The organism is Micromonospora sp. bgisy143 (genome assembly GCF_057708145.1).
On record NZ_JBYIRN010000018.1, the window covers coordinates 109,650 to 150,370 of the forward strand.

At 72.5% G+C, this 40,721-nt stretch carries 33 protein-coding genes (1 of these 33 only partly in view); 19 read left to right on the forward strand and 14 right to left on the reverse strand.

The genetic code is table 11. The features are described 5' to 3' along the window. Nucleotides 1–14: the beginning of a LysR family transcriptional regulator gene (locus AC3EN4_RS21105; protein ID WP_435207455.1), read on the reverse strand. 916 nt of this gene lie to the left of the window's left edge; 14 of the gene's 930 nt are visible here — the first part of the coding sequence; the start codon lies at nt 12–14; its stop codon lies off the left edge, out of view. 83 nt (nt 15–97) lie between these two features. Between AC3EN4_RS21105 and AC3EN4_RS21110 the strand changes: the two genes are divergently transcribed. The 7 genes from AC3EN4_RS21110 to AC3EN4_RS21140 all read left to right on the forward strand — a co-directional run bounded on the left by AC3EN4_RS21110 (nt 98) and on the right by AC3EN4_RS21140 (nt 8,776). Beyond that, on the forward strand, nt 98–781 hold the full coding sequence (locus tag AC3EN4_RS21110) for a succinate dehydrogenase cytochrome b subunit (protein WP_422739409.1): 684 nt from the start codon (nt 98–100) through the stop codon (nt 779–781). Nucleotide 782: 1 nt separating this feature from the next. Then, nucleotides 783–2,720 carry a fumarate reductase/succinate dehydrogenase flavoprotein subunit gene (locus AC3EN4_RS21115; protein ID WP_435207456.1) on the forward strand — a complete coding sequence of 646 codons (1,938 nt, stop codon included), beginning with the start codon at nt 783–785 and terminating at the stop codon, nt 2,718–2,720. Continuing rightward, a complete protein-coding gene (locus AC3EN4_RS21120; protein ID WP_422739407.1) occupies nt 2,717–3,478 on the forward strand; it encodes a succinate dehydrogenase/fumarate reductase iron-sulfur subunit in 762 nt (253 codons plus the stop codon). Before AC3EN4_RS21115 ends, AC3EN4_RS21120 begins: the two co-directional genes overlap by 4 nt. Nucleotides 3,479–4,253: 775 nt before the next feature. Further along, on the forward strand, nt 4,254–5,438 hold the full coding sequence (locus AC3EN4_RS21125; RefSeq protein ID WP_435207457.1) for a zinc-dependent alcohol dehydrogenase: 1,185 nt from the start codon (nt 4,254–4,256) through the stop codon (nt 5,436–5,438). Then, a complete protein-coding gene (locus AC3EN4_RS21130) occupies nt 5,435–6,397 on the forward strand; it encodes an SDR family NAD(P)-dependent oxidoreductase (RefSeq protein WP_435207458.1) in 963 nt (320 codons plus the stop codon). Before AC3EN4_RS21125 ends, AC3EN4_RS21130 begins: the two co-directional genes overlap by 4 nt. Before the next feature lie 118 nt (nt 6,398–6,515). Then, nucleotides 6,516–7,517: a serine hydrolase gene (locus AC3EN4_RS21135; protein ID WP_435207459.1), complete on the forward strand. Its 1,002-nt coding sequence runs from the start codon at nt 6,516–6,518 to the stop codon at nt 7,515–7,517. A gap of 113 nt (nt 7,518–7,630) precedes the next feature. Beyond that, nucleotides 7,631–8,776 carry an MBL fold metallo-hydrolase gene (locus AC3EN4_RS21140; RefSeq protein ID WP_435207460.1) on the forward strand — a complete coding sequence of 382 codons (1,146 nt, stop codon included), beginning with the start codon at nt 7,631–7,633 and terminating at the stop codon, nt 8,774–8,776. 36 nt (nt 8,777–8,812) lie between these two features. On the opposite strand, the gene AC3EN4_RS21145 is transcribed toward AC3EN4_RS21140, so the two are convergent. Then, nucleotides 8,813–10,324 (reverse strand): deoxyguanosinetriphosphate triphosphohydrolase family protein, encoded by a 1,512-nt coding sequence (locus AC3EN4_RS21145; protein WP_435207461.1) that lies wholly within the window; start codon nt 10,322–10,324, stop codon nt 8,813–8,815. A 125-nt stretch (nt 10,325–10,449) separates the two neighbouring features. Here AC3EN4_RS21145 and AC3EN4_RS21150 point away from each other — a divergent pair, with 125 nt between their 5' ends. The 3 genes from AC3EN4_RS21150 (at nt 10,450) to AC3EN4_RS21160 (ending at nt 14,427) form a co-directional block, all read left to right on the forward strand. After that, nucleotides 10,450–12,888 carry a Tex family protein gene (locus tag AC3EN4_RS21150; protein ID WP_435207462.1) on the forward strand — a complete coding sequence of 813 codons (2,439 nt, stop codon included), beginning with the start codon at nt 10,450–10,452 and terminating at the stop codon, nt 12,886–12,888. A 149-nt stretch (nt 12,889–13,037) separates the two neighbouring features. Continuing rightward, entirely contained in the window at nt 13,038–13,928 is an 891-nt protein-coding gene (locus AC3EN4_RS21155) for an aminoglycoside phosphotransferase family protein (protein ID WP_435207463.1), read from the forward strand. A 22-nt stretch (nt 13,929–13,950) separates the two neighbouring features. Then, complete coding sequence (locus AC3EN4_RS21160; protein ID WP_435207464.1) at nt 13,951–14,427, forward strand: hypothetical protein; 477 nt, start codon at nt 13,951–13,953, stop codon at nt 14,425–14,427. Here the strand turns inward: AC3EN4_RS21160 and AC3EN4_RS21165 are convergent. After that, nucleotides 14,348–15,304, reverse strand: coding sequence for a DUF389 domain-containing protein (locus AC3EN4_RS21165; RefSeq protein WP_435207465.1), 957 nt, complete (start codon nt 15,302–15,304; stop codon nt 14,348–14,350). The genes AC3EN4_RS21160 and AC3EN4_RS21165 overlap by 80 nt on opposite strands. 233 nt (nt 15,305–15,537) lie before the next feature. Between AC3EN4_RS21165 and AC3EN4_RS21170 the strand changes: the two genes are divergently transcribed. From AC3EN4_RS21170 to AC3EN4_RS21185, 4 genes are read left to right on the forward strand one after another with little or no spacing between them, the layout of a single operon-like run. After that, nucleotides 15,538–16,698, forward strand: coding sequence for a DegT/DnrJ/EryC1/StrS family aminotransferase (locus tag AC3EN4_RS21170; protein WP_435207466.1), 1,161 nt, complete (start codon nt 15,538–15,540; stop codon nt 16,696–16,698). After that, on the forward strand, nt 16,695–17,345 hold the full coding sequence (locus AC3EN4_RS21175) for a sugar transferase (RefSeq protein WP_422739397.1): 651 nt from the start codon (nt 16,695–16,697) through the stop codon (nt 17,343–17,345). The genes AC3EN4_RS21170 and AC3EN4_RS21175 overlap by 4 nt, the downstream gene beginning before the upstream one ends. Then, a complete protein-coding gene (locus AC3EN4_RS21180) occupies nt 17,342–17,989 on the forward strand; it encodes a NeuD/PglB/VioB family sugar acetyltransferase (RefSeq protein ID WP_435207467.1) in 648 nt (215 codons plus the stop codon). Before AC3EN4_RS21175 ends, AC3EN4_RS21180 begins: the two co-directional genes overlap by 4 nt. After that, the gene (locus AC3EN4_RS21185; protein ID WP_435207468.1) at nt 17,986–19,188 is read left to right on the forward strand and encodes a glycosyltransferase; all 1,203 of its coding nucleotides are present in this window, start codon (nt 17,986–17,988) and stop codon (nt 19,186–19,188) included. Before AC3EN4_RS21180 ends, AC3EN4_RS21185 begins: the two co-directional genes overlap by 4 nt. Nucleotides 19,189–19,248: 60 nt before the next feature. Here AC3EN4_RS21185 and wecB read toward each other — a convergent pair whose 3' ends face one another. From wecB to AC3EN4_RS21200, 3 genes are read right to left on the reverse strand one after another with little or no spacing between them, the layout of a single operon-like run. Next, nucleotides 19,249–20,373, reverse strand: coding sequence for a non-hydrolyzing UDP-N-acetylglucosamine 2-epimerase (gene wecB, locus AC3EN4_RS21190; RefSeq protein WP_435207469.1), 1,125 nt, complete (start codon nt 20,371–20,373; stop codon nt 19,249–19,251). Between the two features lie 22 nt (nt 20,374–20,395). After that, nucleotides 20,396–21,520, reverse strand: a complete 1,125-nt coding sequence (locus AC3EN4_RS21195; protein ID WP_435207470.1) for a polysaccharide biosynthesis C-terminal domain-containing protein — start codon at nt 21,518–21,520, stop codon at nt 20,396–20,398. Beyond that, complete coding sequence (locus AC3EN4_RS21200; protein ID WP_422739392.1) at nt 21,514–22,554, reverse strand: polysaccharide biosynthesis protein; 1,041 nt, start codon at nt 22,552–22,554, stop codon at nt 21,514–21,516. The genes AC3EN4_RS21195 and AC3EN4_RS21200 overlap by 7 nt, the downstream gene beginning before the upstream one ends. A 325-nt stretch (nt 22,555–22,879) precedes the next feature. Here AC3EN4_RS21200 and AC3EN4_RS21205 point away from each other — a divergent pair, with 325 nt between their 5' ends. Continuing rightward, complete coding sequence (locus AC3EN4_RS21205; RefSeq protein WP_435207471.1) at nt 22,880–24,202, forward strand: O-antigen ligase family protein; 1,323 nt, start codon at nt 22,880–22,882, stop codon at nt 24,200–24,202. An 18-nt stretch (nt 24,203–24,220) separates the two neighbouring features. On the opposite strand, the gene AC3EN4_RS21210 is transcribed toward AC3EN4_RS21205, so the two are convergent. From AC3EN4_RS21210 to AC3EN4_RS21220, 3 genes are read right to left on the reverse strand one after another with little or no spacing between them, the layout of a single operon-like run. Next, nucleotides 24,221–25,576, reverse strand: coding sequence for a glycosyltransferase family protein (locus tag AC3EN4_RS21210; protein WP_435207472.1), 1,356 nt, complete (start codon nt 25,574–25,576; stop codon nt 24,221–24,223). After that, nucleotides 25,563–26,972, reverse strand: coding sequence for an oligosaccharide flippase family protein (locus AC3EN4_RS21215; protein WP_435207473.1), 1,410 nt, complete (start codon nt 26,970–26,972; stop codon nt 25,563–25,565). Before AC3EN4_RS21215 ends, AC3EN4_RS21210 begins: the two co-directional genes overlap by 14 nt. Nucleotides 26,973–26,981: 9 nt before the next feature. After that, complete coding sequence (locus tag AC3EN4_RS21220; RefSeq protein WP_422739388.1) at nt 26,982–27,926, reverse strand: NAD-dependent epimerase/dehydratase family protein; 945 nt, start codon at nt 27,924–27,926, stop codon at nt 26,982–26,984. Between the two features lie 225 nt (nt 27,927–28,151). Between AC3EN4_RS21220 and AC3EN4_RS21225 the strand changes: the two genes are divergently transcribed. Further along, on the forward strand, nt 28,152–29,387 hold the full coding sequence (locus tag AC3EN4_RS21225) for a glycosyltransferase family 4 protein (RefSeq protein WP_435207474.1): 1,236 nt from the start codon (nt 28,152–28,154) through the stop codon (nt 29,385–29,387). Nucleotides 29,388–29,522: 135 nt separating this feature from the next. Next, nucleotides 29,523–30,815: an O-antigen ligase family protein gene (locus AC3EN4_RS21230; protein WP_435207475.1), complete on the forward strand. Its 1,293-nt coding sequence runs from the start codon at nt 29,523–29,525 to the stop codon at nt 30,813–30,815. 8 nt (nt 30,816–30,823) lie between these two features. On the opposite strand, the gene AC3EN4_RS21235 is transcribed toward AC3EN4_RS21230, so the two are convergent. The 3 genes from AC3EN4_RS21235 to AC3EN4_RS21245 form a co-directional block, all read right to left on the reverse strand. Further along, entirely contained in the window at nt 30,824–32,074 is a 1,251-nt protein-coding gene (locus AC3EN4_RS21235) for a glycosyltransferase (RefSeq protein WP_435207476.1), read from the reverse strand. 2 nt (nt 32,075–32,076) lie between these two features. Further along, entirely contained in the window at nt 32,077–33,192 is a 1,116-nt protein-coding gene (locus AC3EN4_RS21240; protein ID WP_435207477.1) for a glycosyltransferase family 4 protein, read from the reverse strand. 92 nt (nt 33,193–33,284) lie between these two features. Next, a complete protein-coding gene (locus AC3EN4_RS21245) occupies nt 33,285–34,733 on the reverse strand; it encodes a lipopolysaccharide biosynthesis protein (protein ID WP_435207478.1) in 1,449 nt (482 codons plus the stop codon). A 215-nt stretch (nt 34,734–34,948) separates the two neighbouring features. Here AC3EN4_RS21245 and AC3EN4_RS21250 point away from each other — a divergent pair, with 215 nt between their 5' ends. Continuing rightward, on the forward strand, nt 34,949–36,256 hold the full coding sequence (locus AC3EN4_RS21250; protein WP_435207479.1) for a glycosyltransferase: 1,308 nt from the start codon (nt 34,949–34,951) through the stop codon (nt 36,254–36,256). On the opposite strand, the gene AC3EN4_RS21255 is transcribed toward AC3EN4_RS21250, so the two are convergent. Further along, the gene (locus AC3EN4_RS21255; protein WP_435207480.1) at nt 36,139–36,834 is read right to left on the reverse strand and encodes an acyltransferase; all 696 of its coding nucleotides are present in this window, start codon (nt 36,832–36,834) and stop codon (nt 36,139–36,141) included. The two genes, AC3EN4_RS21250 and AC3EN4_RS21255, sit on opposite strands and share 118 nt — an antisense overlap. Beyond that, complete coding sequence (locus AC3EN4_RS21260) at nt 36,834–37,376, reverse strand: DapH/DapD/GlmU-related protein (RefSeq protein ID WP_435207481.1); 543 nt, start codon at nt 37,374–37,376, stop codon at nt 36,834–36,836. Before AC3EN4_RS21260 ends, AC3EN4_RS21255 begins: the two co-directional genes overlap by 1 nt. 215 nt (nt 37,377–37,591) lie before the next feature. Here AC3EN4_RS21260 and AC3EN4_RS21265 point away from each other — a divergent pair, with 215 nt between their 5' ends. Further along, nucleotides 37,592–40,693 carry a M14 family metallopeptidase gene (locus AC3EN4_RS21265; RefSeq protein ID WP_435207482.1) on the forward strand — a complete coding sequence of 1,034 codons (3,102 nt, stop codon included), beginning with the start codon at nt 37,592–37,594 and terminating at the stop codon, nt 40,691–40,693. Nucleotides 40,694–40,721: the final 28 nt, after the last annotated feature.

Consider the following 40,721-nt stretch of genomic DNA (forward strand, 5'->3'; position numbering starts at 1 on the left):
TGATGGAGCTGCATCTACATAGCTTATGGCTATCAACGCTGCGAGTTCGATGCATTGGACGACTGATCAAAGTGCTCCTAGCGTCGGTCCCGTGGTAATGACGAAAACTCGGTCGCCCATCCGCTCCAACGTCGGCCTCAAGGCCGTCATGGCGGTGACGGGCATCCTGCTGGTGCTGTTCCTGATCGCGCACATGCTCGGGAACCTGAAGGTGTTCACGGGCCAGGTGTCGTTCGACCACTACGCGCACTGGTTGCGTGACATCGGCAAGCCACTGCTGCCCGGTGTCTGGTTCCTGTGGATCCTGCGCACCGTCCTCGTGGTGGCCGTCGTCGCCCACATCTGGGCCGCCACCGTGCTCGCGCTTCGCGCCCGCGCCGCCCGCCCGGTGAAGTACGCCCACCGCAAGAAGGTCCGCGGCAGCTACGCGGCCCGCACCATGCGCTGGGGTGGCGTGATCATCCTGCTGTTCGTGATCTACCACCTGCTGGACCTCACCACCGGCACGTTCAACCCGGTCGGCAACGAGAGCAAGCCGTACGGCAACGTCGTCGCCGACTTCGCCCCGGAGCGCTGGTACGTCACGCTCTTCTACACCCTGGCGATCGTCACGCTCGGCTTCCACCTGCGCCACGGCGCGTTCAGCGCGTTCCGCAGCCTCGGGCAGCAGACGCCCCGGGGTGAGCGTCGGGCCCGTACCGCCGCCCTGGTCTTCGCCGTCGTGCTCTGCGCCGGATACCTGGTGGTCCCGTTCGCCGTACTCACCGGATTGGTGTCCTGACATGGAACTCTTCATCGAGGGCGACCCGATCGCCGACACGAAGGCGCCCGCCGGCCCGATCGACAAGCGCTGGGAGACCCGGCGCTTCGAGGCCAAGCTGGTCAACCCGGCCAACCGCCGCAAGATGACGGTGATCGTGGTCGGCACCGGCCTGGCCGGCGGATCGGCCGCCGCGACGCTGGCCGAGCAGGGCTACCACGTCAAGTCGTACTGCTACCAGGACAGCCCGCGCCGCGCCCACTCGATCGCCGCGCAGGGCGGCATCAACGCCGCCAAGAACTACCGCAACGACGGCGACTCCGTGCACCGGCTGTTCTACGACACCGTCAAGGGCGGCGACTTCCGCTCCCGGGAGTCGAACGTGCACCGGCTGGCCGAGGTCTCCGTCAACATCATCGACCAGTGCGTCGCTCAGGGCGTCCCGTTCGCCCGCGAGTACGGCGGCCTGCTGGACACCCGCTCCTTCGGTGGCGCGCAGGTGCAGCGCACCTTCTACGCCCGGGGCCAGACGGGCCAGCAGCTGCTGCTCGGCGCGTACCAGGCCCTGGAGCGGCAGATCGGCCTCGGCAACGTGGAGATGAACGCCCGGCACGAGATGCTGGAGCTGATCATCGTCGACGGCAGGGCGCGCGGCATCGTCGTCCGGGACCTGGTCACCGGCGAGATCAGCACCGAGATGGCCGACGCGGTCGTGCTCGCCTCCGGCGGGTACGGCAACGTCTTCTACCTCTCGACGAACGCCAAGGGCTGCAACGTCACCGCCACCTGGCGGGCGCACCGCAAGGGCGCGTACTTCGCCAACCCCTGCTACACGCAGATCCACCCGACCTGCATCCCGGTCTCCGGCGACCACCAGTCGAAGCTGACCCTGATGAGCGAGTCGCTGCGCAACGACGGCCGGGTGTGGGTGCCCAAGCGCAAGGGCGACGACCGCAGTCCCAAGGACATCCCCGAGGACGAGCGGGACTACTACCTGGAGCGGATCTACCCGTCCTTCGGCAACCTGGTCCCCCGCGACATCGCCTCCCGCGCCGCGAAGAACGTCTGCGACGAGGGCCGCGGCGTCGGGCCGACCAAGCTCGGCGTCTACCTCGACTTCGCCGACGCCATCGACCGGCTGGGCCGCAAGGCCATCGAGGCCAAGTACGGCAACCTCTTCGAGATGTACGAGCGGATCACCGGCGAGGACCCGTACGAGGTGCCGATGCGGATCTACCCCGCCGTGCACTACACGATGGGCGGCCTCTGGGTCGACTACGACCTCCAGTCCAGCATCCCGGGCCTGTTCGTGATCGGCGAGGCGAACTTCTCCGACCACGGTGCCAACCGGCTGGGCGCCTCGGCGCTGATGCAGGGCCTCGCCGACGGCTACTTCGTGCTCCCCACCACCATCGCCAACTACCTGGCCTCCGGCCCCCTGGACAAGGTCGACGCCAGCCACCCGGCGGCGGTCGAGGCGCGTACCGACGTCGAGGACCGGATCCAGCGGCTGCTGGCGGTCAACGGCGACCGGACCGTGGACTCGTTCCACCGGGAGCTGGGCCAGATCATGTGGGAGCACTGCGGCATGGAGCGCAGCGAGGCCGGGCTGCGCAAGGCGATCGGTGAGATCCGCGACCTGCGCGAGGCGTTCTGGCAGCGGGTCAAGGTGTCCGGCACCGGCGAGGAGCTGAACCAGTCGCTGGAGAAGGCCGGCCGGGTGGCCGACTTCTTCGAGCTGGCCGAGCTGATGTGCATCGACGCCCTGCACCGCGAGGAGTCCTGCGGCGGCCACTTCCGGGCCGAGCACCAGACCCCCGACGGGGAGGCGCAGCGCGACGACGAGAAGTTCGCGTACGTCGCGGCCTGGGAGTTCACCGCCACCGGTGAGCCCTCGGTGCTGCACAAGGAAGACCTGAAGTTCGAATACGTCCACCCCACGCAGCGGAGCTACAAGTGAACCTGACCCTGCGCATCTGGCGCCAGAAGGGCCCTGAGGACAAGGGTCGGATGGTGACCTACCCGGTCGACGACGTGTCCCCGGACATGTCGTTCCTGGAGATGCTCGACGTGCTCAACGAGCGGCTGATCCTCGCCGGCGAGGACCCGGTGGCGTTCGACCACGACTGCCGCGAGGGCATCTGCGGCATGTGCGGCCTCATGATCAACGGGGACGCCCACGGGCCGCAGCGCGGCACCACCGCGTGCCAGCTGCACATGCGACAGTTCTCCGACGGCGACACGATCGACATCGAGCCGTGGCGGGCCAGCGCCTTCCCGGTGGTCAAGGACCTGGTGGTCAACCGGAGCGCCTTCGACAAGATCATCGCCGCTGGTGGCTACATCACCGCCCCCACCGGCAGCGCGCCCGAGGCGCACTCCACCCCGGTCGCCAAGGCCAACGCGGACGCCGCCTTCGAGTCGGCGGCCTGCATCGGCTGCGGCGCGTGCGTGGCGGCCTGCCCGAACGGCTCCGGCATGCTGTTCACCGCCGCCAAGCTCACCCAGCTCTCGCTGCTGCCGCAGGGCCAGCCCGAGCGCTACACCCGGGTGATCGGCATGGTCGACGCGCACGACGAGGCCGGCTTCGGCGGCTGCACCAACGCCGGCGAGTGCACGGTGGCCTGCCCGAAGGGCATCCCGCTGAACACCATCGGCCGGCTCAACCGCGACTACCTGTCGGCCACCACGAAGGGCGGCAACACGCCCGGCTCCTGACCCTCCCGGCTCAGGCCACCCTGACCGCCGCGCTCCGATCCTCGGACGCGGCGGTCAGGCGTTGAGGGCCCACACCGCCCGCAGCGGTCCGCCCCGGTCCGGCCGACCCCCGGCCCGCCCGACCAGGCCCTCGACCGGCCCGACCTGGCGCGACCAGCCCGGCCCGACCCGCGACAGACCCGGCCCGGCCCACGACCGGCCCGGCCTGACCTGCGACTGGCCCGGCCTGGCCGCGACTGGCCCGCGCCGGCAAGATCCACTCCACATCGGCGAGGTGGCGGTGTCCCGGCGCCGGGATACCGCCACTTCGGCGCAATGGAGTCGATCAAGCGGCAAGCGGCGCTCGGCGTGCGTGCCGATGCGGCGGAGCACCGTGGGCAAAAGGTGCGTTGCGCGCGACTCGCACCGCTTCTCGGGCCCCGTCAACGGGCGACAGGGCAAGACCAACTCGGCATCCAGGAAGTCGGCCCGTCCAGCGGCCCACCACACCCCGACTTCCTGCAATCCGAGTCGATCAACAGAGCCACCCACGAGCGGCCACGCCGATCGTCCGGACGGCGACCAGCGCGGGGCTGGGGGCGGCCGTGCCCGGCGCAGGGATCAAGCCTGACCGCCCGGAGCCGGGCACGGTCGCCCCCAGACCCAACCGCAACCACCCACAAGCCGGGCACGGTCGCCCCCAGACCCAACCGCAACCACCGACAAGACCGGACCACCGGTTCAACTCCCCCTGCCCGGGTAGCAGTCAGGCAGGAGCGAGGGAGGGCAGCCGGACATGAAGGCGTTGACCTGGCAGGGCAAGCGGGACGTACGGGTCGAGGAGGTGCCCGATCCCCGGATCGAGGAGGCGACCGACGCGATCGTCAAGATCACCTCGACGGCGATCTGCGGGTCGGATCTGCACCTGTACGAGGTGCTGGGGCCGTACCTCAAGCCCGGGGACATCCTGGGACACGAGCCGATGGGGATCGTCGAGGAGGTCGGGTCGGAGGTGACCGGCCTGCGGCCCGGCGACCGGGTGGTGGTGCCGTTCAACATCGCCTGCGGCGACTGCTGGATGTGCCGACGTCAGCTCTACGCCCAGTGCGAGACGACCCAGGTGACCAGTGAGGGCAAGGGCGCGGCGCTGTTCGGCTACACGTCCCTCTACGGCTCGGTGCCCGGCGGCCAGGCCGAGTACCTGCGCGTCCCGCAGGCACACTTCGGGCCGATCAAGATCCCGCAGACTGGCCCGGACGAGCGCTACCTCTACCTCTCCGACATCCTGCCCACCGCCTGGCAGGCGGTGAAGTACGCGGACACCCCGCCCGGCGGCACCCTGGCCGTCTTCGGACTGGGCCCGGTCGGCCAGTTCTGCGCCCGGATCGGCCGCCACCTGGGCGCCGGACGGGTGATCGGGCTGGACCTGGTGCCCGAGCGGCTGGAGCTGGCCCGCCGGCACGGCGTCGAGGTGCTCGACGTACGCGAGTTGTCCGACGTGCCGGGCGCGCTGATCGACCTGGTCGACGGGCGTGGCCCGGACGCTGTCATCGACGCGGTCGGCATGGAGGCGCACGGCTCGCCGGTCGGCAAGCTCGCCCACGCGGCCGTCGGGCTGCTGCCGGACAAGCTCGCCCAGTCGATGACCGACCGGGCCGGCGTCGACCGGCTGAGCGTCCTGCACGCCGCGCTCAAGGCGGTCCGGCGCGGCGGCACCGTCTCGCTCTCCGGTGTGTACGGCGGCGAGGCCGACCCGATGCCGATGATGGAGATGTTCGACCGGGGCATCCAACTGCGGATGGGACAGTGTCACGTGCGCCGCTGGGTCGACGAGATCATGCCGCTGCTCGCCGGCGACGACGACCCCCTCGGCGTGGAGGATCTGCGTACCCACCGGCTGCCGTTGAGCGACGCGCCGCGCGCGTACGACATGTTCCAGAAGAAGGAGGACGGCTGCATCAAGGTGGTCCTGGAGCCGTGAGTCGGGTGGTGGTGGTCGCGGGCGCGACCAGCGGGATCGGCCGGGCGACGGCCCGGGCGTTCGCCGAGCGCGGCGACCGCCTGGTCCTCGCGGCCCGCGCGCCGCAGACCCTCGCCGAGGTACGAGCGGAGTGCGCGGCCGTCGAGGTCCTGACCGTGGCGACCGACGTCACCGAGGCGGGGGCGCTGGACGCGCTGGCGCAGGCGGCGATCGAGCGGTTCGGTCGCATCGACGTCTGGGTGCACACCGCGGCGGTGATGGCCTACGGGCGGTTCGACGAGCTGCCGGAGCGGGTGTTCGACCAGGTGGTGCGCACCGATCTGCTGGCCGCCGCCGGGGCGGCCCGGGTGGCGCTGCGGCACTTCCGGGCGACCGGCGCCGGCACGCTGATCCTCACCGGTTCGGTGCTCGGGCACATCACCGCCCCGTACATGAGCGCGTACGTGGCCAGCAAGTGGGGCTTGCAGGGGTTGGCCCGGACGGTCCAGCAGGAGCTGCGGGACAGTCCGGGCATCCGGCTGTGCCTGGTCAACCCGGGCAGTGTGGACACACCGGTCTACCAGCAGGCGGCCAACTATCTCGGTCGCGTCGGCCGCCCCCCACCGCCGGTCGCCGGGCCACAGCGGGTGGCCCGGGCCATCGTCGACTGCGTGGACCGTCCGCGCCGGGAGGTGTCGGTGGGCCGGTTGAACGTGCTGCTGCGGGCGGGCTTCACGGTGCTGCCCGGCGTCTACGACGTCCTGGTCGGCCCGTTGATGCGGCTCGCCGGTCTCAGCGGGCGGCCGGTCGCGGCGCACGACGGCTCGGTCTTCGCGCCGAACCCGGCCGGCGAGGCGGTCCGTGGCGGCCACCTGCCCGACCTGCGAGAACTCGGCCGAGTGGTGTCCGGGCCGGCCGGGCAGCTCCGCGTCGCGGCGGCCGGCGCGATCGGCGCCGCGCTGCGCCGACGGCCCGGGTGAGACTGTTCGGGGGTGTTCGGGACCGTTCGGAATCCTTTTCGGGGGCAACATGGATAGATCAACTCGCCTAGCGTGGGGGGCCGGCAGGCGCTCCGGCGCCCCACGACGGGAGAGACGATTGACCATCCGACTGAACCGCAGGACCGCCCTCGGACTGGGCACGGTGGCCACCGCCGGTACGGTGCTCGCCGCGACCACTCCGGCCAGTGCCGCCGAGGCGACACCGACCAATCCTGCCCAGGCGGCCCGGCGGGTCGCCGCCGTCTTCGGCCGGCACCGCGCCGAGGCCGGCGGCAACTGGCAGGCGTACGTCAGCGTGGCCGACCCGGCGGGCGCGCCGGTGGTGGCGGTGGCGGCCGAGGCCGACCGGCGGATCGAGGCGTACAGCGTCAACAAGATCGCGGTCGCCACGGCGGTGTTGGACAAGGTCGACCGTGGACTGCTGACGCTGGACCAGCGGGTCGAGGTGACCGAGGCGATCGTGGTGCCGGGTGGTGACGGCATCTTCAGCCTGGACGGCGCGTACCCGAGCAGCGTGACGCTGGGCCACGTGCTGGCGAACCTGCTCACCGTCTCGGACGACACCGCCGTACGGCTGTGCGGGCTGGTCGCGCCCGCCGCCGAGATCAACTCGATCCTGGTCGCCAAGGGCTTCCCGAACACCCAGGTCGAGCCGGTGGCCAACCCGAACCGGTTCTTCCTCGGCACGAGCACCCCATCCGAGACCCACGACCTGCTGCGGGCCCTGGTCGCCGGCACGCTGCTCTCGCCGGCCTCGACGGCGCACCTGCTCGGGCTGCTGCGCTCCCCGGTGGCCTTCACCGACGGCATCCGGCGCACCATGTCCTCCGACGAGCGGGCCCGCATCGCCACCAAGGCCGGCTGGTTCGCCGACGCCCGGCACGAGGCCGGGGTGATCTTCGACCGGTCCGGCGCTGCGGTGCTCACCTACGCGCTCTTCGCCGACGGGCAGGCCGACCCGGACAACTTCGGCGCGACCCACCCGGCGGTGCGGGCGCGGGCCGCCATGGGTCCGAAGTTCCTCGCCGCAGTGGACCGCCTCGGGGGCACGGGCACCACGTACCGGACGACCGTCCAGCGGCCCAGCAACGGCGGCTGACTCCGCTGCCGGGCCGGTCGTGGGGGGACGACCGGCCCGGTGCCGGCGACCGCCGGGGCGGGAACCGTCCGGGGGAACTACCGTGTAGTGCGGGACACGGCGGAAGGACGGCGATGACGCCAGCGGGACGTACGGACGGGCAGGGGTCACTCGGGCGACGGATGCGGGCGACCGCGGGACTGGCCGCGCTGGCCGGCCTGGCCTGGGTGGCACGGGACGTGCCCGCGGCGCTGGGCGGCCGGCTCGCCGGGGCCCGGGCCGAGCGGGCGGCCCGCTCGCCGCAGTTCCGCGACGGCACGTTCCACAACCAGGCCGACGTCCGCACCATGGTCGCCGCCGAACCGGGTCGCAACCTGGTCCGGGAGCTGATCTTCGGCAAGCAGAAGCGCCGCCCCACCGCGCCCGTGCCGCTGTTGCGGCCCGGCGCCTCGCCGGCCGCCGACACCACCGACGAGCTGAACATCGTCTGGTACGGCCATGCCTCGGCGCTGATCGAGATCGAGGGCCGGCGGGTCCTGCTCGACCCGGTGTGGAGCGACCGCTGCTCGCCGTCCGGCGCGGTCGGCCCGCGCCGGCTGCACGAGCCGCCGGTGGGCCTGGACGAGCTACCGCCGCTCGACGCCATCCTGATCTCCCACGACCACTACGACCACCTGGACATGCCGACCGTGCGGGCGCTGGTCGCCGGGCAGTCGGCGCCGTTCGTGGTGCCGCTCGGCGTGGGGGCCCACCTGGATCGGTGGGGGGTGCCCGCCGAGCGGATCATCGAGCTGGACTGGTCCGAGTCGCACCAGGTCGACGGGCTGGAAATCACCGCCACCGCCGCCCAGCACTTCTCCGGTCGCGGGCTGCGCCGCGACGGCACGCTCTGGAGCTCCTGGGTGGTGGCCGGAGCACGGCGCAAGGTCTTCTACACCGGTGACTCCGGCTACTTCGCCGGGTACGCGGCGATCGGCGCCGAACACGGTCCGTTCGACGTGACGCTGATGCAGATCGGCGCGTACGACCGGGCCTGGCCGACCATCCACATGTTCCCCGAGGAGGCGGTCGACGCCCACCTCGACCTACGCGGCGGGCTGTTCATCCCGGTGCACTGGGCGACGTTCAACCTGGCCCTGCACGACTGGTCGGAGCCGGTGAACCGGCTGTGGGCCGAGGCGAAGGCCCGCGACGTGCGACTCGCCGTGCCGCGCCCGGGCGAACGGGTGGTGGTCGACGACCCGCCGGCCGTCGACGGCTGGTGGCAGTCCGTCGCCTGACCTCGGGCAAAGGCGAGCAGCGCCTGCGGCGGCCCCTCAGAGCACGAAGGCGTCGGTCCAGAGCGCGCCGGAGCGCCCGGAGAGCGCGTCCAGCATGGCGACGGCCTGGCCGTCGGTGAGCTGCGCGACGAAATCCACGATGGCGCGTCCCCGAGCGCGGCCGATCCGGTGCGGCGTACGCGGGTGCAGCTCCGCCTCGGCCAGCTCGACCAGGTCGTGCAGCCGGCGGGGCAGCCGGGACTCCTCCTCCGGGTCGAGCAGCCACTCCCACAGCGCCTCCACCAGGGTGCCCAGCAGCCGGGCCTGACCACGCTGGTGCAGGGCCAGGTCGGGGCGGGCCAGCACGAACCGGTGGTGGACGAACTTGAGCACCTGCACCTCGTGCCACTGGGCGCAGCCGAGCAGCACGTGACCGGAGCGCACCGACGGCTGGTCGGTCACGGTGATCGCCTCGACGAAGCGGGTGGACCAGCGGGCGGAGAACCGCGCCACGTACTGCTCCGCCTCGATCGAGCCGTCGAACGGCATCGCCAGCAGCCCGTCCACCAACTCCTCGCGGACGTGCTCGACGGCGGCGGCGAACGCGTCGTCGTCGGCCACCCAGGCGTCCTTGCGGTGCAGTTGCCGGCGCAGCCGCTCGATGGCCGCGCCGGGCCGCCGGGCCGAGGTGGCCAGCGCCGCGTCCGTGATCGCCCGGAAGTGTCCGCTCTCGCGCTGCCAGGCGATCAGCTCGGCGGACACCGCGCCCTGCTGGAGCACACCGACCCGATAGAAGTCCTCCACGTCGTGGATGGCGTACGCGATGTCGTCGGCGGTGTCCATGACGGACGCCTCGACGGTCTGCTGCCACTCCGCAATGCGGCCGACGAACGGCTCCCGGGCCTGCCGCAGGTCGTCCAGCTCGGTCCGGTACGCCCCGAACTTCAACGACCCGCTCTCCGGGTCGTCGGGTGGCGGGGTGGCGCCCCGCGGCGGCGGGTCCAGCAGGCGCGGGTGGGGGTCGGGGTAGTCCAGCCGGGTCCACGGGTACTTCAGCAGCGCCGCGCGGACCGCGGCGGTCAGGTCCAACCCGGTGGTGGCCGCGCCCCGGATCTCGGTGCTGGTGACGATCCGGTACGACTGCGCGTTGCCCTCGAAGCCGTCGGCAAGGCCGAGACGCTGGCGGGCCAGCCGGTCGAGTACCCGCTCCCCCAGGTGGCCGAACGGCGGGTGACCGAGGTCGTGCGCGAGCGCGGCGGCCTCCACCACGTCCGGGTCGCAGCCGCCGAGCTTGTCCAGCAGGTCACGCCACCGGTCGTCGGCCGTCAGCCGCTCGGCGATGGCCCGGGCCACCTGGGCGACCTTGAGGCTGTGGGTGAGCCGGTTGTGCACCAGCAGGCCGGAGCCGACCGGGCTGATCACCTGGGTGACCCCACCGAGCCGGGCGAAGAACGGCGAGCCGACGATCCGGTCCCGGTCGGCGCGGAACGGGTTGGCCGCGAGGTCGCCGAGGGCCCGGGCGCTGCCGCCGAAGAGCCGCCGGGCGCGCGGCTCCGCAGGTGATTCCATGATCGCCACGCTAGCGCAGGCCCGGTAGGGCCGTCGCCGGGTCGCCCGGCCGGGTGCGGCGACAGTGGCCGGGGACGCCCGGCACAATGCAGCGGTACCCCACTTTCCGAAGGCGGATCGAGATCGTGACCCAGTCTGTTCATCAGCGGATCGCCGACGAACTCGGCGTGGCCGAGCGTCAGGTGCGGGCGGCCGTGGAGCTGCTCGACGGCGGCGCCACCGTGCCGTTCATCGCCCGCTACCGCAAGGAGGCCACCGGCCTGCTCGACGACACCCAGCTGCGCACCCTGGAGGAGCGCCTGCGCTACCTGCGGGAGCTGGACGAGCGGCGGGCCGCCGTGCTGGAGTCGATCCGCGGCCAGGGCAAGCTGGACGAGGCCCTGGAAGCGCAGATCATGGCCGCCGACTCGAAGTCGCGGCTGGAGGACATCTACCTGCCGTACAAGCCGAAGCGGCGGACCCGGGCGCAGATCGCCCGCGAGGCCGGTCTCGCGCCGCTGGCCGAGACGCTGCTGGCCGACCCGAGCCAGGACCCGCGGGCCACGGCCGCCGGGTACGTCGACGCGGGGAAGGGCGTCGCGGACGCCGCCGCCGCGCTGGAGGGCGCGCGGGCCATCCTCATCGAGACCTTCGCCGAGGACGCCGACCTGATCGGCACGCTGCGCGAGCAGATGTGGTCGCGGGGCCGGCTGGTGTCCCGGGTACGCGAGGGGCAGGAGACGGCCGGCGCGAAGTTCGCCGACTACTTCGACTTCTCCGAGCCGTACCCGAAGCTGCCCTCGCACCGGATCCTGGCCATGTTCCGGGGCGAGAAGGAGGGCGTGCTCGACCTCACCATGGAGCCGGACGAGGCGGGCGAGGCCGACGCCGTACCGACCGGCCCCAGCCGGTACGAGGCGATGATCGCCGGCCGGTTCGGGGTGTCCGACGCCGGCCGTCCGGCCGACCGCTGGCTGGCCGACACGGTCCGCTGGGCGTGGCGTACCCGGGTCCTCATCCACCTCGGCGCGGACCTGCGGATGCGGCTGTGGCAGGCGGCCGAGGAGGAGGCCGTCCGGGTCTTCGCCACCAACCTGCGTGACCTGCTGCTGGCCGCGCCGGCCGGTACCCGGCCCACGATGGGCCTGGACCCGGGTCTGCGGACCGGGGTCAAGGTGGCCGTGGTCGACGCCACCGGCAAGGTGGTCGCCACCGACACCATCTACCCGCACGAGCCCCGTCGGCAGTGGGACGCGTCGATCGAGACCCTCGCGCGGCTGGCCGGCGCGCACGGCGTGGAGCTGGTCGCGATCGGCAACGGCACCGCCTCCCGTGAGACCGACAAGCTGGCCGCCGACCTGATCAAGCGGCACCCGCAGCTCAACCTGACCAAGGTGATGGTCTCCGAGGCCGGCGCGTCGGTCTACTCCGCGTCCGCGTACGCGGCCCAGGAGCTGCCCGGAATGGACGTGTCGCTGCGCGGCGCGGTCTCCATCGCCCGCCGTCTCCAGGACCCCCTCGCCGAGCTGGTGAAGATCGACCCGCGCTCGATCGGGGTCGGCCAGTACCAGCACGACCTGTCCGAGGTGAAGCTCTCCCGGTCGTTGGACGCCGTCGTGGAGGACTGCGTCAACGCGGTCGGCGTGGACGTCAACACCGCCTCCGCGCCGCTGTTGACCCGGGTCTCCGGGATCGGGGCCGGGCTGGCCGAGAACATCGTGCTGCACCGGGACGCCAACGGGCCGTTCCGGTCACGGACCGAGCTGAAGAAGGTGGCCCGGCTCGGGCCGAAGGCGTTCGAACAGTGCGCCGGCTTCCTGCGCATCCCCGACGGGGACGACCCGCTGGACTCGTCAAGCGTGCACCCCGAGGCGTACCCGGTGGTGCGGCGCATCCTCGCCAGCACCGGCCAGGACCTGCGCGCGGTGATCGGCAAGAGCGCGATCCTGCGCGGGCTGCGGGCCACCGACTTCGTCGACGACCGGTTCGGCCTGCCCACCGTCACCGACATCCTGGCCGAGTTGGAGAAGCCGGGCCGTGACCCACGGCCGGAGTTCCGTACCGCCACCTTCGTCGAGGGCGTGGAGAAGATCAGCGACCTGACGCCGGGGATGGTGCTGGAAGGCGTGGTCACCAACGTGGCCGCGTTCGGCGCGTTCGTCGACGTCGGGGTGCACCAGGACGGCCTGGTGCACGTGTCGGCGATGTCCCGGACCTTCGTGAAGGACCCCCGCGAGGTGGTCAAGTCCGGCGACGTGGTCAAGGTCCGGGTGCTCGACGTGGACGTACCCCGCAAGCGGATCTCCCTGACCCTGCGCCTGGACGACGGCCCCACCGCCACCGGTGGTGGTCGGACCAGCCAGGAGGGACGCGGCGGCCCGGCCCAACGCGGCCCGCAGGGCGGTCGCGGCAGCGGCGGGCAGGGCGGCAGCGGCGGGCAGGGCGGTCGCAGCGGCCAGGGCGGTCGTGGTGGGCAGGGCGGTCGTGGTGGGCAGGGCGGTCGCGGCGGCCAGCAGCGGCAGGGCGCGCCGGCGCCGGCCAATGACGCGATGGCGGAAGCCCTGCGCCGCGCCGGCCTGGCCTGATCCGCCTACCGGCGTGATCGCATACACACCAGGCCCTCGGCGGGCGCTGTAGAGTTGCCCCATTTCTGGGGCAGCTCTACAGGCTCCGTCGGCGGGAGACGAACGGAAATCCGTTCGCGTGCCGGCGGAACCGGAGTGATGATCTCGCGATGCGGATGCATGCCGATCAGGTGGACGTGAGCGTGGACGTGGTCACCGCGCTGGTGGCCGAGCAGTTTCCCCGGTGGCGGGCGCTGCCGGTGCGACCGCTGTCCTCGACCGGCACGGTGAACGCCCTGTTCCGGCTCGGTACGGAGATCGTCCTGCGGTTTCCGCTGCGGCCTTGCGCCGACCCGGAGCTCCGCGCCGAGCTGCGGCGGGAGCAGGAGTACGCCGTGCTGCTCGGCGCGCACCTGCCGGTCGCGGTGCCCGAACCGCTCGGTATCGGCGAGCCGGGTGAGGGGTACGCCGGGCCGTGGGCGGCGTACCGATTCATTCCCGGGGAGACGGCCGAGCCGGACCGAATCGCCGACCTGGACACCTTCGCCCGCGACCTGGCCGAGGTGGTCACCGCCCTGCGCGGCATCGACACCGGCGGCCGGTCCTGGGCGGGGTCCGGTCGAGGTGGACCGCTGGCCGACCACGATGCCGGTGTGCGGGCCGCGCTCGCGGCCAGCGCCGGGCTTACCGACACCGCCCGACTCGCCACCGTGTGGGACCGGTGCCGGGAGGCGCCCCGGCACGATCGCGCCGACGTGTGGATCCACGCCGACCTGATGCCGGGCAACCTGCTGGTCCGCGACGGTCGGCTGGTCGCCGTCATCGACCTGGGCACGGTGGGCGTGGGCGACCCGGCGGTGGACCTGGTACCGGCGTGGCACCTCTTCGACGCCGGCTCGCGCCAGACGTACCGGCGAGCGCTGGGGGTGGACGACTCCACCTGGGAACGCGGGCGCGGCTGGGCCCTGGTGCAGGCGATCAACGCGCTGCCGTACTACGTCGAGACGAACCCGGTGATGGCCGACAGCGCCCGGCGTACCCTGCGGGCCGTCCTCGACTGAGCCGGTCGCGTACCGTCGGCTCGTGGGTGAGGACGACGGCCTCCAGTGGCGGGAGCGGCAGCGGCAGGCGGTGCGGGCGCACGCGGACGCGGACGCGCGGCGGCGTGCCGCCGAGCAGGCCGAGGCGGCGGAGCTGGTGGCCTGGTTCGTGGCGGAGGCGACCCGGCGAGGGCTGCCCACCACGCGCCTGGTGGCCCGGGGTTACGACGGACGCGGGCGTTACCGGACCCGGCTCACCGGCTGGTACCTCGACCGGGCCGGCACCCGGGCGGTGGACGTGGCCGGCCGGTTCCATCTGCTGACCGTCCCGGGCGGCCTGCGGGCCCGGCTGTTCGGCGTCGACCCGCAGCCCAGCCCGGCGCCACTCGTCGTCGGGGCGGGCGGCCGCGACGGCGAGTCCATCCCGTTGCGGACGCTGCTCAGCCGGCTGCTGGACGACGCGCCCGGCGGGTCCGCCGCGCCAGGTTCCACCACCACGCCTGCTGCACCAGGAGAGTGAGCAGTCCGGCGAGCACGATCGCGGCCACGTTGATGACCAGTTGGAGGGCGGAGCCGGCGGCCTCGTCCCACACCCCGTAGGCGGCGGCCACCGCGACGTTCGCCGCGGCCGGCACGGTGGTCACCGAGATCAGCACCCCGACCAGGCTGCCCGACTTCTTCGAGGTCAGAGAGAGCATGCCGGCCACACCGGCGAGCAGGCCGACCACCCAGGACAGCGCGTCGGGCCGCCAGATGAAGTCGGTGAGCGGGCGTGGGGCGAGCAGCATCTCCCGACTGACCAGGTCGGCGGCGGTCAGCGCCCAGGTGCTCAGCACGGTGACCGCCATGGCCGCGAGAAAGCCGACGCTCAGGGCCAGGACCGAACGGCCGATCACGTCGAAGCGACGACGCAGCAGCGCCACGCAGAGCGCGGCGAGCGGGCCGAACTCCGGACCGACCACCATCGCGCCGACGATGAGGATCGGTTGGTCCAGCAGCACACCGATACCGGCGATCATGGTGGCCACGACGATCAACACCAGGTAGGTGCCGGACAGCTCGGTCTGCTCACCGGTCTTCGCCGCGATCTCGTCCCACACGACCGCGTCGGCGCCACTGCCAGGAGCCTCCACCGCGGCCTGGTCGGCCGACGCGGAGATGGTCAGTTCGACATCGTCGGCGGCGATGCCGCCGCTCGTCTCGACCCCGAGCTGCCGCAGACCGTGCAGCACGCCGTCGGCGCTCTCCCGGACCACGTCGCAGAGGATCAGGTCGCCCTGCGGTTGGCGGGCCGCGCCCGGCAGCACGGCCAGGTGCGTCACGCCCGCCTCGCCGGCCAGCAGGTCGACGACCGCCGCGGATCGGTCCGCCGGGGCGATCACCCTCAGGTGCAGCACTCGTTCTCCCAGGTGTCGGTGACGCGCGGTGCGACCGGCAGCACTGTAGTCGGCCGAGTCATGGCCGGCCGATGCGGCACGGCGACCCGGACGGCAGGGGCGGACAAGCCCAATCGACGCGGATTTGCCGAAACCACTCACACGCCCTCATAGACCCTGTTACAACCAATCTGGTCTTTTGTCACGTCCGATCGGAGGCATCGTCCGTGGACCTGATCCAGCACCGTTCGCCCGTGGCGCCGCGCAGCGGCGGCCCGGCAGTGACCGATCCGGTTTACCTGTCCCCACCGGACATCGGTGAGCTGGAAGAGGCCTGTCTTCTGCGCGCGATCCGAGGCGGCCGTTTCGACCCCGAGGGGCCGGAGTTGGGCGCGTTCGAGCGGGAGGTCGCGGCACGGGTCGGGGTCGGGTACGCCCTGGGCCTCTCCTCCGGTACGGCCGCGTTGCACATGGCGTTGCTCGCCGTGGGAGCCGGCCCGGGGAGCGTGGTGGTGGTACCCACGCTCACCTTCGCCGCCACCGCCAACGCGGTGATCTACACCGGCGCCGAACCGGTCTTCGTGGACTGCGAGGCGGCCACCGGCAACCTCGACGTCGACCTGCTCTCCGACCTCCTCGGCCGGCTCGCCGACGCCGGCCGGCGGGTCGCCGCCGTGCTGGCCGTCGACATCAACGGGCGCTGCGCCGACTACGACCGGCTGCTGCCGCTCTGCGCGGCCACCGGCGTCCCGGTGGTGGAGGACGCCGCGCAGGCGCTCGGCTCCACCTACCGGGGGCGGAGCGCCGGCACGTTCGGCCGGGTCGGCATCTACTCGTTCAGCCACAACAAGATCATGACCACCTCGGCCGGCGGCATGCTGGTGTCCGACGACGCCGGACTCGTCGCGCGCGCCCGCCACCTCGCCACCCAGGCCCGCGAGCCGGTGCCGCACTACGAGCACCGCGACGTCGGCTACAACTACCGGCTCAGCACGCTGCTGGCCGCGCTGGGCCGGGCGCAGCTCGGCCGGCTGGACGCGATGATCGCCCGCCGGCGCACGCTGCGCGACCGGTACGAACGCCTCTTCTCGGCGGTGCCGGGCACCCGCATCCTCGGGGCCGGCGACGCCGGCTCGAACTGCTGGCTGACCTCCGTCGTGGTCGAGGCCGAGCGCGCCGGCTGGCACGCCGAAGACCTCGGCCGGCACCTCGCCACCCGCGGCGTGGAGACCCGGCCGATGTGGAAACCGATGCACCGCCAACCGGTGTACGCCGACCGGCAGGTCGCCCTCACCGGCGTCGCCGACGATCTCTTCGCCAGCAGCCTCTCCCTGCCCAGCGGCTCCGCCCTCACCGACGAGCAGGTCGACCGGGTCCTCGACGGGATCGTGGAGTTCCTCGAGGGCCGCCGATGAGCCGCCGCTACGACACGGTGAAGCGGATCCTGGACGTGCTCGTGGCCGCCGTCGCGCTGCTGGTGGCCACGCCGGTGCTCGCCGCCGTGGCGCTCGCCGTCCTGGTCACGATGGGCCGCCCGGTGCTGTTCCGGCAGGCCCGACCGGGCCGGCACGGACGCCTGTTCGAGCTGGTCAAGTTCCGGTCGATGACCGTCGGCGGCGAGGAGGGCGCACCGGCCAACGACGCCGCCCGGCTCACCCCGTTCGGCCGCTGGCTGCGCACCACCAGCCTCGACGAGCTGCCGCAACTGTGGAATGTCCTGCGCGGCGAGATGAGCCTGGTCGGGCCGCGCCCGCTGCTGCCCGTGTACCTCGGCCGGTACACCCCCGAGCAGTTCCGCCGCCACGACGTCCGGCCCGGCATCACCGGCCTGCAACAGGTGTACGGACGCAACGCGCTGAGCTGGGAGGAGCGCTTCGACCTCGACGTGCGGTACGTGCGGCAGCGCTCACTCGGACTGGACCTGCGCATCCTGTTGCGGACGGTCCGCACCGTGCTGCGCCGCGAGGGCATCACCGCGGCGGGTGCGGCCACGGCGCACGAGTACCTTGGCCCACCGGAGCTGGCTGTGGCCGCGCCGGCGACGGCAGAGGCCCACCCGTGAGCCTGGACCTCGTCATCGTCGGCTGCGGCGGGCACGGCCGGGAGGTGCTGGGCATCGTCCGGGCCGTCAACGCGGCCGCCGCCGACGGGCCGGTGTGGCGCGTACGGGGCTTCGTCGACGACCGCCCGAGCGAGGTCAACCTGAAGCGGGTGCACCAGCTCGACGTGCCGTACCTGGGTGTCAGCAACCGTCTCGGCGACCAGCCCGCCGGCACGTACCTTGCGCTGGGCATCGGCGACCCGGACGCCCGCCGGGAAGTGGACGGCCGGCTGGCCGGGTACGGGCTGCCGGCCGCTGTGCTGGTACACCCGGACGCCACCCTCGGCCCGGACGTCGTCCACGGCGAGGGCCTGATCGCGTTCGCCGGCGCCCGGGTGACGACAAACGTCACGCTCGGCCGCCACGTACACCTCAACCAGAACAGCACCGTGGCACACGACTGCGAGCTGGGGGACCACGTCTCGGTCAACCCGCTGGGCGCGGTGTCGGGCGACTGCCGGTTGGGTGACGGGGTGCTGATCGGCGCCGGGGCGGTGGTGTTGCAGAAGCTGCGGGTGGGCGCCGGCGCAATCGTCGGCGCGGGAGCGTGCGTGGTCCGGGACGTGCCGGCCGGCACGGTGGTCAAGGGAGTACCGGCCCGGTGAGCGGTCCGGGCGTGGCTCACCCGCTCGGCGTGCGTCCCCTGCGCGTCGTGGTGCTGGTGAAGACGAACGCGGGCGGGTTGTGGTTGCTGCCCCAGGTCGAGGAGCTGCGCCATCGGGGCCACGAGGTGACAGTCGTGCTGCCGGCCGGCAACGGGCAGCTCACCGACGAGTTGGCCCGGCGGGGCTTCGAGGTGATCGCCTCCCCGTACGACTTCACGCTGGGTCCGTACGCGCCGGTCTGCCTGGTGCGGCTGCGCAGGCTGCTGCGGCGGCTGCGCCCCGATGTCGTGCAGTACCACCTGATCGCCTCGGCGTACGCGGTGCGGCTGGCCACCCTGGGACTGCCGGTGCGTCGGGTGCACATGGTGGCCGGCCCGGCGTACCTGGAGTCCCGCCTGGTGCGGTCCGTGGAGCGGTTCATGTGGCGACTCGACGACGTGGTGATCTGCGGCTGCCGCTACGCCTCCGCCCGCTACGGCGAGCTGGGTTGCCCGCCGCAGCGGCGGCCGGTCGCGGTGTACGGCGTGGACACCGACGCGTTCAGTCCGGACACCACCCGTGGGGACCAGCGGGCGAAGGTCCGCGCCGAGCTGGGCATCGACCAGGGCGCGTTCCTCGCGGTGATGGTCTCCTACGTCTACCCACCCAAGCGGCTGGTCCACTCGGGTCGGGGGGTGAAGGGGCACGAGGTGCTGCTGGCCGCGTGGCGTACCTTCCGTCGCCGGCATCCGGACGCGCATCTGCTGCTCGTCGGGGGCGGCTGGACGGCCGCCGGGGAAAGCTACCGGCGGCAACTCGGCGAGCGCTTCGGGGTGACCGACGATCCCGGGACGACCTGGGTGGAGTCGGTTCCGGACGTGCGGCCCTGCTACGCCGCGGCCGACGTGAGCGTGTCGCCGTCGCTCTGCGACAGTCCGGGCGCGGCGGTCGAGGCCGGTTCGATGGGGGTGCCGAGCATCGTCAGTGCGGCCGGTGGGCTGCCCGAGGCGGTCACCGACCGTTCCGGCTGGGTGGTGCCGCCCGGTGATCCGACCGGCCTGGTGGACGCGCTCGAGGCGGCGTACAAGGGTTGGCGGGCCGGGACGCTCACCCTGCGCGGACGGCTCGCGCGTCAGCACGTACTGGCCTCGTTCGACGATCTGCGGGCGGCGGCCGAGGTGGCCGACATCGTGGAGGACGTGGCGACCCGTCGTCGGTGAGCACGACGCGGGCGGCCGGTGGCCGGTCCCGCCGGACCACCGACCGCCCGCGCTGGCGGCTCAGTGGCGGATACCCGCCCAGTCGTGGTGCCGCCGCACGGTGGAGAGGATGAAGTCGACCACCCGTCGGGAGGTGTCCGGCACCTGGTAGTCGACCGGGCACGGCACCCCCTGCGCGGCGACCTGCGCCACCGTCACCTCGACGGCCTCGACGACGCCCTGCGGGTCGAGGCCGGTCATGATGATGCCGCCCGCGTCGAGCGCCTCGGGGCGTTCGATCGACTCGCGCAGGGTCACCGCCGGAAAGCCGAGGATGGCGGCCTCCTCGCTGATCGTGCCGCTGTCCGACAGGGTGCAGTAGGCCCGGGTCTGCAGGTGCACGTAGTCGAGCAGGCCGAACGGTTCGTGGAAGGCGATGCCGTCCAGCGCGGTGGCGTCCGGCGCCAGCGCCTCCAGCCGCTTGCGGGTGCGCGGGTGGGTGGAGACCAGCACCGGCAGACCCCACCTGTCGCGGACCGCGACGAGGCAGTCCAGCAGCCGCTGGAGCCGCTCGGGCCGGTCCACGTTCTCCTCCCGGTGCGCGCTGACCAGGAAGTAGCCGCCCTGGTCCAGTTCGAGCTGGCGCAGGATGGTGGAGCTGGCGATCGGCGCCCGGTAGTGCTCCAGCACCTCGCGCATCGGTGAGCCGGTGTGCAGGATCCGGCGCGGGTGCAGGCCCTCGGCGAGCAGGTTACGCCGGGCGTGCTCGGTGTAGACGAGGTTGAAATCGGCCACATGGTCGACCAGGCGCCGGTTGGTCTCCTCCGGCACGTTCAGGTCGAAGCACCGGTTGCCGGCCTCCATGTGGTAGACCGGCACCCGCATCCGGCGGGCCATCAGCGCCGCGATGCAGCTGTTGGTGTCGCCGAGGACGAGCAGGGCGTCCGGCCGTACCTCGGCGATCGCCGCCTCCATGCCCACCAGGACCCCGCCGAGCACCCGACCCAGCGACGAGGTGTCGACCCGCAGGAACCGGTCGGGCTCCCGCAGGCGCAGCTCGGTGAAGAACACGTCGGAGAGGGTGGTGTCCCAGTTCTGCCCGGTGTGCACCAGCGTGTGGTCGACGGTGTCGTCGAGCCGGCTGAGCACCCGGGACAGTCGGATGATCTCGGGACGGGTGCCGACGACGGTCATCACCCGGGTCATGTGCTCTCCCTCCGCAGGTCTGTCACCGGACGCCGGCCGGCACCCGGTGCACCTCACCGACCGGTTCCGGCCACGTGTCGGGCCGTTCCGGGTCGAACAACTCGTTGGTCCAGAAGAGGGTGAGCAGCTCGTCCGGACCGGTGTTGGTGATGTTGTGCGCCCACATGGTCGGCATGTCGATCACGACCGGCTCGTCGCCGCTGACCGGGAACCGGACGATGTCGGTGTCGCCGACGCGACGCAGGCTGATCTCGGCGGTACCGCGCAGCACCACGAACCGCTCCACCTTGGCCAGGTGGAAGTGCTCGCCCCGGGTGATGCCGGGTCGGGTGGTCGAGCAGAACGTCTGCCCCGCTCCCCCGTGCGTCTTGACCGTCTCGACCAGCGCACCCCGGGCGTCGGCCCGGACGGGAAGGGCCAGCGGGTAGTGCGCCGGGAAGCAGTGCGAGCGGTAGGTGTTGAACAGCCGCACGTCGTGCCGGTCGCGCAGCGGCGGGATCTCTCCGGTGCGGTAGCTGCCGGCGTAGCTGGTGAGCTGGTCGGCCAGGTCACGGACGCCGATCCGCAGCGCCGGCAGGTCCGGGTCCCAGGAGCCGCCGGCCGGGACGCCGGCCAGCCGGGCCGCCGCGTCGGTGACGTGCACCAGGTCCAGCTCCCGGTCGCCGTGCACCTCCGGCTGTCCGCCGTCGGCGAGCAGTCGGCAGAACGTGGCGACCGCCGAGTTGTAGAAGGGTCGGCCGTGCTCCCCGTACAGGTTGGGCAGCAGCAGATCGTCAAGCGGCACGCCGGTGTCGGCGAGGATGCCGGCGGCGGTGGCCTTGGCGTCGCCGTACGGGGTGCCGTTGCCGGCCTGCACCGAGTTGGCGAAGACGACCTGCGCGGGCGGCTCCGGGCAGGCCCGCAGGCCGGCGGCGAGCTGGGCGGCGAGCTGCACGTTGCCGGCGGCCACGTCGGCGGGCTCACCGCGGTTGACCCCGGCCAGGTGCAGGACCCGGTCCACGCCGGCGAGCTTGCCGGCCACCACCGCCGGGTCGGTGAGGTCGGCGCGGCTCACGACGGTCGGCTCGGGCCAGCCGAGCGCGTGCAGCAGGACCCGCACGTGCCAGCCGAGGAAACCGCCGGCGCCGGTGACGGCGAGGCTCAGCACGCCAGCACCGGGTCGCGCAGCGCCAGCTCCGCCCGGATCTCCGGCAGCGTCTTGAGCAGCTCGACCACCTCGGGTACGCCGAGTCGCCGCGCGTTGGCCGAGTTGAAGTCCTCGCGGGGCACCTCGCCCAGCTCCCCCTCGGAGACGTAGAGCGCGTAGTTGAGGTCGCGGGCGTCCAGCGGCACCCGGAAGAAGTCGCCGAAGTCCTCGGCCTGGGCCAACTCCTCCCGGCTGGCGAGGGTCTCGTGCCACTTCTCGCTGTGCCGTACGCCGATGACCTCCAGCTTGAACGGCACGTCGAAGAGCTGGCAGACCGCCTCGGCGAGGTCGCTGATGGTGCAGGCGGCGGCCTTGCGGATGAACACGTCGCCGGGGTGTGCGTGGTGGAACGCGTGCTCGACCAGGTCGACCGAGTCGGCGAGCGACATGAGGAACCGGGTCATCATGGGGTCGGTGACGGTGAGCGCCCGGCCCGCCTTGATCTGTTCGACGAAGAGCGGGATCACCGAGCCGCGCGAGTACATCACGTTGCCGTAGCGCACGCAGGAGACGGTGGTGGAGCTGTTCGGGTTGTTGCGGGCGTACGCCTGGGCGACCTTCTCCATCAGCGCCTTGCTCATGCCCATGGCGTTGACCGGGTACACGGCCTTGTCGGTGCTGAGCACGACCACCGAGCTGACCCCGTTGTGCGCGGCGGCCTCGACCACGTTGCCGCTGCCGAGGATGTTGGTACGCACCGCTTCGAGCGGGAAGAACTCGCAGGAGGGCACCTGCTTGAGCGCCGCCGCGTGGAAGACGAAGTCGACGCCGCGGGTGGCCCGCAGCACGGTGTCGACGTCCCGGACGTCACCGACGTGGTAGCGCACCCGTTCGTCGCCGAGCGAGCGGCGCATGGCCTCCTGCTTCGCCTCGTCCCGACTGAGGATCCGCACCTCGGCGACGTCCCGGTCGAGCAGGCGGCGGGCCATGGTCTGTCCAAAGGATCCGGTCCCGCCGGTGATCAGCACCCGACGACCCGCGGTCATTGCGCTCATTGCTTCTCCCGTTTCAGCCTCTGACGGGCGGTTGCCACCCGCCAGCCCGGGTGCAGCGCTGCGCGCTGTCACACGGGCGCCGGTCCCCCGGCCAGACGAAGCCCCACCTGGTTACGGCACCCAGGTCAACGAAGGGCCGGAAGGCCCGGATACGCGTTTGGCCCAAACACCCCAAACAAGGGGTAGGAGGTGCAAAATCGCGGCAGAAAGGTCCGTTTTTGTCGGGTGAATTCGCCACTTCACCGTTCTGTAGCTGATAAAACGGTTCCGTGCCGCTCCCTCTCTCCGCCGGCCGCGGGCCGAACGCGTACCCCGGGCTCGATCGGTGACCGCGGCACCGCCGCGGACCGGCCCGCGCCTGCACGTCCGGGCGACCGACCGGGTGATACCGCCGCCGCGCCGTCGCCGACCGACCACCGCGCGTCCCGGAGCCCGGCCCTCCGGCCCCACCGGGAGTCTCCCCGCCGTCCTGCTGCTCTGCGCGGTCGCCTTCGTGGCCGCGCGTCCGCCCTGGTGGTCGTTCAACTACGCGGCTCCGCTGGCGCTGCTGGCCATCGGGTTGAGCGGCCGCCTGCCCCGGCTGCGCGCCGTCGACACGCTCGCGCTGCTGCTCGTGTTCTGGGCCGCCGTCAGCCCACTGTGGAGCAGCCGTACCGATCTCGCCCTGCCCGGCGCGTACCGCTACATCTCGGTCGGCCTGCTCCTGGTGGCCTGCCGGCACGTCGTCCGGGGCCGGCGGGACCTCCTGCTGGTCGGTTGGGCGTACCTGGCCGGCTGCGCCATCGTGGCCGTCGAGGTGGCCACCGGCGCCCGCTCCCAGGGCGACGTGCTGCTCTTCGCACACCGTTACGGCGTCGACGGCCGCGAGGTGAACCTCACCGCCTACACCCTTGTCGTCGGGGTGGTGCTCGCCCTGGTCCTCGCGCTGGCCGGCGCGCACCGGCGAGCGGTGCGGCTGGCGTCGCTGCCGCTGATCGCGCTGCTCGGGTACGCGGTGCTGCTCACCGGTTCCCGCGGGGCCGCCATCGGCATGGTGCTCGGACTGCTCGCCGCCCTCGCCGCGTACCTGCTCCCCCGGTTCGCGGGGATGACCGTCGCGGGGATCGCCGCCGGCGCGGTGCTGGTCGTGCCGTTCGGGATGACCCCGCAGAACGAGATGCTCTGGCTCGACGGGCTGTACGGCCGCCCCACCGGTGACATCTCCGGGCGCCTCTCCATCTGGCCGTACGCCCTGTCGACCTGGTGGGAGTCCCCCCTGACCGGGTCCGGTGCCGGCGTGTTCATCTCCACCAACCCGTTCGAGATCGGGCCACACAACCTGCTGCTCACCGTCGGCAACGACCTGGGGCTGATCGGGGTCCTGCTGTACTTCGGCACGATGGCCGGCGCGCTGGTCACCGCGGCCCGCACCGGCCGGACGGCACTCCTGCTGGTCTGCGCCTTCACCGCCGCCACGCTGCCGATCTGGTTGACCGGTCAGTGGGAGACCGCGCTCGGCTTCTGGCTGGTCCTCGGGCTGCTCACCGTGGTGCCCCGCGCCCTGGGTCCGGCCCGGTCCCGGGGTGTCGCACCCCGGCACGCCCGCACCCTGCTGCGCCGGGCGACGTCGGCGCCGACGGTCAGCGTCGGGACGTCCCCGCGCCGCTGACCGTCGGCCGGGCGCCGGTCAGCCGGCGTCCACGCCCCGCAGGGACACACCGCCGGCCCGGGGCGCCGGTGGCCGGACCCGGCGGTGGGCAGCCTCCCGCAGCACCTCGGCGAAGCGGGCCGCCACCCGGTCCGTACGGTGGTGCCGCAGCGCGTACGCCAGCCCCTGCCGACCCAGCCGACTCCGCAACTCGGCTTCGGCGCAGAGCGTGCCGACCGCGTCGGTCAGGGCGGCATCGTCGTCGACGCCGACGACCACGCCCGCCTCCGCCTCCGAGAGGTGGGCCATCGACGCGAGTTCGGCGGGACCGAACCCGAGCACCGGTCGGCCCGCCGCCAGATACTGCGGGATCTTCGTCGACAGCGAGTAGCGCGTGTACCGCCGGTGCTCCTCGGCGAACGCCTCGACATGCACCAGCACGTCGGCCTGCCGGAGCGCGCCGGGTACCTCGCTCGCGGGCAGCGACCCGCCCATCCGGACAGCCGGCAGTCCCGCCAGCCGACCGCCGTACCGTCCGAGGTCGGCCGCCGGGGCGTGCACGGTCAGCCGGACCGGGACTCCCCGTCCCGCCAGGCGCTGCACCGACTCACCGATCCGACGCAGCGACCGCCACCGGTCGAGGTGCAGCCCACCGACGTAGACGAGATCGACCGTCCCGTCCTCGCGACGCGTGGCCGCCGGGGCCGAGGGGTCGGCGAAGTCCGCCGGGGACACGCAGTTGCCGAACGCGGCGAAGGGCAACCCGTACCGGCTCTCGAACTCACGGGCCATCGCCTCGCTGATCCCCATCCCGTACGACGAGTGCCGCAGCACCTCCCGCACCCCGGCGAGAACCGCCAGCCGGGGAACGCCGAGCAACTGCCCGCCGGCGTACAGGGTGCTGGGCCAGTCGTCCATGAAGTGCGGCACCAGCGGCGCCTCGCACTCCTGGGCGGCGGTCACCGCGAGGCGCATCATCCGGATGCTGCCGAGCGTCGCGTACACCACGTCCGGTCGCTGCTCCCGCAGCCAGCTCCGGACGTCGGTGGGGACACGGACGGGGCTGACGTCGACGAAGGCCCGCAACTGCGAGCGCAGCCGGGCACGCGCCGGGTTTGGCGGCGCGTCGGCCGGAGCGTCCGTCGGGGCCGTCCGGCGCGTGCGCTGGCGGAGCCGGAACAGGTGGTACTCCACCGGGGCGTTGCGCGGGGCGAACCGGTTGAACGTGCCCCGCACCTCCGCACCCGGGGTGGCGTCCTCCGTGTACAGCTGGGAGAGGCGGTCGGCGGGCCAACCGGCGAACAGGTTGGACAGGGTGATGCCGGTGCCGGTGGAGCGGTCGAAGACGGCGGCGCTCACCACCAGGACACGGGGGTACTCCTCAGCGGACAGCATGCGTGGCGACTCCCTCTTCCTCGATGACCGGACGACGGTGTCGACGCAGCGTCCGGTGGTATCCGTAGAGCGCGGCCGGGACGACGGTCACCGCGTACCCGGCGGCGCCCACCCAGGGCACGGCGGCGACACCGAGCCGGCCGGCGGCGTACCACTTGCCGAGCGCCGACAGCGCCAGGAACGCCCCCCAGCCGACGAGCTGCGGGACGATGACACCGCTGGCGTTCTGCACCATGAACCGTGGCGACAGCGCGGCCTGCGCGAGCCACCAGAGACCCAGTCCGGCGAGCAGCCAGCGGTCGTCGCCCATGGGCACCGGCAGCCAGGCGGCGAAGAGCCGGTCGCCGAAGAGCACCAGCGCGGCGGCCGGCAGGCCGGCGGCGAGGACCGACAGCACGGTCATCCGGCGGGTCGTTCGCCGCACCCAGTCCAGGTGGCCCTGGGCCAGGGCCTCGCCGTTCGCGGGCCAGAGCGGCACGTTGACCAGGACGACGAGCTGGCCGAGCTGGGAGAGCAGCTTCGCCGGCACCGCGTAGCCGGCCACCGCGGACAGTCCGAGCACATGGGCGATGATCAGCGTGTCGGCGTTGGTGGCGATCGAGATGACCACGGTCAGCAGGAAGAAGAGCCCGCTCAGCCGGGCCAGCTCACGGGCGGCTCCGGGCTGGACGTCTCGCGGTGTCGGCCGTAGCCCCGGCTCCTGCCGGCCGAAGAACCACAGGGTGTTGAGCAGATTGACCAGCAGGGGTGCGGCGACGGACACCGCGATCACCAGGATCGGCGACCCGCCGGCCCACACCACGGCGAGGATGGTGGTGAGCGCGGCGACACTGCCGCCGGTCTGCCAGACGTTGCTGAGACCGACCTGCTGGTAGGCGTACTGCACCCGGGCGATCAGGGACAGCGGCACGTTCAGCGCGAACGCGGTGAGACAGATCAGCGGGACGAGCCGGGTCTGCTCCGGGCTGACCTGGCCGGACACGTTGAACAGCGCCGGCCACGGTACGGCGTCGGCGGTCAACCACAGCACGGCGGTGAGCGCGACCGCCAGGATCGTCAGGGTCAGGTAGGCGCTGGAGATGTACCGGCGGGCGCGGGCGGTGTCGCCGGACGCGTAACAGGGGGCCAACTTCGTCATCAACCCGCTGCCCAGGCCCAGGTCGGCGAAGGCCGCCATGCCGGCCAGCGAGGCGACCGCCATCCACAGCCCGTACAGGTCGTTGCCGAAGTACGGCAGTGTCACCGGCACCAGCACGATCGGAACGACCAGCCCCGCGGCCCGACTGAGCAGAGCCGTGGTGACACCGGCGACCAGTCGGCGGCCACGCCCCGAACGGCGGTGTCGCCCGCCCGACGTGCCGGCTCGCCGGGCCCGTTCGGCGACCCCGGACGACATGGGCGCGGCCTACTGGCCGGTGAGCACGCGATCGGACATCCAGGACACCGTCTGCTCCAGGCCGGTGCGCAGCGGTACCGGTCGTACCGAGGGGAACAGCTCCCGCAGCCGGCCGCAGTCGGCCTGCGAGTCGCGTACGTCGCCGGGGCGGGGTGGCTCGTGCACCACGGGCAACGGCCGGCCCATGATGTCCTCCAGCTCGGCGATGATGTCGAGCAGCGAGACCCGCGCGCCGAAGGCGAGGTTCACCACGTCGGTGGTGGACACCCTGCGCACGATGGCGTCGACGATCACCGAGGTGACACTGCCGACGAAGGTGAAGTCGCGGGTCTGTCGGCCGTCACCGTGCACCCGCAGCGGCTCTCCGGCGAGAGCGGCGGTGACGAACCGGGGCAGCACGGCGGCGTACGCGTGGTGCGCCGCCTGCCGTGGCCCGAAGACGTTGAAGAACCGGAACGGCAGCACGCCCAGGTCGTAGCAGGAGGCGTAGGCGACCGCGTACGCCTCGGCGGCGAGCTTGGAGACCGCGTACGGGGACACCGGGATCGGGCGGAGCCCTTCCTGCCGGGGCAGCACCGGGTTGGCGCCGTAGACCGACGAGGACGACGACAGGATCACCTGTTGGACATGGTGACGGCGAGCGGCCTCCAGCACCATCAGGGTCCCGGTGGCGTTGGCGTGGTGACTGGGCAGCGGCCGGTCGATGGAGCGCGGGACCGAGCCGAGGGCGCCGAGGTGCACCACGCTGGCCGCGCCGCTGAACGCCTCGTCGAGCAGGTCGGGGTCGAGCACGGTGCCCCGGCACAGCCGGACCGGCTGGTCGTGCAGGTTGTCGAGCAGGCCGGTGGACAGGTCGTCGACGACCACGATCTCGGTCACCTGTGGGGTGTCGTCGAGCGCCCGTACCAGGTTGGCGCCGATGAACCCGGCTCCCCCGGTCACCACTACCTTCACGAGGTCTCCCCTTCGGCCCGTCGGCGGCGGCCGAGCGGCCGGCTGCCAGTAGGTCAACGAGCGCTTGCGGCCCAGGTCACGGCGCGGAGCGTGTCCTCCGATCCGTTCCGTCCGTTGTCAGCCCTGATGAGCGAGTTGGGGGTAGTGACCCGTTTGATGTGGTGAGCTGACCCCGCGGACAGACGCCGGTACGAATCCCGGCCGAGCCGAACGGGAGCGCCGGAGATGCGAATCGGACTGATCAGTCAGTGGTACCCGCCGGAGAGCACGTTCGTGCCCGGCCAACTGGCGACCGAGCTGGCCCGGCGTGGGCACGAGGTGCGCGTGCTGACCACCTTCCCGAGCCTGCCGCTGGGCCGGACCTACCCGGGCTGGCGACAGCGCTGGAACCACCGGAGCACCGAGGCCGGGGTCCGCGTGCGGCGGGTGCCGGCGTACCCGAGCCACGACCGTTCCGGGTTGCGCCGGGCGGCGAGCTACCTGTCGTTCGCGGCCACCAGCACGGTGGCCGCCCCGCGACACCTGCGCGGCGTCGACGCCCTCTACGTCTATCACCCGCCGCCGACCTCGTACGCCGCCGCCGGCCTGCTGCGCCTGCTGCGGGGCGTACCGGCGGTGCTGCACGTACAGGATCTGTGGCCGGAGTCCGTGACGGCCTCGGGAATGGCCCCGGCCGGGCTGGCCGGACGCGTGCTGGACCGGGTTCTCACGGCCGCGATGCGCCGGATCTACCACTCGTGCGCCGGAATCGCGGTGATCGCACCCGCGATGGCGGAGCAGGTGGTCGAGCGTGGGGTCGACCCGGGAGCGGTGCGCACGGTGTTCAACTGGACCGACGAGGCGCTGTTCCGGCCTGTGCCGTGCACCGACGCGGCGCGGGCCGCGATCGGTCATCGTGGGCGGACCACGGTGATGTTCGCCGGCAACCTGGGGCTGTTGCAGGGCGTCGACGTGGCGATCCGGGCCGCGGCCGCCGCGCGGGACGCGGTCGACCTGGTCTTCGTCGGCACCGGCCTGGGCGCGGAGCAGGCCCGGAAACTCGCTGAGGAGCTGGGCGCCTCGAACGTACGGTTCCTGGGCCGCCGTCCGGCCGAGGAGATGGCCGAGCTGTACGCCGCCGCCGACTACCAGTTGGTCATGCTGCGTGATCTGCCGTGGCTGCGCGGGACGGTGCCGTCGAAGTTGCAGGCCGCGCTCGCCTGTGGCGTTCCGGTGCTGATGTCGGCCGACGGTGACGCCGCCCGGCTGGTCGAGGCCGGCGGCGCCGGCCTGGTGTGCCCGCCGGACGACTGGCGGGCGCTGGCCGACCAGTTCGTGGCCGCGGACAAGGTGTCCGCCGAGCGACGGCTCGCGATGGGCGCTCGGGGTCGACAGCTCTACCTGGACCGGATGTCGCTGCGGGTCGGTGTCGACCAGATCGAGGACCTGCTCGGTAAGGCCGCGGCACGCGGGCGTGGCTGATAGACATCAGCGCAATGCCCGATTTGCTCCTTATGTTGACTAAACCGCAGGTACGCCCCTCAATCTCCACCTAGGCTCGTTGCGGCACGGTACGGCGCCCGCCGGCCGGATCACCGCTCGGCAGGAGGAGAGCCCGTGGCTCAGGGGTACGGCGCAACCCGGTCCATCGTGGAGCACCAACCCCGACGTCCGGGAGGCGCCACGCCGACCACGCGCCGGATCGACAAGCCACGGGCCGTCGATCCGATGACCGGCCCTCGCTGGAACCTGGCCAGGTTGAGCGTGCTCCCCATCTGCCTCGCCGCGTTCCTGGCCCCGCTCAGCCCGAACCTGGTGTACCGGGGTGGGCTCTGGATCGCCGCCGCCGCGCTGGTCACCAGTGGTCGCATTCCCCGCACCGGACCGGCGGACTACCTGGCCATCCTCATCTGCTGCTGGGCCAGCACCACGCTGATGTGGACCCGGGACATCGAGAGCAGCCAGATCGCGATCCGGGCCTGGTGGACCGTCGCCCTGCTCCTGATCGCGGCCCGGCACGTGCTGTCCAGCCGACGCCGTCTGCTGCTGGTCGCCGGCGCCTACCTCGCCGGTGCGGGCTGGACCACGGTCCAACTGATCCGTGCCAGCCGCCTCGACGCGACCGCGCTGCGCATCTCGCTCGACGGGGTGGGCGTCAACTACACCGCGTACTGCCTGGCCACCGCCGCCCTGGTCGCCGTCCTGCTGCTGGTGGCGCGGGTCGGCAACCGCCTGGTGCGCACCGCCCTGTGGCTGCTGCTGCCGCTGTTCGGGTACGGGACGATGCTCACCGGCACGCGCGCCAGTCAGATCGCGCTTGCCGCCGTCGCGGCGTACCTGGTCATCGACCGGCTGGCCGGGCGGACCTGGGCCTTCGCCGCTGCCGGCTCGGCTCTGCTGCTGGTCCTGGTGCCGTTCGGACACCTGACGCGCTACCAGCCACAGTGGCTGGAGAACGTGTTCAACCGCCCGCTGGACGATCTCTCCGGACGGCTGGCCGTCTGGCCGATCGCGGAGGCGTCGTTCTGGGACTCACCGCTGGTGGGCATCGGCGTGGGCGCCTTCCCGAGCACCAACCCGTACTACGGGGTGGGTGCCCACACGCTCCTGCTCACCCTCGGCAACGACCTCGGCCTGATCGGCATCGCGCTGTTCGTCGCGCTCATCGGTTTCCTCCTCCGGGACGCGGCGCCCCGGCTCGGTCGCCGGCACGGGATGCTGGTGGGCGCGCTCATCGTCGGATGGACGCCGATCTGGCTCAGCGGGCACTGGGAGATCTCGCCGGTGGCCTGGCTGATGCTGGCCCTGTGGTCCCGGCTGCCGGTGGCGCTGCCCGATACGGCCGCCGAGCCGCCGCCGGTGGCGTCGGTCGACCGGCCCCGACGACCGCTCGTCGGCCTGGTGCGCTGAGCCGGCCGTCAGCCGACCCGGTCGGGAGTCAACGCGGCGGAGTCGGCCGCGGCGGTGGACCCCACCAGCTCGGCCAGGAAGTCGTGCATCCGGTGCCCCTGGGCCGTCGGGTTGCGGGTCTCCCGGACGAACCGCGCGCCGCCGACGCCGAGTTCCCGGGCCGCGTGCTCGGACAGGCCCAACACCTGATCGATGGCGCTCCGCAGCCCTTCGGCGGTGTCCGGCTCGGCGAAGGAGAGCCAGGGGGTGTAGTCCGGCGGGATCCCCGGCAGCCGGGTGCTCACCACCGGCACGCCGGTGGCCAGGTACTCGATGATCTTCGACGGGAACGACCAGCGGACGAAGTCCTGATCCACCGGGCGGGGGTTCACGAGCACCCGCGCCCGGGACAGCCGGGGCAAGAGCTCACCGCGGGGCAGCAGTTCGGGGGGCCGGATGCGCCAATCCAGGGCGGCCTGGTCCCGCAGCCAGCCCTCCAGCTCGCCGCGCCCGTACACGCACAGCCGCAGGTCGTCACCGGGCAGCGCGCGGAACGCCTCGACGAGCCGGTCCACGCCGTAGGCGCGGCTCAGGCCGCCGGCGTAGACGATGTCGCGGGTGTTCGTGGGGCCGGCCGGCAGGAGGCCGTCGACGGCGCAGATGCCCTCCATGACCAGTCGGGGGCGGCCGGGGGCGAAGTCGTCGGCGAGCGCGGCCGTCAGGGCGATCACCCCGGAGCAGCGCGCGAGGGCGGCCCGGACCAGCGCCACGTCGAGCCCGCGCAGCACCCGGACCAGCCGACCGTCGGTGGGCAGCGCGACGCCCGGCGGGTCGGTGAGCACCGGAACCACCCGTACGCCCCGACGTCGGGCGCGCAGCACGCCGAACCACAGGAACGGCGAGTGCACACCGTGCACCAACAGCACGTCGGTCTCCCGCTCGCGCAGCACGCGGCCCCCGACGCGCCAGGCGGCCACGAACCGGGTGAGGTGCTTGAGCCCGAGCAGGTTCACGAACGGCAGCAGATCCCCGTCCACGCCGTCCTGCCGGAACCGACCGGCGCGGAAGCGGACCTGGCGGTTACCCGGCCAGCTCGACACCGGCGCGGCCGAGAGCAGGTGCACGGGGCAACCGGCGGCGCGCAGGCTGCGTACCAGGCCCCAGGCGAAGGTGTGCGTCTGGGTGGGCAGGATGGTGTCCCGGGCGATGATCTCGGCGAGCAGTTCGTCCGGAACGGTAAAGCCCAGCAGGCCGACCCGTGGGCTGCGGTGTGCTGCCATCCTCACTCCCCGAGGATTCGCTGGTAGACCCCGTCCAGCGCGCCGAGCATGACGTCGAGGCTGTAGCTCTCGGCCACCACCTTGCGGGCCAACTCCCCCATGTGTCGTCGCTCGGCGGGGTCGTCGAGCAGCGGCGACAACGCCCCGGCCAGGGCCTGGGGATCACCCGCCGGCACCAGCCGGCCACCGCCGGAGCGCAGAACCTCCACGTTGCCGCCGACCGCCGACGCGACGACCGGCAGCCCGTACGCCATCGCCTCCAGCAATGCGTTGGAGAGGTTCTCGTGCAGGGTCGGGAAGACGAACAGGTCCGCCGCGGCGAGCAGGTCCGGCACGTCGAGCCGGTTGCCGAGCAGGCGTACCTCGACGTCGCCGGCGGCGGCCAGGGCGGCGGCGATCCCGGCGCGGTCGGGGCCGTCACCGGCGACCAGCAGGACGCGACGGACAGTGGACGGCTGCGGCCGGCGCACGGTGGACGGGGGCAGCCGGCGTAGCGCTTCGGCCAGAACGCCGTACCCCTTCTCCCAGGTCAGTCGTGAGACCGCGATCATGACCACGTCGTCCGGATCGAGGCCCAGCTCGGCGCGGGTCCGCTGCCGCGCCTCGCGGGGATCCTCCGGCAGCGGCACCCCGTTGGGGATCACGCCGACGAACTTCCCACCGAGGTCGCGCAGGAAGTCGCGGCGGGCCGCATACTCGCAGACGGTGCCGACGTGGCTGGCCAGCCGCAGCGTCGCGGGCTCGGCCCCGCGCACCAGCAGCCGGCGACGCCAGAGGCGACCGGGTCCACGCAGGTCACGGACGGTGCCGTGCACGGTGACCAGGATCCGGGGGCAGCCGGCGAGGCGCGCGGCGAGCACCCCGTGGAAACCCTCGTTCTGCAGACCGCGTACGTGCACGAGGTCGGGGCGGACCCGTCGCAGCAGCCGCACCCACTCCCGCAGCAGCGGCACGTTCAGGCTGCCGTTGCCCGCGCTCTGGTGCATCCGGACGAACTCGTACTCCTCGGCCAGGTGCGAGGCGAGCACCCGCTGCACAGCGGTCAGTGGACCGTTGGCTCCCGGAAGGCCGGCCGAGTGCTGCACCACCACCGGCCGGGTCACTTCGACTCGCTGCATGAACCCTCGTTTCAACGATGACCCGGCGGGCCGGAGCGCACCACCGGTGGTAACGGCGACAGCGGCGGCGAAGTGACGGCGCGCCGACCGCCTCACGGCGTCACGACCGGCACCGCCGCCGGGGGCGTAACGCCCGCGCCGGCCAGGACACGGCGGTAGCCCACGACGGCGGCCGGCAACACGGTGAGCCCGTAGGTCACCGCCGAGGCGAGCGCCACCCCGGGCAGACCCACGCGGTGGGCCAGCACGACCTTCAGGGGTACGGCGAGCAACAGGCAACCGGCCCAGCCGACGAACTGGGGTCGCAGCAGTCCCACGCTGTTCTGCACCATGAACAGCGGGGCCGCGACGGCCAGCAGCACCGACCACAGGGCGAGACCGGCGAAGAGCACCGGCGACACGTGCGGGAGGTCGGCGGCGCGTACCCAGAGCCGCAGCACGTCGTTGCCGACCAGCACGAACGCGACCCCGGGCAGACTGACGACCAGGGCGGACAGCCATACCATCCGTGCCGTGACGCGCCGTACCCAGGGCAGGTCCCCGCGGGCCAGGGCCTCGCTGTTGGCGGGCCAGAGCGGCAGGTTCACCAGCGTAATGAAGAGGGTCAGCAGGGCGAACATCCGCAGCACGACCGCGTACGTCGCCGCGGCGCTCAGGCCGAGTACCCGGCTCACGAGGAAGCCGTCGAGGTTGAGCACCACCGAGGCGAGCACCGAGAGCAGGAAGAACCGGGCGCCCAGGCGCAGCAGTCCCCGGGCCACCCCGGCACGGACGTGTCGCAGACGCGGCCGCAGTTCGCGGTCCTGCCAGCCGAAGTAGCAGAGCGAGTTGGCCAGGTTGACCGCCGGCACGGTGAGCACCGCGGCCGCGATGACCAGCACGTGCCCGGCCGCGTTGGTGACCGCCAGGTACACCAGGGCGACCGAGATCAGGCTGCCGCCGGCCTGCCAGAGGTTGCTCTGGGCGACCTGCTGGTGGGCGTACTGGACTCGCTGGATGAGGGCGATGGGAATGTTGGCGATGAAGGCGCCGAAGCAGAGCAGCACCACCGGCCGGACGTCGGCCGCCAGCGGAGGTGCCGTGGCGTTCAGCAGCGCCGGCCAGGGCACCCACCACAGGCTCGCGACCAGCGCGGTCATCAGCAGCGCGGACAGCGCACCCAGCAGGGCGTACGCGCTGGACACCTCGCGGGCCGCCGCCTGCCGCTCACCGGTGCCGCGCAACCTCGCCAGCCTGGTCAGCAGGCCGTTGCCGAGCCCGAAGTCGGCGAAGAGCGCCATGCTGGTGAGCGAGGTGACGGCCATCCAGAGGCCGTACCGTTCGGCCCCGAGGCTGCGGAACGCCAGCGGCGTGATCAGCAGCGGCGCGGCGAGGCCGACCATCTTGCCGGCCAGTGAGGACACGATGCCGCCGACGAGCGCCCGGCTGCGGGACCTGCCTGAGCCCGGCGGCACGGGTGGGCCCGGCGGCGCGGGTCGGTCGGCCACCGCCGGTTGGTGTCCCCCGACGGCCGGCGCCGCCGTGGTGATCGGTAGTCGCATGCCGTGCCGCCTCCGCGCCCCCGCCGACAGGTCACCAGGTACAACGAGAACGATCGGCCATAGTTGCTCTGAGTAGCTGCGTGATTACGATCAGCTCGCGGCGGCTTCGCTTCATCCCCCGACACGAGTCCACGCAAGCCGTCTCGGCGAGGACCACACCCTAGACTTACCGGCCATAAGGGCCAAAAAACGTATATCTCTCGAGGGGACGGACCGTGGGCGAGTCCACCACCATCGCCGGCCAGCGCCGACATCTGCGACCCGCCGCCGCCACGCCGCAGGTGTTGGCGCTGGCCGCGTACCGGTTTCCACACGGCGACGCGATGTCCAACCGCCTCCTGCAACTGGCCCGCTCGGCCACCCCGCCGGGCGGCGTGACCCTGGTGGTCAACGACTGGCCCGAGGACGGGACGCGCCCACCCTCCGCGCCCGACCTGCCACCCGGCGTACGTCTCATCACGCTGTCCCGCGAGCGCGCCGGCGGTGGCGTTGCGGGCCGGTGGCTGCACCGGTCCACCCGTCCGCTGCGGGTGATCAGCGCACTGCGCCGCGCGGGCGTACGCCCGAAGGAGCTGACCGCCGTCTACCTGCCACTCGGCCTGTGGAACCTGCTGACCTGGCTGGTGCTCCGCACGGCGGTGCGCTGCCCGGTGACCGTGGACGTCCTCGAACGGCACGACGCGGCGCAGTTCCCGCACGGTTGGTTCACACCGTATTTCGCCCGGCACCGGTGGGCCTTCTTCCTGGCCGGCCGGCTCGCCGATCGGATCATCGCGATCACCGAGGCGCTGGAGCGACACTTCGTGGGGGTGGGCCGCCCCACCCTCGTGGTCCCTCCGCAGGTGGACTGCTCCGACTACGACGCTCCGGCTCCGCCCTCGCTGAACGACGGGCTCCGGCTGCTCTACGCGGGGTCGGCCGGGACCAAGGACCAACTCGCCGTACTCCTGGAGGGCATCCGCGCCCTCGCCCCCGACGAGCGCGCCCGGGTGCGCCTGACCATCGCCGGGATCAGCCGGGAGCAGGCCGGCAGTCTCTCCGATCTGGACGAGGCCAGTCCCGAGGACCTTGACGACCAGGTGAGCTTCCTCGGTCGCGTGCCGCGCGACCGGGTGCTCGCGGAGCTGCGCCGGGCACACTTCTCGGTGCTCGTCCGCCCTACGGTCGGGTACGCGCAGGCGGGCTTCCCGTCAAAGGTCCCGGAGAGCCTCGCCGCCGGCTGTCCGGTGTTGCTGAACTACACGAGTGACCTGCGGCGCTACATCGTGGACGGCCGCGAGGGCATCGTGCTCGACGGTTCCGGGGCGGACGACGTCCGGCGTGGGCTGGAGCGAGCGCTACGTCTCGACGACCCGGGATGGCGGGCGATGAGCCGCGCGGCACGGGAGCGCGCGCACTGCTTCGACTACCGGGCCTGGACGCCGGCGGTCAGCGACTTCGTGACCGCCGGACGGGGCTCGGGCACCGGCAGCCCGGCCAGCGCGGCCAGCGCGGCCGAGGTGAGCCGGCGCTCCGGCGGGTAGAGCCGACGCTCGTGCTCCGCGACGGTCTCCACCGACCAGCGCAGCCGGATCACCCGGGCGGGGTTGCCGGCGACCACGGCGTACGGCGGCACCGAGCGGGTGACGACCGCGCCGGCCCCGACCACCGCGCCCCGACCGATGGTGACCCCGTGCAGGATCACCGCCCGGGTGCCCACCCAGACGTCGTCGCCGATGGTCACACCCCGATCGTGGGTGTCGTCGCCGGGCTCCTTGCCGACCGCGATCATCGGCACACCGACCTGGTCGATGCGATGGTTACCGCCCCGGATGGTCACCTCGGGGCCGAACATGACGTTGTCGCCGATCCGGATCCGCGCCCGCGCCGCCATGAGGATCGGCCGGTACCCGAGGTCCACGTTGCGTCCGACCTCGATCGTCTCGCAGGTGTAGACACCGTCGGGGTCGAACGTGAAGTTGTCGCCCCGGGCGGCGAACCGTCCGGCCAGGGCGAGACCTCGCACGGCCCGGCGGGCGCGGCTGACCGCGTGAGCGAGTCGGTCCAGCGTCACGACGAGCGGACCGAGCAGGGGCCCGGGCCGGCCGGCCACCACCCGCATCAGAACCCCGCCCGTGCGGCGCCGACCTGCTCGGGAACCCCGTAGATCTGCCGGATCACGGCGGCCTTCTCGGCGGCCGGCAGGTGCCCGCAGCCCAGCGAACGGGCGCGCATCCGGTCGAGATAGTCGTCGGTGCTGCGGATCACCCGGGCCGGTACGCCGGCGGCGACGCTGTTGTCGGGGATGTCCCGGGTCACCACCGAGCCGGCGCCGATGATGCACCGATCGCCGATCGTCACGCCGGGCAGAACGGTCGTCCGTACGCCGAGGTAGACGTCGTCCCCGACGACGATCGGCGCGGTCCACTCCAGATCCGGCACCTCCCGGCGCAGGATCAGCGTCCCGCCGTCGTGGGTGATGAACTGGACTCCGGCCGTGACGTAGACGTTGTCGCCCAGACTGACGAGCCACGGCTCGGATCCGAACATCGCCCGGTCGATGCCGTAGAAGCGGACCCGGCCCCGCAGGTTGACACCGAGTGACCGGGCGAAGCCCTCGGGATCGCGGGCAGCCGCGCGCCGGTCCCGCAGGGCGGATGCCACGCCGCGAACCATGCTCAGCAACACTCTTTCCCCGTTCTCGTGGTGCTGGTGGATGTGGTCATGCGGTCCGAAGTGTAGATCCGACAGTTCTCCACATTGCCACAATCTCCAAAATTGCCTACAAAAGCGACTCAGGTCGCTCCCATCGACCTATTGACATCGATCACCCCGCACCGAAGGCTCGCGCCTACAGGTCCTTCACCCAAGGAGGCGCGATGAGACCGAGACGACTGGCGATCGCCGGCGTGGTCACCCTGCTCGGAGCCTTGGCACTGGCCCCACCGGCGAGCGCGCGGCCACCGTCGGATCCGGGCGCCCGCGAGGGCCTCGAGGTGTACGTCGGCACGGTCGACGGCAAGCAGCGCGACCTGCTGCGCGAGGCCGGTGTGGACCTCGGCCACGACGCCACGGCGGACTCCGCCGGACGCACCGCCGTCGAGACGGTCCTCACCCCGCGACAGGCGAAACGACTGCTCGACCGGGGCGTACCCCTGCGGGTGAAGAAGGTCCGCGGCAAGGACGCGTCGCAGGCCCTGCGGGAGCAGGCCGCCGCGGGCTGGTCGGCGTTCCGCCCGTACAGCGAGCCGGGTGGCCTGCGCGACGAGATGACCGCCACGGCGGCCCGGTTCCCCAAACTGGCCAAACTGGAGACGATCGGCCGGACCCAGCAGGGCAAACCGATCCTCGCGGTCAAGGTAACCAAGGACGCCCGCAAGGTCCGCGACGGCCAGCGACCGGCGGTGCTCTACTCCGGCGCCCAGCACGCCCGCGAGTGGATCACCCCGGAGATGACCCGCCGCCTCATGCACCACGTCCTCGACAGCTACGGCACCAACCGGGAGATCACCCGCCTGCTCGACACGACCGAGCTGTGGTTCCTGCCGGTCGCCAACCCGGACGGCTACGACTACACGTTCACCCCCGGAAACCGCCTCTGGCGCAAGAACCTGCGGGACAACGACGGCGACGGCCAGATCGGCTCCGGTGACGGCGTCGACCTGAACCGCAACTTCGCCTTCAAGTGGGGGTACGACAACGAGGGCTCCTCGCCCGACCCCAACAGCGACACCTACCGGGGGCCCCGGCCCTCCTCCGAGCCGGAGACGAGGGCCCTGGACGGGCTGTTCCGCCGGGTCGGGTTCGAGTTCTACGTCAACTACCACTCGGCGGCCCAACTGCTGCTCTACGGCGTCGGCTGGCAGGTCAGCACACCCACCCCCGACGACGTGATCTACCAGGCGATGGCCGGTGACGACGCCCATCCGGCCGTGCCCGGCTACGACCCGGACATCTCCGCCGAGCTGTACACCACCAACGGCGACACCGACAGTCACGCCACCGTCAAATACGGCACGTTGGGCTTCACCCCGGAGATGTCGACCTGCGAATCCGCCGCGTCCGTCGACCCGGACGACCAGTGGCGGCCGGAGGACTGCGTCAGCGACTTCATCTTCCCCGACGACGAGACGCTGATCGCCGGGGAGGTCGCCAAGAACCTGCCGTTCGCGCTGGCCGTGGCGAAGTCCGCGGCCGACCCGGACGACCCGGTGTCGGTGGTCGGCCGCAGCACCCCCGACTTCGTGGTGGACGCCTTCGACACCTCGTACGGGCGCACCCAGCAGGTCGCCTCCATCACCCGTCGGGCCCTGAAGAACGTGCGGATGCACTACACGGTCAACGGCGGTCGACCGAAGACGGTGGGGGTCCGCGAGTGGCGCGGCGGCGAACGGTACGGCGACACCAACGACGACTACTACGCCGAACTGCGCGGCACGGTCACCGGCACGAAGCCCGGCGACCGGGTGGAGGTCTGGTTCACCGGCGTCAAGCCACGCGCCGGGGTGGTGGCCAGCGAACACTTCACCTACCGGGTGCACACCGACATCGGCGGTGACGTGCTGGTCCTCGCCATGGAGGACGTCACCGGGCTGAGCCCGGCGCAGACCGGCACCACCGCCAGGTACGCCGACGAGATCGCCGCGTCGCTGACCGCCGCCGGGCGCACCAGCGACGTGTACGACTTCGACGCCATGGGGCGTACCGCCCCGCACCCGCTGGGCGTGCTGTCGCACTACAAGGCGGTGGTCTGGGAGACCGGCGACGACGTCATCCTGCGCTCCCCCGGCCAGGTCGCCGGCACCACGGCCAAGGCGGCGCTGGACACCGAACTGGCCGTGCGTGACTACCTCAACGAGGGCGGCAAGCTGCTCGTCAGCGGCCAGTACGCCCTCTACGCGCAGGGCGCCAACGGCGCGTACGTGTACCACCCGGACGCGCCGCCGGAGTGCACCGACGGGGACGACGCCGCCTGCCTGCCACTGCTCAACGACTTCCAGCAGTACTGGTTGGGCGCGTACACCTACGTCAGCGACGGCGGCACCGGGACCGACGGGCCGTACCCGGTCCAGGGCGTCGGCGGGGCGTACGCCGGCCTGTCCGGCACCCTCAACGCGCCCGGCTCGGCCGGCAACCAGGCCCACACGGCCTCGTTCCTGACCACGTCGAGCTTCCTGCCGGTAGACGACTTCCCGCAGTTCGCCAGCTCCGCTCCGGTGGGCTGGGTCCGTCCGGGGGCGGCCCCGTTCGACCCGCGCACGGGTGACTGGTACCTGTGGAGCGGGCAGGCCGACGAGTCGTACAAGCGGCTCACCCGCACCGTCGACCTCACCGGGGCCACCAGCGGCGAACTGCGGTTCGCCGCCTCGTACGACATCGAGACGAACTGGGACTTCCTCGTCGTCGAGGCGCACGAGGTGGGCAGTGACGACTGGACCACGCTGCCGGACGCCAACGGCCACACCGGCCGGGAGACCGGGGACAGCTGCGCCTCAGGGTGGCGGACCATCCACCCGTTCACCGAGCACTACCAGGGCGCGGACTGCTCGCCCACCGGCACCACCGGTGAGTGGCACGCCGCCACCGGCGCGTCCAACGGCTGGCAGGACTTCTCGATCGACCTGTCGGCGTACGCCGGCAAGCAGGTCGAGGTGTCGATCTCGTACGTCTCCGACTGGGGCACCCAGGGACTGGGCGTCTTCCTGGACGACGCCCGGGTGCTCGTCGACGGGGCCACGGCCACCGAGACCTCGTTCGAGACCGAGGACCTGGGCGGCTGGACGGTGGCCGGTCCGCCCGCCGGTTCGGCCGGTAACGCCACCGACTGGTCGCGCAGCCAGCAGGCGTTCGAGGAGGGGTCGGCGGTGGTCACCGCGGACACCGTCTACCTGGGCTTCGGGCTGGAGGGCCTGGCCCCGGCGGTCCGCGACGACCTGGTCGCCCGCTCCCTCACACACCTGACCGGACGGCCGCGCCGCTGACGGCACGAGGTGGGGGGGGGGGGGGGGG

Excerpts from the sequence above, each read along its gene's own strand:
- AC3EN4_RS21110 (WP_422739409.1), top strand. The coding sequence starts at position 98 with ATGACGAAAACTCGGTCGCCCATCCGCTCCAACGTCGGCCTCAAGGCC.
- AC3EN4_RS21115 (WP_435207456.1), top strand. The coding sequence starts at position 783 with ATGGAACTCTTCATCGAGGGCGACCCGATCGCCGACACGAAGGCGCCC.
- AC3EN4_RS21125 (WP_435207457.1), top strand. The coding sequence starts at position 4,254 with ATGAAGGCGTTGACCTGGCAGGGCAAGCGGGACGTACGGGTCGAGGAG.
- AC3EN4_RS21140 (WP_435207460.1), top strand. The coding sequence starts at position 7,631 with ATGACGCCAGCGGGACGTACGGACGGGCAGGGGTCACTCGGGCGACGG.
- AC3EN4_RS21145 (WP_435207461.1), bottom strand. The coding sequence starts at position 10,324 with ATGGAATCACCTGCGGAGCCGCGCGCCCGGCGGCTCTTCGGCGGCAGC.
- AC3EN4_RS21155 (WP_435207463.1), top strand. The coding sequence starts at position 13,038 with ATGCGGATGCATGCCGATCAGGTGGACGTGAGCGTGGACGTGGTCACC.
- AC3EN4_RS21175 (WP_422739397.1), top strand. The coding sequence starts at position 16,695 with ATGAGCCGCCGCTACGACACGGTGAAGCGGATCCTGGACGTGCTCGTG.
- wecB (WP_435207469.1), bottom strand. The coding sequence starts at position 20,373 with ATGACCCGGGTGATGACCGTCGTCGGCACCCGTCCCGAGATCATCCGA.
- AC3EN4_RS21200 (WP_422739392.1), bottom strand. The coding sequence starts at position 22,554 with ATGAGCGCAATGACCGCGGGTCGTCGGGTGCTGATCACCGGCGGGACC.
- AC3EN4_RS21210 (WP_435207472.1), bottom strand. The coding sequence starts at position 25,576 with ATGCTGTCCGCTGAGGAGTACCCCCGTGTCCTGGTGGTGAGCGCCGCC.
- AC3EN4_RS21215 (WP_435207473.1), bottom strand. The coding sequence starts at position 26,972 with ATGTCGTCCGGGGTCGCCGAACGGGCCCGGCGAGCCGGCACGTCGGGC.
- AC3EN4_RS21225 (WP_435207474.1), top strand. The coding sequence starts at position 28,152 with ATGCGAATCGGACTGATCAGTCAGTGGTACCCGCCGGAGAGCACGTTC.
- AC3EN4_RS21235 (WP_435207476.1), bottom strand. The coding sequence starts at position 32,074 with ATGGCAGCACACCGCAGCCCACGGGTCGGCCTGCTGGGCTTTACCGTT.
- AC3EN4_RS21240 (WP_435207477.1), bottom strand. The coding sequence starts at position 33,192 with ATGCAGCGAGTCGAAGTGACCCGGCCGGTGGTGGTGCAGCACTCGGCC.
- AC3EN4_RS21245 (WP_435207478.1), bottom strand. The coding sequence starts at position 34,733 with ATGCGACTACCGATCACCACGGCGGCGCCGGCCGTCGGGGGACACCAA.
- AC3EN4_RS21255 (WP_435207480.1), bottom strand. The coding sequence starts at position 36,834 with ATGCGGGTGGTGGCCGGCCGGCCCGGGCCCCTGCTCGGTCCGCTCGTC.
- AC3EN4_RS21265 (WP_435207482.1), top strand. The coding sequence starts at position 37,592 with ATGAGACCGAGACGACTGGCGATCGCCGGCGTGGTCACCCTGCTCGGA.